Annotated in this window: 36 protein-coding genes and 1 riboswitch; of the genes, 30 read left to right on the top strand and 6 right to left on the bottom strand. The window is 61.6% G+C overall.

Translation table 11 applies throughout. From position 1 onward, the window contains the following. Window positions 1-177 precede the first annotated feature (177 nt). Window positions 178-318: riboswitch (cyclic di-AMP (ydaO/yuaA leader) on the top strand. 211 nt (window positions 319-529) lie between these two features. The 3 genes from H7B90_RS27360 to H7B90_RS27350 all read left to right on the top strand — a co-directional run bounded on the left by H7B90_RS27360 (window position 530) and on the right by H7B90_RS27350 (window position 3712). Next, the gene (locus H7B90_RS27360) at window positions 530-1717 is read left to right on the top strand and encodes a KamA family radical SAM protein (protein ID WP_185139077.1); all 1188 of its coding nucleotides are present in this window, start codon (window positions 530-532) and stop codon (window positions 1715-1717) included. A gap of 134 nt (window positions 1718-1851) precedes the next feature. After that, window positions 1852-3138: a class II aldolase/adducin family protein gene (locus H7B90_RS27355; RefSeq protein ID WP_185139076.1), complete on the top strand. Its 1287-nt coding sequence runs from the start codon at window positions 1852-1854 to the stop codon at window positions 3136-3138. A 73-nt stretch (window positions 3139-3211) separates the two neighbouring features. Then, the gene (locus H7B90_RS27350; RefSeq protein ID WP_260411257.1) at window positions 3212-3712 is read left to right on the top strand and encodes a ferritin-like domain-containing protein; all 501 of its coding nucleotides are present in this window, start codon (window positions 3212-3214) and stop codon (window positions 3710-3712) included. Window positions 3713-3847: 135 nt separating this feature from the next. Here H7B90_RS27350 and H7B90_RS27345 read toward each other — a convergent pair whose 3' ends face one another. Then, on the bottom strand, window positions 3848-4375 hold the full coding sequence (locus H7B90_RS27345) for a nucleotidyltransferase family protein (protein ID WP_185139080.1): 528 nt from the start codon (window positions 4373-4375) through the stop codon (window positions 3848-3850). Between the two features lie 158 nt (window positions 4376-4533). After that, entirely contained in the window at window positions 4534-5952 is a 1419-nt protein-coding gene (pyk, locus tag H7B90_RS27340) for a pyruvate kinase (RefSeq protein ID WP_185139075.1), read from the bottom strand. A 112-nt stretch (window positions 5953-6064) separates the two neighbouring features. On the opposite strand from pyk, the gene H7B90_RS27335 reads away from it, so the two are divergent. The 20 genes from H7B90_RS27335 (at window position 6065) to H7B90_RS27240 (ending at window position 29394) form a co-directional block, all read left to right on the top strand. Continuing rightward, window positions 6065-6847 carry a helix-turn-helix transcriptional regulator gene (locus H7B90_RS27335; protein WP_311772823.1) on the top strand — a complete coding sequence of 261 codons (783 nt, stop codon included), beginning with the start codon at window positions 6065-6067 and terminating at the stop codon, window positions 6845-6847. Window positions 6848-6979: 132 nt separating this feature from the next. Further along, window positions 6980-8053 carry an LCP family protein gene (locus H7B90_RS27330; RefSeq protein WP_185139074.1) on the top strand — a complete coding sequence of 358 codons (1074 nt, stop codon included), beginning with the start codon at window positions 6980-6982 and terminating at the stop codon, window positions 8051-8053. Window positions 8054-8156: 103 nt separating this feature from the next. Continuing rightward, window positions 8157-8597, top strand: coding sequence for a CBS domain-containing protein (locus H7B90_RS27325; protein ID WP_185139073.1), 441 nt, complete (start codon window positions 8157-8159; stop codon window positions 8595-8597). A 61-nt stretch (window positions 8598-8658) separates the two neighbouring features. Beyond that, on the top strand, window positions 8659-10668 hold the full coding sequence (locus H7B90_RS27320) for an amidohydrolase family protein (protein ID WP_311772822.1): 2010 nt from the start codon (window positions 8659-8661) through the stop codon (window positions 10666-10668). 263 nt (window positions 10669-10931) lie between these two features. Continuing rightward, window positions 10932-11234: a MazG-like family protein gene (locus H7B90_RS27315; protein ID WP_185139072.1), complete on the top strand. Its 303-nt coding sequence runs from the start codon at window positions 10932-10934 to the stop codon at window positions 11232-11234. 5 nt (window positions 11235-11239) lie between these two features. Further along, a complete protein-coding gene (locus H7B90_RS27310) occupies window positions 11240-12151 on the top strand; it encodes a DUF2232 domain-containing protein (RefSeq protein ID WP_185139071.1) in 912 nt (303 codons plus the stop codon). A gap of 75 nt (window positions 12152-12226) precedes the next feature. Continuing rightward, window positions 12227-14197: a DHH family phosphoesterase gene (locus tag H7B90_RS27305; RefSeq protein WP_185139070.1), complete on the top strand. Its 1971-nt coding sequence runs from the start codon at window positions 12227-12229 to the stop codon at window positions 14195-14197. Next, window positions 14194-14637 (top strand): 50S ribosomal protein L9, encoded by a 444-nt coding sequence (gene rplI, locus H7B90_RS27300; RefSeq protein ID WP_185139069.1) that lies wholly within the window; start codon window positions 14194-14196, stop codon window positions 14635-14637. Before H7B90_RS27305 ends, rplI begins: the two co-directional genes overlap by 4 nt. A 4-nt stretch (window positions 14638-14641) precedes the next feature. Continuing rightward, on the top strand, window positions 14642-16003 hold the full coding sequence (dnaB, locus tag H7B90_RS27295; RefSeq protein ID WP_185139068.1) for a replicative DNA helicase: 1362 nt from the start codon (window positions 14642-14644) through the stop codon (window positions 16001-16003). 885 nt (window positions 16004-16888) lie between these two features. Continuing rightward, the gene (locus H7B90_RS27290; RefSeq protein ID WP_185139067.1) at window positions 16889-18175 is read left to right on the top strand and encodes an adenylosuccinate synthase; all 1287 of its coding nucleotides are present in this window, start codon (window positions 16889-16891) and stop codon (window positions 18173-18175) included. Window positions 18176-18503: 328 nt separating this feature from the next. Then, the gene (locus tag H7B90_RS27285) at window positions 18504-18914 is read left to right on the top strand and encodes a GntR family transcriptional regulator (RefSeq protein WP_185139066.1); all 411 of its coding nucleotides are present in this window, start codon (window positions 18504-18506) and stop codon (window positions 18912-18914) included. Further along, window positions 18889-19773: an ABC transporter ATP-binding protein gene (locus tag H7B90_RS27280; protein WP_185139065.1), complete on the top strand. Its 885-nt coding sequence runs from the start codon at window positions 18889-18891 to the stop codon at window positions 19771-19773. The genes H7B90_RS27285 and H7B90_RS27280 overlap by 26 nt, the downstream gene beginning before the upstream one ends. Next, window positions 19763-20791 (top strand): ABC transporter permease, encoded by a 1029-nt coding sequence (locus H7B90_RS27275; RefSeq protein WP_185139064.1) that lies wholly within the window; start codon window positions 19763-19765, stop codon window positions 20789-20791. The genes H7B90_RS27280 and H7B90_RS27275 overlap by 11 nt, the downstream gene beginning before the upstream one ends. A gap of 100 nt (window positions 20792-20891) precedes the next feature. Continuing rightward, window positions 20892-21737: a hypothetical protein gene (locus H7B90_RS27270; protein ID WP_185139063.1), complete on the top strand. Its 846-nt coding sequence runs from the start codon at window positions 20892-20894 to the stop codon at window positions 21735-21737. A gap of 186 nt (window positions 21738-21923) precedes the next feature. Continuing rightward, window positions 21924-23471 (top strand): M23 family metallopeptidase, encoded by a 1548-nt coding sequence (locus H7B90_RS27265; RefSeq protein WP_185139062.1) that lies wholly within the window; start codon window positions 21924-21926, stop codon window positions 23469-23471. A 215-nt stretch (window positions 23472-23686) separates the two neighbouring features. After that, window positions 23687-24433, top strand: a complete 747-nt coding sequence (gene yycF, locus H7B90_RS27260) for a response regulator YycF (RefSeq protein WP_185139061.1) — start codon at window positions 23687-23689, stop codon at window positions 24431-24433. Next, on the top strand, window positions 24430-26262 hold the full coding sequence (gene walK / locus H7B90_RS27255) for a cell wall metabolism sensor histidine kinase WalK (RefSeq protein WP_185139060.1): 1833 nt from the start codon (window positions 24430-24432) through the stop codon (window positions 26260-26262). Before yycF ends, walK begins: the two co-directional genes overlap by 4 nt. Beyond that, window positions 26259-27542 carry a YycH family regulatory protein gene (locus H7B90_RS27250; RefSeq protein ID WP_185139059.1) on the top strand — a complete coding sequence of 428 codons (1284 nt, stop codon included), beginning with the start codon at window positions 26259-26261 and terminating at the stop codon, window positions 27540-27542. The genes walK and H7B90_RS27250 overlap by 4 nt, the downstream gene beginning before the upstream one ends. Before the next feature lie 162 nt (window positions 27543-27704). After that, window positions 27705-28496 carry a two-component system regulatory protein YycI gene (yycI, locus tag H7B90_RS27245; protein ID WP_185139058.1) on the top strand — a complete coding sequence of 264 codons (792 nt, stop codon included), beginning with the start codon at window positions 27705-27707 and terminating at the stop codon, window positions 28494-28496. Window positions 28497-28587: 91 nt separating this feature from the next. Further along, on the top strand, window positions 28588-29394 hold the full coding sequence (locus H7B90_RS27240; RefSeq protein ID WP_185139057.1) for an MBL fold metallo-hydrolase: 807 nt from the start codon (window positions 28588-28590) through the stop codon (window positions 29392-29394). Here H7B90_RS27240 and H7B90_RS27235 read toward each other — a convergent pair. Continuing rightward, window positions 29389-29589 (bottom strand): hypothetical protein, encoded by a 201-nt coding sequence (locus H7B90_RS27235; protein WP_185139056.1) that lies wholly within the window; start codon window positions 29587-29589, stop codon window positions 29389-29391. The genes H7B90_RS27240 and H7B90_RS27235 overlap by 6 nt on opposite strands. Before the next feature lie 176 nt (window positions 29590-29765). On the opposite strand from H7B90_RS27235, the gene H7B90_RS27230 reads away from it, so the two are divergent. From H7B90_RS27230 to H7B90_RS27215, 4 genes are all read left to right on the top strand, one after another. Next, window positions 29766-31118, top strand: a complete 1353-nt coding sequence (locus tag H7B90_RS27230) for a S1C family serine protease (RefSeq protein WP_185139055.1) — start codon at window positions 29766-29768, stop codon at window positions 31116-31118. Window positions 31119-31132: 14 nt separating this feature from the next. Beyond that, window positions 31133-31300 (top strand): CxxH/CxxC protein, encoded by a 168-nt coding sequence (locus H7B90_RS27225; RefSeq protein ID WP_185139054.1) that lies wholly within the window; start codon window positions 31133-31135, stop codon window positions 31298-31300. A gap of 293 nt (window positions 31301-31593) precedes the next feature. Next, window positions 31594-31749: a hypothetical protein gene (locus tag H7B90_RS27220; protein WP_185139053.1), complete on the top strand. Its 156-nt coding sequence runs from the start codon at window positions 31594-31596 to the stop codon at window positions 31747-31749. 40 nt (window positions 31750-31789) lie between these two features. After that, window positions 31790-32926: a PQQ-dependent sugar dehydrogenase gene (locus H7B90_RS27215; protein WP_185139052.1), complete on the top strand. Its 1137-nt coding sequence runs from the start codon at window positions 31790-31792 to the stop codon at window positions 32924-32926. A gap of 184 nt (window positions 32927-33110) precedes the next feature. Here the strand turns inward: H7B90_RS27215 and H7B90_RS27210 are convergent, their stop codons facing one another. Continuing rightward, window positions 33111-34571 (bottom strand): magnesium transporter CorA family protein, encoded by a 1461-nt coding sequence (locus H7B90_RS27210; protein ID WP_185139051.1) that lies wholly within the window; start codon window positions 34569-34571, stop codon window positions 33111-33113. 18 nt (window positions 34572-34589) lie between these two features. After that, window positions 34590-35297, bottom strand: coding sequence for a TrkA C-terminal domain-containing protein (locus H7B90_RS27205; RefSeq protein WP_185139050.1), 708 nt, complete (start codon window positions 35295-35297; stop codon window positions 34590-34592). Between the two features lie 502 nt (window positions 35298-35799). Here H7B90_RS27205 and H7B90_RS27200 point away from each other — a divergent pair. Continuing rightward, on the top strand, window positions 35800-37548 hold the full coding sequence (locus H7B90_RS27200) for an ABC transporter ATP-binding protein (RefSeq protein WP_185139049.1): 1749 nt from the start codon (window positions 35800-35802) through the stop codon (window positions 37546-37548). Between the two features lie 59 nt (window positions 37549-37607). Further along, window positions 37608-39632: an ABC transporter ATP-binding protein gene (locus H7B90_RS27195; protein WP_185139048.1), complete on the top strand. Its 2025-nt coding sequence runs from the start codon at window positions 37608-37610 to the stop codon at window positions 39630-39632. Window positions 39633-39747: 115 nt separating this feature from the next. On the opposite strand, the gene H7B90_RS27190 is transcribed toward H7B90_RS27195, so the two are convergent. Further along, window positions 39748-40185, bottom strand: a complete 438-nt coding sequence (locus H7B90_RS27190) for an SRPBCC family protein (protein ID WP_185139047.1) — start codon at window positions 40183-40185, stop codon at window positions 39748-39750. A gap of 205 nt (window positions 40186-40390) precedes the next feature. On the opposite strand from H7B90_RS27190, the gene H7B90_RS27185 reads away from it, so the two are divergent. Continuing rightward, window positions 40391-41611 (top strand): DEAD/DEAH box helicase (locus H7B90_RS27185; protein WP_185139046.1); only part of this gene is annotated, 1221 nt, incomplete at its 3' end.

The raw sequence follows: 41611 nt of genomic DNA, 5'->3' as shown, positions 1-41611 counted from the left end.
GCCGTCAGGCGTTTTTCTTACTGCCATGGGCCCCATTCGCATACATTCTACTCTCGGTCTACGCCATCTCCTCTGGCGCCAATTCAGCCTCCTTAACGGCCGCGATGTCCGGTACTTTTTTGCGGCGGGTCATTTTGAGAGTTGCTAAGAATTGACATACGCTTTCGAATAAACTATGCTTTTATTAAGCTTAGTTCCCGGCATCAGCCGGGAAGCGGGGGAACCAACGTAATTGGGGCGTATCATTCCGGCCGGAATGTAGGGAACCATCTATCCCGAGCCCGTCAGCTAACCTCGTAGGCTTTGGATGGGTCAAACCGCGTTTTAACCGAAGCGCGCACACGCAGCAGACACGCAGATTTTGACCCTTCGAGGGTCTTTTTGCGTCTATAAGAGGCCCTCACGGCACGGACTCGCCCATCGAGTCTGATCGCCGAAGGGTCTTTTTTTGCTGATTGGAGAGGGGGGAGTACGGGTTCCGGGGGGCCGAGTCAGAAGTTCGATTATATCACTTGAGGAGGAATCGCAAGTGCCACAACCCAAGTATAGAACCGACATCGGGAAGATCGAGCAGCTGCCGGAAGCGGAGAGGGAGAAGCTGAAGCCGATTACGAACAAATTCGTTTTCCGAGTGAACGACTATTATTTGAACTTGATCGATTGGGACGACCCGAACGATCCGATTCGCAAGCTCGTCATTCCGAACGAAGGGGAACTGAAGGAATACGGACGCTGGGACGCTTCCGACGAAGATACGAATTATGTCGTGCCGGGCTGTCAACACAAGTACGAATCGACGGCCCTCTTGATCGTATCCGAGGTATGCGGGGCTTACTGTCGCTACTGCTTCCGCAAAAGATTGTTCCGCAACGACGTGAAAGAAGCGACGACCGACGTCGAGCCGGGATTGCGATATATCGCGAGCCAGCCGCGGATCAGCAACGTTCTTCTGACCGGAGGGGACAGTCTGATCCTCGCTACTCCCAAGCTGCAAGCCATCTTGACTCGGCTAAGGGAGATCGAGCATGTTCGCATTATCCGTCTCGGATCGAAGATCCCGGTCTTCAATCCGATGCGCATCTACGAGGACGAATCGCTGCTGGAGACTCTGAAGACGTTCTCTACGCCGGATAAACGGATTTATGTCATGGCGCATATCAATCATCCGAGGGAAATAACGCCCGAAGCCGTACGGGGCTTCGAGGCTCTCCATAACGCGGGAGTCATCGTCGTGAACCAGACACCCATCCTGCGAGGAATCAACGACGATTCCAAGGTGCTTGGCGAACTTCTCGACAAGCTGAGCTGGGCGGGAGTGACTCCTTATTACTTCTTCGTGAATCGCCCCGTGGCCGGCAATCGCGACTTCGTGCTGCCGCTGGAACGGGTCTACCGGCTGGTGGAAGAAGCCAAAGCGCTCACATCGGGATTGGGGAAGCGAGTTCGCTTGTCCATGAGCCATACGTCGGGCAAGATCGAGATTCTGGCCATCGAGGACGGCAAAGCCTACCTGAAGTACCACCAATCGAGAGACGGCCAATACGGCAAGTTCATGACGCTGGATTGTCCTCCCGATGCCGCGTGGTTCGACGATCTTCCGGGAAGCGAGCGGTACTGGACGCGGCCGAAGAAAAGAACGGAAGACGTCGTCTCCGTCAACGAATTGCCGGACCTGCCGTCCCGGGCTTCCCATCCTATACGCAAAGCGTCGACATGACGGGCAGGCTGTTCCCCGATCGGCAACTGCTGTGATATGGATCATGATCTGCCGGATCGGAAATGTGGTATTCTAGGGGCGCATTCGCAATGCCGAACCATGCCAAGATGACATAGGACAAGGGAGACGCGCCCATGAACTTCGACTATCTGCATCCGGCCGATCAGATCATCCGGATGATCGAACGCATTTATCGCTACGGAATGACGACGACGTCCGGCGGCAACCTGTCGATCCTGGACGAGAACGGAGATATCTGGATTACCCCTGGCGGAGTCGATAAAGGATCGCTCGGGAGAGCGGACATCGTGCGGGTGACGTCCGACGGACGAATCGACGGGCGTCACAAGCCTTCGAGCGAGTTTCCTTTTCACCAGGCGATCTATCGGTCGAGGCCCGATCTGAGGGCCATCGTGCACGCGCATCCGCCGTCGCTCGTCTCCTTCAGCATCGTGCGACGCGTCCCGAACGTGGGCATGCTGCCGGGCGAGCGCGAGATCTGCGGGGAAGTCGGCATGGCCGATTACGCCCTGCCCGGGAGCGACCGGCTCGGGGCGAACATCGCCCGGGTGTTCGCGGAAGGCAAGCACGCCGTCATGCTGGAGAACCACGGCGGCGTCGTCGGGGGAACGACGCTGATGGAGGCGTTCAAGACGTTCGAGACGCTCGAGTTCTGCGCCCGCACGGAGATTCTGGCCCGCCGGATCGGGACCCCGCGGGCGATCGCCTCGGAGCTGCTGGAGAAGGCGCGGATCGAGGAACCGCCGACGCTCTCTGAATTCGAGCCGGATCGGATCCCGACCGACGAGAGGGAAGCACGCCGCGATATGTGCGAGCTCATCCACCGAGCGTACGAACAGAGGCTGTTCACCAGCACGCAGGGCACGTTCTCGGTCAAGCTGGGCGACGACCGGTTCCTGATCACTCCACACGGGCTCGATCGGAAGATTCTCTCTCCCGAGGATCTGGTTCTTATCGACCGAGGGAGGGCCGAGAAGGGGAAGAGTCCGAGCCGGTCGGCCCTGCTGCACCGCCGGATCTACGAGCGCCAGCCGCACATCCGTTCCGTGCTCGTCTCCCACTCGCCGCACGTTATGGCGTTCGCGGTGACGGAGCGGAAGTTCGACTCGCGGACGATCCCGGAGAGCTACATTCTGCTGCGGAGCCTGCCGAAGCTTCCCTTCCTCTCCGTCTACGAAGACGCGGAGGGCACGGCGGATCGGTTCACGCCCGACGTTCCCGTCGCCGTCGTCGAGAACAACTGCGTCATCGCCACGGGGAACTCTCTGCTTCAGGCGTTCGATCGGCTCGAGGTGGCGGAATACAGCGCGAAGTCGATTATCGAGGCGGAGGGACTGGGCGCGATCGCCCCGATCGACGAGGCCAGCATTCGAGAGCTGGAAGAAGCTTTCCGATTGTAAAGATGGGATCACCCATTTAGGCGTTCGCACATACGATGACAAGTAGCAAAGCATCGCAGGGAGGCGAACGACCTTGTATTTGAGCTATGCGCACGGGTACGGGTGGTACCGAGCGTCCACTTTCCAACCCGTCTGGGCCACAAGCTACAACGACGCGTTGGAGATCATGAGGCAGTCGGTTCAGGGCGAGAAGGCCGACGAACTGTTCTACGACGAGCTGATCCGTCTGGCTCCGGGGAAGGAACAGGCCGACATCATCGCTTCGATCCGGGACGACGAGAGAGGTCATAACCGGATGTTCCGCGAGATGCTTCACGAGCTGACGGGGCAGCCCGCCGGCGAAGGAGGAGAGGAGACGCCGAAGAAGCCGGCGTCCTACGCGGAAGGGTTGAAGACCGCGCTGTTCGGAGAGCTCGGAGCGGTGGAGAGGTACCGCAGGCTATGGTTCGGGCTTCCGACCGGCATCTACAAGGACACCGTCTTCGGCGTCATGCTGGACGAACTCAAGCATGCGGACAAGTACAATTACTTGATCGGACAGATCGGGATGACGAAGACGGGCGGGAAACGGTAGGCGGCGGGTACGGTTATACAATCACAAGGGTCAACAGGATTGAATTTAGGTTGCGACGCAAGAACATTCAAAAAAGCCGGCGTATCGACGCCGGCTTTCAGGCTGTCTTGGCATATTTGACATATTGGATACGGATTAAGAGGTTGGCACAATGGGATGGACCGTGACCTTGCTCCAAACGCTTGTCCAATTCTTCTCAACGATACGTTTCTCGTAAATTTTTGCTCTTTCTTGCGTCTCGTTAAAAAAAGGGGTCGGCTTTATCCGCATATTTAAAACGTCATGAATCCCGCAAGGGGCTGTCAGGACGACATGATTCTGTTCATCTAATGCAAGCCCCAGTGCCGTCGCCGTTTCGGGAAATTTGGAGATGGCGTCCTCCGAGGAGGAATAGGGCGGAATGCGGTTGGCAAGGTGCATTCTCGCTTCGTTTTTGACAGACCAAGGGATTAGCGGGTTTAACCTTTTAAGCTTCTGCTCCAATTCCTTTTCTATCTTTTCATCGAGATGGCTCTTGTCGAAATAGACGACATCCACGTCGGACAACGGCGTTCGTTCCGTAAAATCATGAAGCGTATCCCAGATTTTCGATCGAACGAAACCTGCGCATACCCACCAGTCGGGCAAATTCAGAGACTTGACGTTGCGCAATATTTCCATCATCCAATCATCGTCGCTCACAAGTCGGACGATATCCTGCTCGCTGGCTAATATTCAAACCACCGCCCCTCGGGAATCGAATTCAAAAAAGAGACATTCAAGACCGCGATCAGTCGAATGTCTCTTTCGAGTCTAACGAAGAACAAAAAGCGAGCAGCCGCTTACACTTGCTGGATCTTGATCAGGTTGGTCACTCCGGAGACGCCGGCCGGCGTTCCCGCGGAGATGACGACGTAGTCGCCGGACTTCAGCAGGCCGGTCTTGCTGCCGTTGTCGAGCGCCGACTCGATCATATGGTCGGTCGATTCGGTCGCTTCTCCCTTGACCGGGATGACGCCCCACAACAGGGACAGGCGGGCCAGCACGCGCTCGTCCGGCGTGATGGCGACGACCGGCGCCTTCGGGCGGTACTTGGACACCATGCGCGCGGTGTAGCCGCTGACAGTCGGCGTCAGAATCGCCTTGGCGTCGAGCTTGCGGGAGGAGCTGACGACCGCCTGGCTGATGATCTCGGTAACCGAAGTCGGCAGGTCGTTCTTCAGCCGGTTGCTGGCGCTGGTCGAGCAGTCGTAGATCGACTCGGCCTTCACGGCGATCGAAGCCATCGTGGCGACGGATTCGACCGGATACTTGCCCGCCGCCGATTCGCCGGACAGCATGATGGAGTCGGCGCCTTGCAGCACGGCGTTGGCGGTATCGCTCACTTCGGCGCGCGTCGGGCGCGGATTGACCTGCATCGAGTCGAGCATGTGCGTGGCGACGATGACCGGCTTGCCGGCCAGGTTGCACTTCTCGATCATCTCGCGCTGGATCATCGGCACATCCTCGACCGGAATCTCGACGCCGAGGTCGCCGCGGGCGACCATGATGCCGTCCGACGCTTCGATGATCGCGTCGAGGTTGTCGACGCCTTCTTCGTTCTCGATCTTGGAGATGATCTGGATATGGCCCGCGTTCTGCTCTTCCAGCAGCGCCCGGATCTGCAGAATGTCTTCGGCGCGGCGCACGAAGGAAGCCGCGATGATGTCGATGCCTTGCTCGACTCCGAACGCGATGTGGCGGACGTCCCGTTCCGTCACGCCCGGCAGCGTCGTGCGAATGCCGGGCAGGTTGACGCCCTTGTTCGGCTTGATCGTGCCGCCGCTCACGATGCGGCAGACGACCGTCTTCTCGGTGACCGATTCGACGGTCAGTTGGATCAAGCCGTCGTCGATCAGAATCGAGTTGCCCGGCTTCACCACGAGCGGAAGCTCGGAGTAGTTGACGGAGATCGTCTCCGCGTCGCCCGGCTGAATCTCGGTCGTCAGCGTCAGCAGGTTGCCGGCTTTCAGCTCGTACGAAGCTTCCTTCAGCTTGCCGATCCGCACTTCCGGCCCCTTGATGTCCATCAGAATCGGCACGATCGTTCCGGTCTCTCGGGCCGCCTGGCGAATCCGTTCCATCCGGCCGCTGTGATCGCTCAATTCGCCGTGGGCCATGTTCAGGCGCGCCACGTTCATCCCGGCCTCGATCATGCGCTTCAACACGTCGACGGAGTCGCAAGCCGGCCCCATGGTACAGATGATCTTCGTCTTCCTCAAGTCGTATCCCTCCAGATGATGGTTGCCTCTATTGTAGCTCTAAATCTATCATTTCCATATGAAATATAGTATTCTATATGGATCATAGTACTGTAGGCGGTGCGGGACGATTGTGGCGATAAGATTGCGCGAAGTAAGGCACGACCGGGTGATGGAATGGTTCGAGGAGGAGTCGGGCGACAGCCTCCTGTTCACGCTCGTGCTGCTGAATTACGGCAAGTGCGTCTATTGGCTGGGCGCGGACAAGGTCATCGCGGAGAAGGGCGACGCGCTGCTGATCCCGGCGGGAATGGCTTATTACGCCAAGAGCATCCCTTCCGTTTTCCACGAGAAGTACGTGGCGAAGTTCGCGGCGGCGGGAGCGGGACTAGAGGAGCTCCCGTGGCTCACGGATCGGCAGTGGCGCAAGCTCAAGCCGGCGATGTTCGAATGGGCCGCGTCGCGATTCCGGACGATCGCCGAGGAGTGGGCCGACCGGACCGCCTACGCGGGCTTGCGGGGATCTGCGATCGCGCTGGAGCTGCTCGTGCTGTGGAACCGCGAGTGGAGCTCGGGGCCGGTAACCGCCGCCGTCGACTACCACGCGCAGCGGATGAAGGATTACATTCTCGAGCATTACCGCGAGAAAATCACGAAGGAAACGCTCGGCGACCATATCGGCCGCAGCCCGAACTACGCCGCGGCGCTGTTCCGCCGCGCGACCGGACAGACGATCAGCGAATACGTCCACGCCACGAGGATTAAGAAGGCCGTCTATCTGCTATCGGATTCGCTGCTGACGGTAGGGGAGATCGCGGACCTGCTCGGGTATCCGGACGTTTCCTATTTTCACCGTCTGTTCAAGAGGGCTACGGGCAAGAACCCTTCCGATTATATGAAGGACAGAAGAGGATAGAGAGGGAGAGGGTAGCGAAGCTGCCAGAATGAAGCACGCTCCGGCCTGTAACCGGGGCCTCCGTTCCCTCGTCTTATAGAAGGAGAGCGAATGCAGCCAGATCCAGTCAGAAAGGAATAGAGGATACTCATCATGAATAAACATCGTAGATATGCAAGAATCGCTATAAGTCTCATCGCCGTTCTGCTGATTCTGTCGGGGATCGGCTACGCCAACCGGGGGACGCTGGCCGCCTGGGGCTTCGACACGTTCCTGTCCAAGCGGGTCGAGGCGAAGCTGGCGGATACGTACCAGCCGCTGACGGACCGTCCCGCGGAGTCCGAGCCGCCGGCGGTCACGGAGCCGTTCACGCTGCTGCTGATGGGCGTCGACGCGCGCCCGGGCCAGACCCGGGGCCGTTCGGACACGCTGATCTACACCGTCGTCCGCCCGAAGGACGGCAACGTGCTCATGGTGTCCGTTCCCCGCGACTCGTACGCCGATATCGTAGGTAAGGACAAGAAGGACAAGATCACCCACGCGTACGCGTACGGCGGTCCGGAGATGGCGGTGAACAGCGTGCAGAAGCTGCTCGACGCGCACGTCGACCATTACGCCTCGATCAACTTCGAAGGCTTCGTGGAGGCGGTCGACACCCTCGGCGGCATCTCGCTGCCGATTACGAAGGACATCGTCAACAAGGGCAAGGATCACGAGAAGTTCACGATCAAGGCGAACAAGGACAGCTACACCGGACAGGAAGCTCTGAATTACGTGCGTTACCGCGAGGACGCGGGCGGGGACGTCTCCCGGACGGAGCGCAACCGCGTGTTCCTCGAAGCCATCATGCGCAAGGCGTCTTCGCTTAAGCAGTGGGATAAGATCCCCGAGCTGCTCGGCATTGTCGGAGACAACTTCCGCACCGATCTGCCGCCTTCGGCCATGACCGACCTGGCCAAGCAATTCCTGCAGACCGACCATCGCATCCGCAGCTATACGCTGAAGGGCTCCGGCGCGCGGATGGGCTCGCAGAACCTGTGGTACTTCGTCCTTAACGACAACGATCTCGCGCAGGTGCGTACGACGATCGCCAAGTGGCTCGACGCCGATACGCCGGCGGCGGAGCTGACGCTGCCGGGCGAGACGGGCGCGGGAACTGCCGCTGGAACAGCCGGAGGAACGGCCGCCAGGCAGACCGCCGGCGCTTCGCAAGCGGCGGCCTCCTGAGCATCGGCGCTTCGCGGCGTGGTGATTCGGGAAGAGGCCATGGTATAATGAAGGCGGACTAACGCATGCAGCCACACCGTTGAATGACGGAGGAGAGGAAAAGATGAACATCGCTTTTTTCCTTCTGCCGAAGCAGGAGGTTGTCTGTCTGCCCGAGAGCGCGACCCTGCGCCAGACGCTGGAGAGAATGGAGCGGCATCGGTACACCGCGGTTCCCGTCCTTAGCGACGACGGGAAGTATATCGGGACCGTGACCGAAGGGGACCTGCTCTGGTTCATGAAGAGCCGTCCGGACGTCGGCTTCGAGAACGCCCATCGGGTTCTGCTGTCGGAGGTTCCGCTTCGCGTGAACATCCGGCCCGTTCAGATCGAAGCCAACATGGAGGATCTGATCTCGCTGGCCAAGACGCAGAATTTCGTTCCCGTCATCGACGACATGGGCAGCTTCATCGGCATCGTCCGCCGCAGCGATATTATCGATTATTGCGAACGGCTGCTGCTGCCGCCCGCGATGGATGAGAAGCCCGTCCGCAGGGAAGCCTGATACCTAGCAAATGATGGAAGTCTGCCGTCCGCGGCGGACCGAAGCGGAGGCTAGGCGAGGCGTGAAGAAGACTCGGAACGACCGCATGGACATTCGGAACGACAACCGCAACGACAGTCGGAACGACGATCGCAAGCGAATCAAGAAGATGATCGGATATACCCTTGCACTAATCCTAATCGTCGCCGGCGCATCGGGGATCGGCCATTCGCCGCTTCTCCGCCGCCCGGCTTCAGCCCCCTCCGCTCCGGCGAAGGGGGCTGCGGCCGTTGCGCCCGCGGACGCCGCGGCGGATGCCGCAGGGATCGACCGTCCGACCCCGGAGGAGTCGAGGAGGGTATACGACATCGTCATTCGGGGAGGCCGGGTGATCAATCCGGAGACGAAGCTGGACCGGGAAGGCCTGAACGTCGCCGTCGAGGACGGCCGGATCGCGCTCGTGACCGATCGGCCGATCGCGGGAGAGCGGGTCATCGACGCGAAGGGACTCGTCGTGTCTCCGGGCTTCATCGACAACCTGTCGTACGACCCGAATCCGGTGGGCGTCTGGAACAAGCTCGCCGACGGGGTGACGAGCAACATCGCCATGCACGGCGGAACCGCATCGCCCGGCAAGTGGTACTCGTATTACGCCCGCAACCGGACCCCGCTGCATTTCGGCGCCTCCTTCTTCTACACCCAGGCCCGCAATAAATTCGCCCTCAGCCGCTACGATTCCGCGTCGCCGGAGCAGATCGCGGAGCTGACGGCCCAAGCCGAGCAAGCGCTCAATCAAGGGGCGCTCGGCATCTCGTTCAGCCTGGAGTACGTGCCGGGCATCCAGGCGCCCGAGATCGTGCCTCTCATGAGAGTAGCCCAGAGGTACAACGTTCCGGTCTATTTTCACGCCCGCTATTCGGACATGGAGGAGCCCGGCACAAACCTCGACGCGATCCGCGAGCTGATCGGCTATGCCGAGCGGACCGGGGCTTCGGTGCACGTCGACCATATCAACAGCACGGGCGGCACCTTCTCGATGCTGCGATCGCTGAAGATGCTGGAGGAAGCCCGGGACCAAGGGCTGGACATGACCGCCTGCACCTATCCCTACGATTATTGGGGGACGTACCTCGATTCGGCGAGATTCGACGAGGGTTGGCAGAAGCGCTTCCGGATCACGTACAAGGACCTGCAGATCGCGGGCACCTCGGAGCGTCTGACGGAGAAGACGTACAAGAAGTACAAGAAGGAGGGCAAGCTGGCGGTCGCCTACGCCATCCCGGAGGAAGACATCCGGGAGTCGCTGCGGTCGCCGTTCGTGATGATCGGCAGCGACGCCATTCTCGAGCCCGGCTACAACAACCACCCCCGGGCTTCGGGAACGTTCGCCCGCACGATCGGCCTGTACGTCAGGGAGCATAAAGTCCTCTCTCTCATGGAGGCTATCGACAAGATGACGCTCATGCCGGCCAGGCGGCTGGAGAAGCAGGCTCCCGCGCTGCGGAAGAAGGGGCGGATCTCCCGCGGGATGGACGCCGACATCGTCGTCTTCGACCCGGGCGAGATCAGCGACCGTTCGACGGTCGAGAAGCCGAGCCTGACATCGGCCGGCATCAAGTACGTCCTGGTGAACGGGCAGGTGGCGCTGGACGAGAAGGGGCTGCACAAGGACGTTCGCGCCGGGCAACCGATCCGCAGCGAGTTCGTCCGCTATCGCGTGCGCTCGGGGAATCTCGCGATCGGCGGCGGCCGGCAAGTGCCGGTCGTAAGCTACCGCGGGGAGGACTACGTCGACGCGGAGGTGCTGAAGCTCCAGGGCTACTCGCTGCGGTGGAGCCGGGAGGACCGCGCGTTCAAGCTGGCCGTCGGCGGGGGAGGCACGCTCGGGGCGGAGGCGGCCGCGGAGGCCCGGATCGAAGAGCCCGAGCCCGGCGAGCTTCTGCTGGAGCGGGGCTATCGGCTCGAGTGGGATGGCGGCGGGGCCGAGCTGCTGTCCATCGGCAGCCGCGGCTATATGCCGATCGGGACGCTGCGCTCGTTCGGCTGGACGCTGTCCCGCGGTGAGGAAGGGTGGAGAGCGGAGAGGAACTGAGAGACGACGGAGGCTTTGCCCGGGCGGCAAAGCCTTTTCTGATCCCAGGAAGAGGGTCGATTCGCCGGAACAGCAAGGATTTGCGCATTGCGGACTCCAGGAGTTTATGTGATATAATGAAGATTGCAGCTTTCTGGGCAGACGCGCGAGGATGAGCTTGATCATTCAGGGTTCGCCAGCATCCAGAACGTTCATCCGGCTGAATGATCTCCATCGGGCTTCCGGTCGCCGGAGGCCGTATCTTCCTTGGAGGTGGTCAAGCGATGGAACGAGATATGGATGTCGCCACTCGGGCGAGAATGATCGAGTGGCTGAAGACCGAAGTGGTCGATCAAGTATCCCGTTTGTTCAAGGCGATGTGGGACGGCAGCGCGGTCCGGATCACGGACGCCTTGGCCGGTCTGGTCGCCGGGGTCTACATTCTGGGACGGCGTCTCGGCGTCTCGTACCGGGACCTGGACGACGCCTTGGCCGATAAGCTCGCCAAGCTGAAGCAAGAAGGACATCAGCTGGAGGATCAATACCGAGATCTGTCAGCGTTAGAAGAACATATCCGCAAGAGGTGACCCCTTTGAAGATCGGCTGGAAGTCCGTGGCATGGAGCGCCGCGGCGCTGCTTCTGCTGCTCAGCATCCCAACGAAGCTCATCGTCGTAACCTTGTTCCTGCTCATGGTGCCCTTGGTCGTCCTGTACACGATGCTGAAGCCGATTCCGTTCCTGGTGCACGCGGCGTGCATCGGGTTAGCCTCTTTCGCGTTGCTGGGATCGTATTCGCTCATCCCGCTGACGTTCGGGTTCTTCTTCCTGATCCCGTCCGCGATCATGGGTCATATGTACAAGAGGCGCCTATCCGCCCGAACCGTCGTCACCGTAGCCACGATCGTTCTGCTGGCGCAGTTCCTCGTGCAGTTGACGATTTTCTCGATCCAGTACGATATCGACCTGTCCGCGGAATTGTCCGGCATGATCGAAGAAGCGCTTAAGCAGCTGCAGACGTCCGGTACCCTGCTTCCGGCCAATTGGGCGAGCGACGCGGCCGTGTCGATTGGCGACGCGTTCGTGAAGATGCTTCCTTCGCTGCTGCTCCTGTCTTCGTTCCTGCTGGCCGTCGTGACTCATGCCTTGTCCCGGCGAGCGCTCGGAACGATGGGAATCGTGGTGCCCGCGATGCCTCCGATGAAGAATTGGATGCTGCCGCGCAGTCTCGTACTCTATTACTTGATCGCCCTGATCCTCAGCTACGCCATCTCGCCGGACAACAACGGGTTCTGGGGCACGGTCGCGGCCAACGCCGTCCCGGTTCTCCAGTTCGCCTTCATCGTGCAGGCGATCGCTTTCTTTTACTATCTCGCGGACATGAAGAAGTGGCCGAGAGCCGCTCCCTTCCTGATCGCGATCGTCATTCTGCTGTTCCATCCGTTCTACCTGGTCGGATTGATCGATACGGCTTTTCCCCTGCGCAGATACTTCACCAAGCAATAGAGCGTTACAGTAACAACGGGACCGCCGGCGGCGCGCCGGGCGCGAGGCGGTCCATACAAGGGAGCGGAGCTTTAGATGCCCAAGTTTCTCGTTCAGCGATGGCACGGCATGCACAACGTATGGGCACTGGTGCTGATCTTGCTGCTTACGATCGCCCTCGCTTGGTACCAGTGGGTGCTGGGACTCGTCGGGCTGGCGCTCGGCGGAGCGGTGGGCGTCTACGCGATGCTCGCGGAACGCGCCTTCCGCAAGGAATTGAACGATTACGTGCTGACCCTCTCCCACCGCATCAAGGGCGTGGGCAACGACGTGATCGGCACGCTGCCGTTCGGCATCATCCTCTATAACGAAGAGAAGGAAGTCCAATGGCATAACGCGTACATCTCTTCGATCACGGGGCGTTCGTCGGTCGTCGGCGTCCCGCTGACGGAGCTGTTCCCGGCGCAGCAGGTCCAGACGAAGGACAAGGAAGCGAACAAAGCCGAGACGACCTTGAACGGGCGCGTCTACGAGCTGCTCTACCGGCAGCAGGAGAGGATGCTGTACGTCACCGACATCACGGACAGCTGGACGCTGTCCAAGCGGTACGAGGACGAGAAGCTGGCGCTCGGGATCGTCATGATGGACAACCTCGAAGAGGTGGCCCAAGGCATGGACGAGCAGCAGCGCGCGCTCATGCTGTCGAAGGTGACGGCGGAGATCAACGAATGGGCGCAGAAATACGGCCTGTTCCTCCGGAGGCTCTCCTCGGACAAGTACATGATCGTCGCCAACCAGTTCGCTCTCCGCCAGCTGGAGCAGACCCGGTTCGATCTGCTTGACGACGTGCGCGAGATCACGATGAACCTGAAGCTGCCGATGACGCTCTCCATCGGCTTCGCTTCGGGCACGGACGACATCGTCGAGCTGGGCCACCTGGCGCAGGGCAGCCTCGACATCGCGCTCGGCCGCGGCGGCGACCAGGCCGTCGTGAAGTTCGGCCAGCGCCAGAGCTTCTACGGCGGCAAGAGCAACGCCGTCGAGAAGCGGACGAGAGTCCGGGCCCGGGTCATCTCGCACGCCCTTCGCGACCTGATGAAGGAGAGCGAGAACATCGTCATCATGGGGCACAAGATGCCGGACATGGACTCCGTTGGAGCCGCGATCGGGGTGGTGAAGGCGGCATGCCAGTTCGGCAAGGAAGCGTTCGTCGTGCTGGAGGGGGTCAACCCGGCCATCCAGCGGATGATGGAGATGATCCGGGAGGACGAGAAGCTGGCCAAGCGGTTCATCACCCCGGAGCAGGGGCTCGCTATCACGAACAAGAGGTCGCTCGCCGTCGTCGTCGACACGCACCGGGCTTCGATGGTGGCGGAGCCGAGGCTGCTCCAGCAGACGGACCGGGTCGTCGTCATCGACCACCATCGCCGCAGCGAGGAATTCATCGACGACGCGGTGCTCGTCTACATGGAGCCTTACGCGTCCTCGACGTGCGAGCTGGTGACGGAGCTGCTCCAGTATATCCACGAGCGGGTCGTCCTGGAGGTGCGGGAGGCGACGGCGCTGCTGGCGGGCATTACGGTCGACACGAAGAGCTTCTCGATGCGCACGGGCTCGCGGACGTTCGAGGCGGCTTCGTTCCTGCGCCGCAACGGCGCCGATCCGACGCTCATCCAGCGGATGCTGAAGGAGGACCTCGAGGAATACATCAAGAAGGCGGAGATTATCCAGCATGCGGAGACCTATCGCGAGCACATCGCGATCGCGGTCGCCGATACGGGCAAGGCGGTGCCCCAGCTGCTCATCGCGCAGGCGGCCGACACTTTGCTCAACATGACGGGGATCCGCGCTTCGTTCGTCATCGGGCTGCGCCCGGACGGACTGGTCGGCATCAGCGCCCGCTCGCTCGGCCAGATCAACGTGCAAGTCGTCATGGAACGCATGGGAGGAGGCGGCCATCTGACGAACGCCGCCGCCCAGATGCAGGGCTGCACCGTTCAGGAAGTGGCCGCCAAGCTGAAGCAAGTGCTTAAAGAATTCGAAGGGGAAGAGGGGATTCCGGAATGAAAGTCATTTTCCTGCAAGACGTGAAGGGCCAAGGCAAGAAAGGCGAAGTGAAGGAAGTGTCGGAAGGCTACGCGCGCAACTTCCTGCTGCCGAAGGGTTACGTCCAGATCGCGACCGAAGGCGCCAAGAAGACGCTCGACCAGATCAACGCGTCCGTTCAGAAGAAGAAGGAGCGGGAGAAGGAAGAAGCGCAGGCTCTCGCGGCGAAGCTCTCCGAGATGACGGTCGTCATCAAGGCGAAGGCCGGGGAAGGCGGACGGCTGTTCGGCGCGATCACGAGCAAGCAGATCGCCGAAGCGCTGGAGAAGCAGAAGATCACGATCGACAAGCGCAAGATCGAGCTCGACGATCCGATCCGGACGCTCGGCGTGACGAAGGTGCCGCTCAAATTGTACCCCGACGTGAAAGGCACGCTGAACGTGCAAGTCGTGGAGGAATGACCTCATGAACGCAAGCGTGGAACCGATTCTCGAAGGCCGCATTCCGCCCCAGAACCTGGAGGCGGAGCAGGCCGTGCTCGGCGCGATTCTGCTCGAGACCGAAGCGCTGATCACGGCGATGGAGCGGATTCGGGCGGAGGATTTCTACAGCGTAGCCCACCAGAGAATTTTCGAAGCGATGACGGATCTGAACGACGACAACCAGCCGCTCGATCTCGTCACGCTGACCGCCCGCCTGCAAGACAAGAGCCAGCTGGAGGAGATCGGCGGGGTCACCTATCTGGCGAAGCTGGCCAATGCGGTGCCTACGGCCGCGAACGTCGAGTATTACGCGCAGATCGTCGAAGAGAAGTCGATGATCCGGCGGCTTATCCGGACGGCGACGCAGATCGTCTCGAACGGCTTCGCCGCCGAGGAAGACGTCGGCTCCCTCATCAACGACGCCGAGCAGCGCATCATGGAGATCTCGAACCGGCGCTCCACGTCCGGCTTCATCAGCATTCGCGACGTTCTGATGGAAGTGTTCGACCGCGTCGAGTTCCTCTACAACCACAAGGGCGGAACGACGGGCATCCCGTCCGGGTTCCGCGACCTGGACAAGATGACGGCCGGCTTCCAGCGAAGCGACCTCATCATCGTGGCGGCGCGTCCTTCCGTCGGGAAGACCGCGTTCGCCCTGAATATCGCGCAGAACGTCGCGGTGCGCGCCGGCGAGACGGTCGCCATCTTCAGTCTCGAGATGTCGGCCGCCCAGCTCGTGCAGCGGATGGTGTGCGCGGAGTCCAACGTGGACGCGGGGCGAATGCGGACCGGTTATCTCGAAGGCGACGACTGGGAGAAGCTGACGATGGCGATCGGCGCCTTGTCCGAGGCCGAGGTGTACATCGACGATACGCCGGGCATCACGGTCGCGGACATCCGGGCCAAGTGCCGGAGGCTGAAGAAGGAGAAGGGGCTCGGAATGATCCTCATCGACTACCTGCAGCTCATCCAAGGCCGGGGCAAGGCCGGCGAGAACCGGCAACAGGAGGTCTCCGAGATCTCGCGTACGCTGAAGCAGATCGCGCGGGAGCTCGAGGTTCCGGTCATCGCCCTGTCGCAGCTGTCGCGGGGCGTCGAGCAACGGCAGGACAAGCGGCCGATGATGTCCGACTTGCGGGAATCGGGCTCGATCGAGCAGGACGCCGACATCGTCGCGTTCCTGTATCGGGACGATTACTACAACCAGGAGACGGAGAAGAAGAACATCATCGAGATCATCATCGCCAAGCAGCGGAACGGTCCGGTCGGCACGGTGGAGCTCGTCTTCCTGAAGCAGTTCAACAAGTTCGTCAGCCTCGACCGCACGCATGAGGAGAGCGCTTGATGCTATTATTCGTATCCTAAGACAGTTCAAGGAATTCAGGACTTCAAGGAATCCAGCGGCAAATCCGGATCCCCCTCCAGACAGCCAGGCCGAGATTTATTCGGCTTCGTTGCGTGGAGGGGGATTTTATTTCGAGCCGGAGAGGGTTGGCGCTAAGCCATGAATGCGGAGGGTGAGGCTTCATCCGTCGTAACGGACACAGCGGCCGTTAAGAACGTGAAATTCGCCTTTTTCGATTTTTAACGGACACAGGTGCGCCTATTTCGTCGAAACCTTCTACTTCAACCATGTCCCGAAGCGTTTAAGGTTCGCGGTGTCCGTTACGTTTTCAAAAGGGCCGTTTTTCGCGAAATAAGGTCTGTGATGTCCGTTACGAAATATGGGGTGTACGAAATGGGCGCGGATTGGGCTGCGATGTCGTATGCGGGTGTCTTGGCATCTTTCGGCTGGAGAAGATGCCGAAGCTTGCGGATGGAAGCCGGCTCCGGAGGCACAATAAACCGCGTGGGCTGGCGCGAGACCGGCCTTCCCCGCGAGGCGCGCGCATCGGGGCCTGCTTGGCGTTCCGGTGCGGCCTGAATCCTCAGGCGGAGTTTCCGAGAAGGAGCGCGGCGGAATTCGGGCTTCGTGTGAAAAATTCGTTAAAATTTCCGAACGATCATATAGACGTCTAAACAATTGTTCGCCTTTTGATTGACTTCGCCTCCCGCGCTTGCTACACTAATCATGCCGTCTTGCGGCCTTTTACGGGCCGTACATCGGGGACGAATCCGGTCTCCGGTGCTTTTGCGCGCGCCGTCGTCGCCTTCGCGGCCCGGGGATGCGCCCAAGGGGGAGGCATCATCATGCCGGCATGAGCGAATCAGCCGGATGGAGGGATTGCTTTTGTCTACAGTTGTAGTGGTTGGAACGCAATGGGGAGACGAGGGTAAAGGGAAGATCACCGACTATCTCGCGGAGAAGGCGGACGTCGTAGCCCGTTACCAAGGCGGCAATAATGCCGGCCACACGATTCTCATCCAGGACAAGAAATACAAGCTGACCATGATTCCGTCCGGCATTTTCAATCAGAACAAAGTCTGCGTCATCGGCAACGGGATGGTCATCAACCCGGCCGCTCTCGTCGAAGAGATTCAATACATTATCGATAACGGCTTCAGCGTCGACAACCTGCGGATCAGCGACCGAGCCCACGTCATCATGCCTTATCACCTGGTGCTGGACGGCCTGGAGGAAGACCGCAAGGCCGACAACAAGATCGGAACGACCCGCAAGGGCATCGGCCCTTGCTATATGGATAAGGCCGCCCGGAACGGCATCCGCATCGCCGACCTGATGGTGGCGGAAGAATTCGCGGAGAAGGCTCGCACGCTGATCGCCGAGAAGAACCAGATCATCACGCAGATGTACAACGGCGAGCCGCTGGAAGCGGACAAGATCATCGAGGAATATCTGGCTCTGGCCGAGAAGCTTCGCCCGTACGTCACCGACACGTCCGTCGTGCTGAACGACGCGATCGACGAAGGCAAGAAGGTGCTGTTCGAAGGCGCCCAAGGCGTCATGCTCGACATCGACCAAGGCACGTACCCGTTCGTCACGAGCTCCAACCCGTCCGCGGGCGGCGTCTGCATCGGTTCCGGCGTCGGACCTTCGAAGATCAAGCAGGTCATCGGCGTCGCGAAGGCGTACACGACCCGCGTCGGCGACGGTCCGTTCCCGACGGAGCTGCACGACGAGCTCGGCCAGTGGATCCGCGACAAGGGGCACGAGTACGGCACCGTGACGGGCCGTCCGCGCCGCGTCGGCTGGTTCGACACCGTCGTCGTCCGGCATGCCCGCCGCGTCAGCGGCATCACCGGCCTGTCGCTCAACTCGCTCGACGTACTGAGCGGGCTGGAGACGGTGAAGATCTGCACCGCTTACCGCTTCCGCGGGGAGATCATCCAGCACTACCCGGCGAACCTGAAGACGCTCGCGGAATGCGAAGCCGTCTACGAAGAGCTGCCGGGCTGGAGCGAGGACATCTCCGGCGCGAAGACGCTGGCGGATCTGCCGGAGAACACCCGCCGCTACGTCGAGCGCGTGTCCGAGCTGACCGGCATCCCGATCGCCATCTTCTCCGTCGGCCGCAACCGCGAGCAGACGAACCAAGTGGCTTCGATTTACGAGTAAGACAGATCGCTTCAAGCAGCCGTTCCCGGCTTGGTCGCCGGGAGCGGTTTTTTGTTTGCTCCCGCGCGCTTGACCGGCCAAGAGGGTAACTGGGTTACTCACATTCGCCAAAAGTGCCGCATGACCGGCCAAGAGAGCAACGAGGTTACGTACATTCGCAAGCTGCTCCTCACTCTCGCTAAGGCGCAACACGACGCGCCGCCGCAGTTACAGCCGGCTTCATGAGATTCAACTTGATGCAATCTTTACTTGATTTTCCTAAATGGAAGTGTGTACAATGTGTACTAGTCAAAGTGGTACAGCTAGAAGGAGCGGGGCGGGATCAGCGATGTTCCAAATTAACGAGAGAAGCTTAAGTCCCATCTACGAGCAGATCGTGCAGCAGGTGAAGGAGCTGATCGCGAAGGGCGCCCTGAGGGAAGGGGATAAGATCCCCTCGGTGCGGGAGATGTCCGCCCTGCTGCTCGTCAACCACAACACGGTCGCCAAGGCGTACCAGGAGCTGGAGCGCCAGGGAGTGATCGCTTCCCAGCGGGGGAAGGGCGCGTTCGTGGCGCGGACGGCCGACGACCCGGGCATGGAGAAGGAACGGCTGCAGAAGCTGCGGGAGGAGCTGAGGCGCCTCGTCGTGGAGGCGCATCACCTGGGCATCGGCGGCAGGCGGCTGACGGAGTGGTTGAACGAAGAAATTCAGCGCTATGGGAGGGAAGAGGATGCTGACCGTCCGGAATCTCTATAAATCGATCGACGGCCGCCCCGTGCTGGCGAACGTCGGCTTCGCCCTGGCTCCCGGCCAGGTCGCCGGCGTAATCGGCCGCAACGGAGCGGGCAAGACGACACTGTTAAGAACGATGGCGGGCATTCTGGATCCCGACGCGGGCTCGGTCGAGTGCGAAGGGAAGTCGATCCACCGTTATCCGTCCGTCAAGAAGGACGTCGTCTTCGTCCCGGATCATACGGAATCGTGGCACGGCTATACGGCTTACGGCTCCGCCGACTTCTATTCGCGAATCTACCCGGGGTTCGACATGGGATACTTCCGGGCGACCCTCAGCCGGTTCGGATTGCCGCTCGACCGGAACGTCCGGTTATTTTCCAAGGGGATGAAAATGATGTTCGCGACGACCCTGGGCCTGGCCACCAAGGCGCGGTACGTGCTGCTCGACGAACCGACGAACGGAGTCGACCCGATCGCGAAGAAGCAGGTGCTGTCGCTCCTGATGGAGGCGGCCGCGGAGGGCACCTCTCTCCTCATCTCCTCGCACCTGCTCGAAGAGCTGGAACGGATGACCGACTCGATCCTGCTCCTCAAGGACGGAACCGTCGAGTCGTATACGTCGGAGGACATAGCCGGCGGCCGGTTCGTCAAGCTGCAGGTCGCCTTCGCGGGCGATGCGCCGGAACGTTGGCTCGCTTCCGACGACGTCCTCGTCCTCGACCACATCGGCCGGGTCTACACGCTGATGCTCTCGACGGAGGGGGAGGGCCGGGCGTACGAGGAATTGCGGAGCTTCGATCCGATTCTGATCGAGCCTCTGCCGGTGAAGCTGGAAGACTTGTATCTGTGGAAGCTGGGAGGCGGGAACGATGTGGGTTAAGGCGCTCTGGAGCCGGGAATACGAGCAGTCGAGGCTGTTTTTCTGGGCGGTTCCGGTCGTTCACTTCCTGGCTCTCGGATTCCAGCGGATGAACCGGTGGCTCTTCACGGAGCTGGCTGTCGTCAACGTCCGTCTTCAGCAGATCGGGCACGCTCGTATTCCCTTCCAGGAAGCCTACGGGAACGGAGAGTACGAGACGACGGGACGATTGTGGCTTCTCCTCGCCATGTTCGTGCTGGCGCTCGTGCAGCTCGGGACCGAGCGGAAGAACGGCTCGCAGGAGCTGCTGTTCGCCCTTCCGTACTCGCGGCGGCAGATCTACATGCACAAGTGGCTGCTGGGCGCGGCGCTTCTGACGGCAACGGTCGTGCTCAATACCGCGATCGACATGATTCTCGTGCTGAATTCGCCTATCTCCGGCTATTTCAGCCTTACCTATCATTTGGCCGAGCTCGGCTATACGTGGCTGACCCTTCTCGCGATCTATTCGCTCGTTCTGTTCGTCGGCACGATCACCGGCACGGTGGCGTTCCAGATGGTTCTGTCTCTGGTTCTGTTCATTCTGCCTGCCGGCCTTATCATGATCCTGCGGAGCTCGCTGGAGGTTCAGGGGTTCGACGTGGTTCGTCCTTACGACGGAGATATCGGGCTGTCGGCCTGGCACGATCGCTTGATCGACTGGCTGAGCCTGACGACGTATTTGACGGCGGACTACGACCGGCTCACCTGGCTGAAGGCCCTCGTCATGCTGCTCCTTCTCGCCGCCGCGCTGACCTGCGGGATGCTGGCGTACGAGAGGAACCGGGCGGAGAACAACGGGAAGCTGATGGTGTTCTCCGGCTGGGAGCTGGCGCTTCGGATCGGCTTCGTCGTCTGCATCTCGATGATCGCGGGATTGTTCGTCTCGGAGCTCGTCGGCTTCTCGAAAAGAATCGGCTACGACATCGGACTCGTCGCGGGCTTCGTCCTCAGTACGCTGGCCATAAGACGGCTGACGAGAATGAGATTTCACTTATAGAGCCACCCGCGCAAGTCTATTGCCGTCGTGAGAGAATGAGAGCCGCTAGGATTGCCCATACTGGTAACTAGGAATACTAGTCAGGCAGGAGGGCCATCCGATGTGGAAATGGGTAGGCTGGGCGGCGAAGCTGGTCGCGAGCGCTTTGCTGCTCAGCTTCTTGTGTATTTGGACGACCGGCTATATCGTGAACAGCTACGTGCAGTCGCTGCTGAAGGAGATGGACATTCCGCTGGAGGTGCAGCCGTTCGCCCTGTCCGGCGTCTGGGGCACGCTGTGGGGCGCGGAGAAGCCCGACGCGAAGGAGGCGAGCGGCTCGCCCTCGGCTAGCGAGACGCCGAGCGAGGGGCCGGACGGCTCCGCCGTGTTCGCGTCCGGGTCCGGGACGGGAGGCGGCCTGGAGGAGCCGGGAAGCGCGGAGCCTTCCGCGCGGCCGGGAGCGGGCGCGTCGTCCGGAGCCGAAGAGGGCTCGGGCGCCGAAGCGGGGGCCGGGAGCGGCAACGGCGGCGCTAGCGGAAATAACGGAGCTAGCGGGAATAGCAGCGATAGCGGGAACGGGACCGAAAATGGGAGCGGGACCGGAAACGGGGGCGTGAACGGGAACGGCGCCCGAAATCCCGGAGGATCCGGGGGAGAGGCGGCCGGCGAAGGCGCGCAAGGCGGGACGGACGGCGCGGGCGACGGAGACGCGGTGCCGGTCTGGAGCGGCTCGGCGGAGGAGGCCGCCCGTTCGATCACGGATGAAGACCGCCGCGAGCTGTATTCGCTGGTCGTCTCGAAGCTGAACGCGCAGCAGCTCCAGCAGCTGTCATCCTACCTGGAGGGCGGATTGACGGCGGAGGAGCTGCCCGAAGTCCAGAAGCTGCTGCAAGGCGCGTTGAGCGACGAGGAATATGAGCGGATGATGGCGATGCTGCAGCCGTCCGGGGAGTCGTCCGAACCTTGACCCTGCGAACAATTTAGGCCCATAGTCACTTGCTCTAGCCGCTGTTCGACAGCGGCTATTTCCTTTTTATGAGATATTCTTCATCTTCGCGAAGTTGATAGTCTAGTTAAAGCTATGCTAAAGTTATAAACAGGTTTTAAGCTAGAACCGGCAACGATTGCCAGAGATCACGCAAAGGAGAAGATCATGACCGACTTCAAGAAGGCGGATCGGGATCCGAGCGGCCTGTCGCCATGGCGGCGATCGCTTCGACAATTCCGGTCTTCGTGCTTGAAAGGAATGACAGTCGTCCGACAAAAGTCCCAGCCCGCGATCCGGAATCTGTTCCGTCATTATAAAACTCCCCTCATCGCAACCGGGGCGGCCGTCTTGGCGGTCGTCGGCGTGTTCATCGGGGCCCATCAATACGTGCAAGCCCATACGAACTCTTATTATAAAGTCATCCTGAACGGCCAACCGATCGGCGAGATCAGCGACAGGCAGCTGGTCGAACAGGCGATCGAAGCCAAGTCGGCGGCGCTCGCCGCGGCGAAGACGGATATCGCTTATAAGCTCGACGAAGCCAAGGTTACATACGAGGATGTAAGTGCTTTCAAGAAGGCGCCCGACGACGAGGCCACCTTGAACGCCTTGTACGCGAATTTGAAGTCCCATCCGGTAGGCGTCAAGCTGGTCATCAACGGCAAGGACGTCGCCATCGTGAAGAACAAGGAGACCGCGAACGCGATCCTGAAGCGGGTTCAGGAACGATTCGTGCCCGCCCAAGCCGCTTCCAAGTCGACGGTAACGGCGCTCTCTTACGACGCTTCGAAGCAGACGCAGACGGCGAAGTCGACTCGCGTCGTGAAGTCGGTCGAGTTCGAAGAAGAAGTGACGACCGTTCCGGTCGACATCGACTTAACCCAGCTGGACGATCCCGAAGTGGTCTACAAGAAGCTGGCGACCGGCAATCCGGCCAAGAGGACCTACACGGTCCAGGAAGGCGACTGCGTCGGCTGCATCGCCCAGAAGATGAAGGTGCCTACCGCCGTCATCTACGCGAATAACACCTGGATCGAGAACGACCAGATCAAACCGGGCGACGTACTGGATATTACCCAGAAGAATCCGATCCTAAACGTGAAGTCCGAAGAAGAAGTGACTGAGATCGAGACGATCGACCCTCCCGTCGAGATCCGCAAGAGCGACGACATCAAGCTCGGCCAGTCGAAGACGATCCGCGAGGGCAAGAACGGCAAGCGCCAGGTGACGTACCGGCTCATCAAGCGCAACGGAGCGAGTATCGAGGAGGAGCAGGTATCCTCGAAGGTGCTCGAGCCCGCGGTGTCGACCATCATCCTGAAGGGGACGAAGGTCATCCCGAGCGAAGGCAGCGGCGACTTCATCTGGCCGGTCAAGAGCCATCGCATCACCAGCTACATGGGCAAGCGTTGGGGCTCGTACCACCGGGGAATCGACATGGTCGGCAACAAGTCGATCATGGCCGCCGACAACGGCACCGTCGAATTCGCCGGCAAGAAGGGCACCTATGGCAACGCCGTCATCATCAATCATAACAACGGCTTCAAGACGCTGTACGGACATATGAGCAGCATCAAGGTCAAGAAGGGCCAGGTCGTCTCCCAAGGCGACATCATCGGCATCATGGGAAGCACCGGGCATTCGACCGGCACGCACCTTCACTTCGAGGTCGAGCTGAACGGCTCGCTCCGCAATCCGACCAGCTATCTATAAGACGGACGGAGAGCCATTCCACGCTCGCCGGCCGCGCCAAGACCATCGGGATCGTCCCGGTGGTCTTCCTGTTTTTTTCCGAGGAAGAGGCTGCGGTCTATATTTACCATCCGGGGATCGCCGATTCGCCCGGAATGCTTGGTTCGCGGAAGACGGCCGTTATGTTAGAATAGAAGAGATAATGAGATCGCTTCCCGACACAGGAGGCCAGTGAGATGCCCGGTAAAATATTAGTGGTCGACGACGAGCGGCCCATCGCGGATATTCTGAAGTTCAATCTGGAGAAGGAAGGCTACGAGGTCATCTGCGCCTTCGACGGCGAGGCGGCGGTCCGCCTGGCGTTCGAGCTGGACCCGGACCTGATCCTGCTCGACCTGATGCTGCCCGTGAAGGACGGCATGGACGTCTGCCGCGAGGTGCGGACCCGGCTGTCGACGCCGATCATCATGCTGACGGCGAAGGACACCGAGCTGGACAAGGTGCTCGGCCTGGAGCTGGGCGCCGACGACTACGTGACGAAGCCGTTCGGCACGCGCGAGCTGCTCGCCCGGGTGAAGGCGCACCTTCGCCGCCAGCGCAAGCTGGAAGCCCCGCGTTCGGAAGAGGAGTCGGCTTCGGCCGAGTCCGAGCGCCAGGGCCTTAAGATGTTCAACCTGTTCATCGACACGGATATGTACGTCGTCTACAAGAACGGGCAGCCGCTCGACTTGACCCACCGCGAGTTCGAGCTCGTCCATTACCTCGCCCGCAACAGCGGCAAGGTGATGACGCGCGAGCATCTGCTTCAAGCGGTATGGGGCTTCGAATACTTCGGCGACGTCCGCACGGTCGACGTGACGATCCGACGTCTCCGCGAGAAGATCGAGGACGATCCGAGCAAGCCGGAGATTATCCTGACCCGCCGCGGGCTCGGCTATCTGATGCGCAATCCGAAGATGTCGCCGGGCGGTTACGGAGGATGAAGACGCTCCTTCCGTTCCGCACGATCCAGGCGAAGCTCATCATCATGGTGCTGCTGCTGATCCTGATCGCTCTCCAGCTGATCGGGGTCTACTTCATCAGCACGATGAAGAGCTCGCTGATCAATTCCTTCACGCAGAACCTGAACCGCCAGGCACAGCTTCTGATGGCGCTGGCCGACTCGGCCATCTCCCAGCAGGACAAGTCCGGCAACGTGGAGGAGAGCACGAGCGCGGAGCTGAACCAGCTGGTCGGCAACCTGTTCAGCAACAGCGGGACGGAGACTCAGGTGCTCGATTCGAGCGGCCGCGTGCTGGCGACTTCGCTGGAGGAGCACCAATCCTACGTCGGCCGCAAGAACACGTCGCTCCTCGTCAGCCGCGCGCTGCAGGGGATCAACGACAATACGGAGGAGATCATCGACTCCGACAACGTGCGCAAGAAGGTGATCGCGCAGCCCGTCGTGAGCGGGGGCAAGGTGATCGGAGCGGTGTACATCGTCGCTTCGATGAAGGAACTGTACGAGACGATGGAGCGGGTCAACCGGATCTTCGTCACGGGGATGCTGCTGGCGCTCGGCCTCACCGCGCTGCTCGGCATTCTGATCGCTGGCACGATCACGCAGCCGATCAAGGCGCTTACCCGCCAGGCGGCGGCGGTGGCGGAAGGGCGGTTCGAGGAGCGGGTGCCGGTGCTCGGCGACGACGAGATCGGGCAGCTGAGCACCGCGTTCAACGAGATGACCGACCGGCTTAGCGAGGCGCTGTCGGTCAACGAAGAGGAGAAGGAGAAGCTCAGCTCGATTCTCTCCAACATGAGCGACGGCGTGCTCGCGACCGACGAGATCGGACGCGTCATCGTCGTCAACCGGCGGGCGCAGGCGATGCTGGGCGAAGGGGCGATCGGCAAGACGGTGTCCGAGTGCCTGGACATCGACAAGGCGCCGATCGCCGAGACGTTAGGGGGCAAGGAGTCGATTCTGCTCATCCAGCGACCGCTGTCGCTGTCGCAGAGCGAGGACCACCTGTTGTTCCGCGTCACGCTCACGCCGATCCGCCGCCGGGACAAGGGCGTCGTCGGCGCCATCGCGGTGCTGCAGGACGTCACCGAATCGGAGAAGCTCGAGCAGTCGCGGCGCGAGTTCGTAGCCAACGTGTCCCACGAGCTGCGGACGCCGCTCACGACGATCAAGAGCTACGCCGAGGCGCTCGACGACGGCGCTCTGGAGGAGCCTCCGCTCGCCGAGCGGTTCGTCGGCGTCATCCGGAGCGAGACGGAGCGGATGATCCGTCTCGTCACCGATCTGCTGCACCTGTCGCGCTTCGACTCGAAGCAGGCGCAGCTTCGCCGGCAGATGACCGACATCGCGGAGATGATGGAGGACGTGGTCGACCGCTTCTCCTTGCAGCTGCGGCAGAAGGCCATCACCGCCAAGGTGCAGGTCGATCCCGGGCTGGAGAAGGCGTGGCTCGATCGCGACGGCATCGATCAGGTGCTGGACAACCTCGTCTCCAACGCCATCAAGTATACGCTGGACGGAGGCTCGATCCACCTGGCCGCCCGCCTGAACGAGGCGGGGCAGCTGTCCGTCACCGTCAAGGATACGGGGATCGGCATCCCGAAGAAGGATCTCGAGAGGATCTTCGACCGGTTCTACCGAGTGGATAAAGCCCGTTCGCGGAGCATGGGCGGAACCGGCCTCGGGCTGTCCATTGCCCGGGAAATCGTTCGCGCGCACGGCGGCCACATCGCCCTCGATTCCGAGCCGGGCGTCGGCACGACGGCGACGGTCACCCTGCCTTACGTGCAGGAAGGAGGGGAAGCGCCATGATCGAGAAGGGCAAATCGGCGCTGCTGGCGCTTCTCGTCGTCGCCAGCCTCGTTCAGAGCTACCTGCTGGCCTACAGCATGCCCAGCATGGAGGCCAAGGTCCGGACGGAGCAGGATTACGTCACGACTGATCCGCTCGGCCCGGAAGAGCAGGTGGAGAACCTGCTGCTGCCGGAGCAGCTCGTGCTTCACCTCGGAGCGGATAAGCATACGGTGTTCTACCCGAACGACACGTTCTACGACATGGTGCTGGACAAGTTGCGGGGACGGGAGTTCAAGGGGTTCCAGCAGGACACGATCGAATCGGTGAACTGGGATCAAGTGCGCAAGGACGACGTCGGCATCGAGGTCCGGTTCGGGCGCGCCGTGCCGTTCGAGCTGCTGCAGAGAGTATTCAAGCTCGACTCGAACTTCCTGTTTTCCGCCGATTCGGTGAGCCGCATCTGGATCTTCGCCCGGAAGGACCGCGAGGAAGTGCGGACATTCTTCTTCAGCTCGGACGGCCGCAACGTGTACGAGTCGCTGCGGGCCGACCTGACGGTGCAGGACGTGCAGCAGTACGCCGGCTTCGGCCAATATTGGACGCCGTTCCTCTATTCGGACGGAGGCGTGTACGTTCCCGAAGCGGCCAAGACGTACGATGCCGTCCGTGTTCCCTTCACCCGGTATACGCCGGACCAGATCCAGAGGAACCTGTTCTTCGACCCGGCCACGACGAGAATGATCCAGGATCGACAGGACGGGACGCAGATTTATACCGACAGCAAGAAAGGCCTGATCGTCGAACAGGAATCGGGCTGGCTCTCCTATTCGGACCCCGTCGCCCCGACGAGCAGCCAGAACAGCCTGAGCGATAACATCACGTCGGCCGTCCTGTTCATCAACCAGCACGGCGGATGGAACGGCACGCACCGCCTCGTGCGGGGAGAAGGCTCGGCGAGCGACAGCGTGATCCGGTTCCAGCAATATTACAGGGGGCTGCCGATCATCCCGACGGGCGGCTTCCGGTTCGGTTACATCCAGCTGACGATCCAGCAGGGCAACGTCTCTTCCTACGAGCGCTCCCTGCTTGTGCTCGGCGAGAAGGACAAGAAGCTGTCGCCGCAGCGGAAGCTGCCGGCAGGAGATGCGCTTAAGACGATGATCAAGGAAGCGGCGGCTGGGGGAATCGTCGAGTCGATCTTCCCGGCTTATCGACCGCAGCTGGAGAAGGACTCGGTCCTGCTGCAGCCGGTCTGGGCGATCCGCCTCGCGGGCGGCGAAGTCCGGACGGTCGGTTGACGCGGAGGGCCGCGGCGTTGGCGGGATCGTCGCGTTGGCGGGACAGTCGCGTTGGCGGACCGTCGCGTTTGCGGGATCGTCGCGATGGCGGAACTCGCCGTTATGGAGCGCCGGAGCCGCATAGGTCATCGCAAGATCGCTTGGAAGAAGGGAGGTGCGCACGTGGACTGGAGTCGGGCCAAAAGCGTTCTGATCGCGGCGTTCCTGCTGCTCAATATCGTTCTCGGCTACCAGCTGTGGCTGGAATGGCGGGAGCGGATCGATTCGGCCGTCGACTGGACGTCGCTGCCCGCCGACATTCGGCAGAGCATGACGAACAAGGGCATTCGCGTGAACGCGGAGATTCCGACGGATACGCCGGAGATGCGGGGGCTGACGTTCCGGCTGAGGGAGCCCCCCGCCGGCATGGCGAACGGTCCGCTCGAGCTGAACCCGCAGCCGAACACGCGAATCGTCTTCTCGGAGGAGGAGCTTCAGCGGGAGCTCGGGGGAGTCGTGCCGGAGATTAGCCGGTACCGCTTCGATTACCCGGGCAGCAACGAGAAGGCGTGGGTGCTCAACCGGATCGCGGAAGGCTGGCCGATCTTCGACGTGCGCATCGAGCTGTACTACAAGGATCAGAAAATCACCTCCTACCGGCAGGACCGCATCGACATCGTTCCTTCGGAGGACGCGAAGCCGCAGAAGGTGCTGCCTGCGACGAAGGTCGTCGCCTTCCTGATCGACCGGAACTATCTGCCCAACGGATCGGCGATCAAGGACATCCAGCTCGGCTATCACGGCCAGCTGTACAATTCGGAGATGCAGGTATCGGCTCCTTCCTGGAGGGTTCTGCTCGAGGACGGCGAAGTGTTCTACGTGGACGCCATCAGCGGGGAAGTGGTGACGGACCAGGGCGAAGCGGCCAGCAAGCTGAACGCCGACGGAGCGGGGGCTTCGGGCGCTCGTTCATAGACGTTTTTCGGAGGATCAATAAGCAATGGAGTCGTCCCGGCACCGGGCGGAGTCGGGCGCACATGGGAGAGAGAAACGAGAGGTATTCATCATGGGACTGCGGTTTACGGTACTCGCCAGCGGTTCGACCGGCAACGCGACGGTCGTGTCTTCGGACGCGGCGACCGTGCTGGTCGACGCCGGCCTGAGCGCGAAGAAGATAGACGAGCTGCTCAAGGAGCGGGACGTGTCCGGGCAAGAGCTGGATGCAATCTTCGTCACGCACGAGCATTCCGACCATATCAAGGGGCTCGGGGCGCTGGCGCGCAAGTACGAGCTGCCCGTCTACGCGAACGAGAAGACGTGGGCGGCGATGCACAAGGGAATCGGCGAACTGGCGGACGACCAGCGGAAAATCATGGCGACCGACAGCGCGATGGAGATCTTCGACCTGAGGATCGAATCGTACGCTATCTCGCACGACGCCGCGGAGCCGGTCGGCTACTGCTTCTACTCGGGCGGGGCGAAGCTGAGCCTGGCGACCGATCTCGGTTACGTCAGCGACAAGGTAATGCGCCAGCTGAAGCAATCGGACGTGCTGGTGCTCGAGTCCAACCACGACGTCAACATGCTCCGCATGGGGCGCTACCCGTGGAACATCAAGCGGCGGATTCTGGGCGACACCGGCCACCTGTCCAACGAGGCGGCGGGGGAAGCGCTCTGCCAGCTGCTCGGATCGGGCGGCACGCGCCGCGTCTATCTGGGCCATCTGAGCCAGGAGCACAATCAGATGGATTTGGCCAAGCTGACGGTGAATACGATATTGGAAGACAACGGTTTTTTCTATCAGAAGAACGAGTTCGCCATCTGCGAGACCTACTACGACAAGCCGACCCCGTGGGATCTCGTCAAGTCATAGGGTCAAGTCGCGGTCCAGCTCGGCTTCCATCCGGGAGGCCTTGAGGCGCAGCTCCTCCGCGGTGATGAGGCCTTTGTCCGCGAGCAGCTCGATCAAGGCGCTCAGCGCGAGAAGCTGGCGGTAGTGATCCTCCTTCAGGTCGGCGAGGCGTACGGCCATATCGAGAAGGGGACCGACGGGGGCGGAAGGCTTCATTGGCTCATCTTCCTTTCATTACATAATAGAAGGAATGGGGACTTCGCTTGCTTCCCCCGTTCAATTCTATTACTATTTTAGTCAAAACAAGCGAATCTATTCCGGATATTCCGGTATTCGATAGAGAGAGCGCGACAGCGGGGTCCAAGGCTTCTAGGGGAAAAGGACGGTGCGAGATGAGTTTCTTCGACGACGATTTCTATTCCACGCGGGTGAAGCGGAGAACCCGCCGGAATTCCGGCTTCCGGCCGAACGACGGACGCGGCTTCCGGCAAGGCTCGGTATTCCGCGTCGCGCTTCTCTCCTCCCTCGCCAGCTCGCTCCTGGTGGCCATTGTCTTCACCCTGCTGGTGAATCGGCCCGCCGCTCCTTCGGCCCGTCCGGTGACGGCGGGCGATCAGTCGATCGTGGAGACGTCGGAGCGGACGATCACGGCCGCCGCGAAGATTCGGCCGGCGGTCGTAAGCGTCATCAACCGGCAGAAGCTGGCCGGGGGACGTTCGGACGATGCGGAGAGCGGCTCGCTGGAGAACGCGAGCCTCGGCTCGGGCGTCATCTTCGAGAAGAAGGACGGCAAGGCGAGAATCGTCACGAACGCGCACGTCGTGGCGAACGCGGGCAGCGTCGAGATCGCGATGGTGAACGGCGGCACGAAGGAAGCGAAGATCGTGGGCAGCGACGCGATCACCGACCTGGCGGTGCTGGAGGTCGACGCCAAGGGCATCGACACGGTCGCCTCCATCGGCAAGTCGAGCCGCCTGCGGGAGGGCGAGACGGTGATCGCCGTCGGCAATCCGCTCGGGCTTAGCGACTCCTTGACGGACGGCATCGTGTCCAACCTGAAGCGGATCATCCCGATCTCGCTGAACCAGGACGGCAATTACGACTGGGAAGAAGAAGTGATCCAGATCTCCGCTCCGATCAACTCCGGCAACAGCGGGGGAGCGCTCGTCAACCTGGACGGCGAAGTGGTCGGCATCAACAGCATGAAGGTGCTGGACATGGGCGTCGAAGGCATCGGCTTCGCCATCCCGATCGACGACGCGATGCCGGTCGTCCGCGAGCTGATCGAGCGGGGCAAGGTGCTCCGTCCGTATCTGGGCATCTACACGATGGACTTGGGCTCCTACCTCGACGGGCTGGAGATGCAGGACGACGGCGGATTCGATGGCGGATTCGGCGGCGGCGGCGATGGCGAAGAAGACGGAACCGATTCCGGGACCGATTCCGGAAGCGCTCCGGACGAGGCTCCGGACGGGGAAGACGTGCCCCCGGTCGTCGTGCCTGAAGGCGTGGAGAAGGGCGTGCTCGTGCTGGAGGCGGTCGGTCCGGCCAAGGAAGCGGGCCTGAAGCTGAACGACATCATCGTCAAGCTGGACGGCAAGCCGATCGGCAGCATGATGGAGCTGCGCAAGTATTTGTATAATTCGAAGAAAATCGGGGAATCGCTGACGATAACGTATTATCGTGACGGGAAGCAGAGCGAGCTGAGCGTGAAGCTGGCCGAGAAGAGCGAGGACAACGAATAGGAAGGAACCGCCGAATGTATTGCGTGTGCAAGGAGCATGTCGAGTTGGCGATCGATAAGTTCGTCGACGAATACGAGGACGCGCCGGACTTGGTCAACCTGGCCGAGACGACGTTCCGCGACTGGAAGCCGCCGGAGCACTGCCAATGGTGCGAAGGCCCTGCCGAGATTTTGATCGTCTGATTCGATGACCCGCCCGGCCGGCTAGAAGACAACAAGAGAGACAGCAAGAGAGCAACCTCCGGTCCTATGGGATTCGGAGGTTTTTTATGTTGGCGGCGGAGGGGGCGAGGCTCGGGTTTGTCGGTCGATATAAGCTGCTTAGGGGGACAAGCCGTCTCTTGGCCGGCAGCGGCGGTTCGTTGCTGTGGACCCGGTTTGTCGGGTTAGGCTTGTCGGAAAAATAAGAGCGATAGATTTGCGCCGATGGCGTCGAACGAGGGTATAAGTAGAAGATGAAGAGGAGGCGGAAAATGATGAGACAAGCTTGGTTGTACGCCGTCGCAGCGGCGGCTCTGGTCGTCGTTCTGGCCGGCTGCGAGAAGGGGAGCGGGCAAGGGGGAGGGAAGGCCGGCCGAGACGGCGGTCGTCACGGAGACGGAGGCGCCGGGCACGGCTGCGACGCCGGCTGAAGGGAGCGCGAGCGCCGAGGCCGAGGCGTCGGAGACGCCAGTGCCGTCGCCATCGCCGTCGCCGAGCGAGAAGCCGGCCGGCGGAGCGGGCGAAGAGGGGAAGCTGCCGCTGCCCAAGATCGCGCTCGCGCCCGTCGCGGAGTCGGCGGAATTCGAGTCGCTGGCGGGCATCGAGCATGCGCCGGGAGCGGACGGCACGCTCTACGTCCTGGAGCAGCCGGGCCGGATCAAGGCCGTGAAGACGGCGGCCTCCTCCTCCGACAAGCCCGAGACGTTCCTCGACATCGGCGACCGCGTGTACAGCGAAGGCTCCGAGCAGGGGCTGCTCGGCTTGGCGTTCCACCCCAAGTATCAGAGCAACGGTTATTTTTACGTCAACTATACGACGAAGACGCACACGGTCATCGCCCGCTACAAGGCCGACCCGGCTTCGGGTCGCGCGAACGCGGCGAGCGAGAAGGTGCTGCTGACGTTCGAGCAGCCGTTCTCCAACCATAACGGGGGCCAGCTCGCGTTCGGACCGGACGGCTACCTGTACATTGGAACCGGGGACGGCGGAAGCGGCGGAGATCCGCACGGGAACGGCCAGAACAAGGACGTCCTCCTCGGCAAAATCCTGCGGGTCGACGTCGACAAGACGGAAGGCGAGCGCGCGTACGGCATTCCCGCCGACAATCCGTTCGCCGACGGGAGCGGGCGGCAGGAGATCTACGCCTACGGGCTGCGCAACCCTTGGCGGTTCAGCTTCGACGGGAAGACGGGCAAGCTGTGGGCGGCGGACGTCGGGCAGAACGAGATCGAAGAGATCGACCTGATCGAGAGGGGCGGCAACTACGGCTGGAACGTCAAGGAAGGGACGGCGTGCTACAAGCCGCAGAAGGGGTGCGACGCGAAGGGGATGACCGATCCGGTCTGGGAGTACCGTCACGACGAAGGCCAGTCGGTCACCGGCGGCTACGTCTACCGCGGTGGCTCGCTGCCCGGACTGGTCGGCTGGTACGTATACGCCGACTACGTGTCCGGCAAGATCTGGGCGCTGCGCCTTGGCGAGGACGGCAAGCCGGAGAACAAGCTGCTGCTGGAGTCGCAGACGAACGTCACCTCGTTCGGAGTGGACGGGAAGGGCGAGCTGTATTTGTGCTCGCCGGACGGCATTTTTAAAGTGACGGCCGCCTGACCGCGTGCCGAGAGCAAGACAGTGTCGCAACAAGCCGGATTTTTCCGCTTGTTGGGCATTCAGCCGGTCCGCAGGCCTCCAACAAGTCGAAGATTTCCGCTTGTTAAGCTTTCGGCCGGCGCCTGGGGCCGCAACAAGCCGGATTTATCCGCTTGTTTAATGAGCTTCCCGCCCCTGGCCGGACTTAACGCCGCCGCCAGAACCGGCGAAGCCAGTCGGCGCCCCACTTGCTCAGCACGTTGGCGGTCAGCGCGAACGCGACGACGAGGCCGGACAGCGTCACGGCGAGCGCGATCCACTCGAACGGCGAATACGCCTTCGCGGCGGACCAGCGGATCGGGCCCTTCAAGTCCTCGATCACCTGGTTCATGCCGTAGATGCCGCTGATGACCGTGTAGATCGTCAGCACCGTGAGCAGGTAGCCGGATCGCTTGGACGTGGCGTTCTCCTGATACTTGTACAAGTCCGTCAGCGTCATCTTCACGTCCTCGAACAGCTCGTCGTTGCCGTACATCCGGCGGAGCAGAAGGAAGATCTCCCGGCCCTGCGTCTGCGAGACGACCTCGAGGAAGTCGTACTTCGCGGAGAACGTCGTAATCGCGCGAATGAGCACCTCGGTCTGCTCCGGCGTCCGCTCCAGCTGGACCCGCGAGTAGGCGTTGGCCAGCTTCAGCAGCACGATCCGGTGGAACAGATTGAGCAGGAGACCGTAATAATACTCGCCCAGCATCTTGTCGGCGAGGGCGTTCGCTTCCGGCTCCGGCCGTCTTGTCAGGCAGCAGAAGCAGCTCTCGTCGGCGAGGTAATACGTGTCCGGAGCCCACCGGTCGAAGCCGACGTCCCGGCAGAACCGCCGGATGTACGGCTCGTGGGTCGCGCTGACGCGAGGCCCGCCCGAAGCGTCCAGCCCGTCCAGGCGAACGGCGCGGTACCGGTCGAGCAGCGTGATCTCCACGTCCCCGTCGAACGCGTAGTGAGCCATGACGAACATCCGCTCGTCGATCAGGTAGGGAAGCTTCTCGAAGTACGAGCCGTCCATCGGCGTCCGGTCGAGATATTCCACGGTATGGGGCAGGATCGCCTGGAAAATGAAATCCTGAATCTCTTCGTACCGCTCCCCCTCGAACTCCACCCAGGCCCGTCGGTCCCCCGCGTCCTCGTCCTGCATGACGCGCAGCCGGTCGGCGAATTCGATCGCCTGGGAGAAGCGGATCCCGGCCCAATCGCCGCCGCCCGGTTCGCGAACGTCCGACAGTTCGACGCGAAGCGTGATGAAGCCGGTGTCGAACGGGCAGAGCACGACGTCGACCGAATGCAGCTCGAACGGCGCGTCGAAGCGGGCCGTATGCAGCGTCGCCCGCAGCCCGAGAGCCTTGCTCATCCGCTGGAAGCTCTCCGGGTTGTCGTCGCCGGGGAACAGGACGTGGTTCGTGAACGGCAAGTAATAGCGTTCCATGGCCCGGTGCGACACCCGATGGCGGGGACCGTAGAACGCGTCCTCCAGCTCCAAGGCGTCCAGCCGGAACGGGACGAAGCCCTCTCTCGCGAGAGTGCGGCGCAGCCTTCCGTGACAGTCGGCGTCGAGCGAGAACGGGAAGAGCAGCTGGAACAGCGCTTCCCGAACCTTTTTGTCCCCCGACTCCATGTCCGTCCGCCTCCTTCCTCACACCGGAGAAGCCGCCTGCTTCTCGTCTTCCTCGCTCTTGCGCTTCTCGCGCAGTTCCCTGGCGAATCTCCGCTCGATCTCGCCTTGGTCCCCGTACACGTACAGCACGTCGCCGGCTTCGAGCGGGGTCCGCATCCGCCGGTCGCGGATGGCGACGTCGCCGCGCCGGATGAGCAGCACGTTTAAGTCCGCGAATTCGTCGCACAGCCGGTCCGGCGTCTGCCCGATCAAGCCCGAGCCTTCGCCGAGAGGCACGTCCACGAACGCGTCGTTCTCCCGCAGCAGCAGCACCTCCCGGATCGACAATTCATGCACCTGGAACGACTGCCGGAACGTCCCGGACAGCCGCTTCGACAGGAACCGGCCCGCGGAGGGCGAGCGCACGATAACGAAAACGACAAGAAGAGCGGTCGCCGCGACCGTCAGCTGAACGAGATGAACGTCCGGCGCGAGAATGGCGCTGATGCAGGAGATGACGACCGCCAGCGAGAACGCGCCGAACAGGATGAGGAAGATGCCGATGCGGCGCCGGACCGGATGCCCGAGAATCAGCTCCGATTCCCGAGTCGTGAAGCCGGTGCCGGTCAGCAGGGAGACGACCTGGAAGCGCGCGATGTCGTAGTCGAGGCCGGTCGCCCGCATGAGAACGACGGAGATCTCGACGACGAGCAGAACGATCAGGGAATAGAGGAGTATGAATCCCATGAGCCATCCCCCCTTTTTGGGACCGGACGCGGTGTTGGCTATAAGCTGTTATACCCGCAACGGGGGGCGGTCTGAAACGCCCCGAGCCCCGGGCAAGGCCGGAGCCGCCCGGCGACGCGCGGAAGCCCGTCCCCAACCTCAACGGTAAAAGTCTTGTAAAAAGTGGATAAAACCGATTGACACCGTTTCCCGGCGATGGTAAAGTGTCAAATAGATTTCACAAATCGAAAGGAGGATTGCGTCCCATGCTTAACGCCATGATTGTTCCAACATTTCCTGCCGCTCATGCTAACAAGCTACCCGGACGTAATCCGACTGCGCCGAATTAATCACTTGGACTTCGACTTCCAAGGCGCATGGTTACGTTCCCGTAATCGTGCGCCTTTCTTACACCGCTCGAGCAGAACATACGTTCTCGGCTTCGCGGTGGAGAGCGTATCGCTTGCGGGCGGTACGCTCTTTTGTTTGTCGCGTTATTCGTTTAACGGAAAGGTGTGAAACCATGTTCACGGTACTTAGAAAGCTAGGCTGGTTCTTCAAGCTGCACTGGCGCCGGTACACGATCGCGATCGTGCTGCTGACGGTGGTCGGCGTGATGGACGTCATTCCGCCGAAGCTGGTCGGCTACACGATCGACGGCATTCACGAGGGAACTCTCAGCGACGGGAGGTTCTTCGAGGTGCTCGCCTGGTGGGCAGGCCTGACGGTGGGAGGCTACCTCATTACTTACGTATGGATGTATCAACTGTTTGGGGGAGCGTTCGTTCTGGAGCGGCTTCTTCGGAAGCGGCTGATGAGACATTTTCTGAAAATGACTCCGACCTTCTACGAACGCAATCGAACGGGCGATCTGATGGCTCGCTCCACGAACGACCTGTGGGCGATCTCGAACACCGCGGGCTTCGGCATTCTGACGCTGATCGATTCCTCGCTGTTCATGCTCACCATCCTGTTCATGATGGCGGTGCTCATCAGCTGGAAGCTGACGCTGGCGGCGCTGCTGCCGCTCCCGATCATGGCGATTCTCATGACTACGTTCGGCAGGAAGATCCACGACCGCTTCATGAAGGCGCAGGACGCGTTCGGCGAGCTGAACGACCAGGTGCTCGAATCGGTGTCCGGCGTGCGCGTCGTCCGCGCCTACGTTCAGGAGGAGGCGGACCGCGACCGGTTCCACGCCAAGACGAACGAGGTGCTGAACAAGAACATCGCCGTCGCCAAGATCGACGCCCTGTTCGAGCCGACCAACAAGGTGCTCGTCAACCTCAGTTACATTATCGGCTTGTGCTTCGGCGGCTACCTCGTCTTCCGCGGCGAGATCACGCTCGGCGAGCTGGTGTCGTTCAACGTGTTCCTCGGCATGCTCATCTGGCCGATGTTCGCGATCGGCGAGCTGATCAACATCATGCAGCGGGGCAACGCCTCGCTCGACCGCGTCAACGAGACGCTCGGCTACAAGCCGGACGTCGACGATAGCGACCGTCTGGTGACGGTCGACGCGCCGGAGACGATCGAATTCAAGAACGTCACCTTCCGCTACCCGAGCTCGTCGATCGACAACCTGGTTAACGTGTCGTTCACGCTCAGGCGCGGGCAGACGCTCGGCATCGTCGGCCGGACCGGCAGCGGCAAGACGACGGTCCTGAAGCAGCTGCTGCGCGAATACCCGCTCGGCAGCGGGGAGATCGCCGTGTCGGGCGTCTCTCTGCGCGACATGGAGATCGACCGGCTGCTCGGCTGGATCGGCTACGTGCCGCAGCAGCCGATTCTGTTCTCGCGCACGATTCGCGAGAACATCCTGTTCGGCCGCGACGGCGCGAACGAGGCCGACCTGCAGCGGGCGCTGGAGCGCGCTTCGTTCGCGAAGGACATCCGCTTCCTGCCCGACGGGCTGGAGACGCTGGTCGGGGAGAAGGGCGTGGCGCTGTCCGGAGGGCAGAAGCAGCGGGTCAGCATCGCGCGGGCGCTTATCGCCGACCCCGAGATTCTCATTCTCGACGACGCGCTGTCGGCCGTCGACGCGAAGACGGAAGCCGAGATCATCGACGGGATCCGCACCGAGCGCGCGGGCAAGACGACGCTCATCACGACGCATCGCCTCTCGGCGGTGCAGCACGCCGACTGGATCATCGTCATGGACGAAGGCCAGATCGTCGAGGAAGGTACGCACGAGCAGCTGCTCGCCATAGGCGGCTGGTACAAGGAACAGTACGACCGGCAGCAGCTCGAGGCGATGGTCGAGGCTTCCTAGGGAGGCCACGCGGATTCACCCGCACGCAATTCGATAAGGAATGAAGGTGACAGGCTCGTATGGGACTGACGGGTAAACGATTGTTTCAATACGCGATGCTATATAAAAGGCCGATTCTGTTCGCGCTCGCGCTGCTCGCCTTGGCGGTCAGCGTCGAGCTGCTCGGGCCGTTCATCGCCAAGCGGATGATCGACCAGAACATTCTCGGCATCGAGAAGGTCTGGTACGAAGCCGACGCGAAGAGCGGCAAGACGGCCGAATACGACGGCAAGTTCTACAAGAGAGAGGACCGCTTCGCCAAGGGCGAGGCCAAGGGGGCTCCCGCACGGGTGCTTCAAGCCGGGGCGAGCTACTACTGGCTCGAGGGCGCGGACGTTCTCGAAGGCTCCCGCCAGGTGGACGGCGGGACGATGACGGTGACGGCCGAGGACGGCCGGACGCAGGAGTACGCGGTCACGAAGCTCTCGAAGAGCGAAGTGTTCCGCTTCTACAAGCCGGAGATTCCCGGCTTGATCACCCTCGCCACCTCCTACTTCGGGCTGCTGCTGCTGGCGGCGGTGTTCACCTACGGCCAGCGGCTGCTGCTGCAGACGTCGGCCAACAAGATCGTGCAGCGGATGCGCGAGGACGTCTTCGCGCACACGCAGCGGCTGCCGGTGCAGTACTTCGACAACCTGCCGGCAGGCAAGGTCGTCTCGCGCATCACGAACGATACGGAAGCGGTGCGGGAACTGTTCGTGGCGGTTCTGGCGAACTTTTTCTCCGGAGTCGTCTACATGGCTGCCATACTGGGCGCGCTGTTCCTGCTCAGCCCGAAGCTCGCCCTGGTCGCGCTTCCGCTCGTGCCGATCCTGCTGCTCTGGATCGTCGTCTACCGGAAGTTCGCCGGGCGCTATAACGAAGTCATCCGCAACAAGCTTAGCGATATCAACGCGATGATCAACGAGTCGATCAACGGAATGCCGATCATTCAGGCGTTCCGCCGGCAGAAGATGACGATGGAAGAGTTCGACGAGCATAACAAGGAATTTTACAAGTATCAGAACAAGATGCTTAGCCTTAACTCGATCACGTCTCACAACCTCGTGAACGTGTTTCGCAATATTATTTTCATAGCGGTGATATGGATGTTCTGGGGCAAATGGTTAGGCTCGGCCGTCACGGTCGGGGTGCTGTACGCGTTCGTCGATTATATGAACCGGATGTTCCAGCCGATCGTCGGGATCGTCAACCAGCTGGCGAACCTGGAGACCGCGCGGGTATCCGCGGAGAGGGTGTTCAAGCTGCTGGACGAACCGGGAATCGACGTGGCGACGGGCAAGCTCGACCGCTACAAGGGCGAAGTCGCGTTCAAGAACGTCACCTTCGCGTATAAGGCGGAAGAATACGTGCTAAAGAACATCTCGTTCGAAGCCCGCCAAGGGGAGACGGTCGCGCTCGTCGGCCATACCGGGTCGGGCAAGAGCTCGATTCTGAACCTGCTGTTCCGGTTCTACGACGTCGAGCAGGGGACGATCTCGGTCGACGGCACCGACGTGCGGGACATTCCGAAGCAGCTGCTTCGCCAGCACATGGGCATCGTGCTTCAGGATCCGTTCCTGTTCACGGGCACGATCGCTTCGAACGTCAGCCTCGACAACCCGGCGATTAGCCGGGGGAAGGTCGAGAAGGCGCTGCGCGACGTGGGCGCGTACGACATGTTCATGAGCCTGCCCGGCGGGATCGACGAGCCGGTCATCGAGAAGGGCAGCACGCTGTCCGCCGGCCAGCGGCAGCTGATCTCGTTCGCCCGGGCGCTCGCCTACGACCCGGCGATCCTCATCCTCGACGAGGCGACGGCGAGCATCGACACCGAGACGGAGGCCGTCATCCAGGCGGCTCTCGACGTCTTGAAGAAGGGGCGCACGACGTTCGTCATCGCGCACCGGCTGTCGACGATCCGGCAGGCCGACCAGATTCTCGTGCTCGACCACGGCGAGATCGTCGAGAGGGGCAACCACGATTCGCTTATGGCGCTGCGCGGCAAGTATTACGCGATGTACCAGCTGCAGCAGGGCGGGGCTTCTCCCGTTCTGAGCGCTTGAGCGGCATCGGCGAGAGGGTAGAAGGAAGCGGAAGGCCGCACCCGGGCGAATTTGGATTCGCTGGGGGTGCGGCCCTTTTCTGTCATTGTGCGGCCCTTTTCCGGAGTGGACGACGTCACCTCTCCAAAGCGCCCCTCAAATCCTTGACTCCGAATTCCAGGTACGCCTTCAGGCAGGTCAGCATGAACACCCAGCCTTCCTTGTTGTCGACGAGCTTCGGAATCAGGTCCGGGTCGTCTTCCCGGAAGCCTTCCTCGGTCACCTCGACGACCGTGACGGAGCGGTCCGCCGTCTCCCGGAAGACGATCGAGACCGTATGCTCGTCCTCACCTTCGCCCCAGAGGAAGACGATTTTGCGGTTCGGCTCGACCTCGGTCAGGCGGATGTCCAGAACCGCGCCGTACAGGTCGTATTCCAGCGCGACGGTTTGGCCCGTCTCCCATCTGGCGGAGCTGGAGGAGAACCAGAAGTTGCCGATTTTCTCGGGGTCGACGAACGCTTCGAACACGTCGCGCGCCGGCTTCGCGATGCGGAATTTCGTTACGTTGTTCATGGGCGGAATCACTCCTTTGAACCAAGGTTATTCTATCGTCCATTGTACATCCTTGCCCGTATCATCGCACATCATCATTGGGTTATCCTAATACCGAAGCAGGGGATGCGCGACCTGACGCCCGATTCTCGAACGGTCTTCGTTGTGGTACGATAGGTGGGACCCCGATTGCCAGAAAATGCAGAAACCTAAATGAGGTGCTTAAGTGTCAGGCTTCGCACAATTAGGAATATCGGCCGAACGTACGGCCAGGTTGGCCGCTCAAGGCATCCAGAAGCCGACTCCGATCCAGGAGGCGGCCATACCGCTCGTCCTTCAAGGGAAGGACGTAATCGGACAAGCGCAGACGGGCACGGGCAAGACGCTCGCGTTCGTGCTTCCGATGCTCGAGAAGGTTAACGTCAAGTCGGATAAGCTTCAGGGTTTGATCGTTACTCCGACCCGCGAGCTCGCCCTTCAGATTACGGAGGAAGTGAAGGGGCTCGTCGGGGAGGACGAAGGGATTCGCGTGCTGGCGGTCTACGGCGGCCAGGACGTCGACGCGCAGCTCGCCAAGCTGAAGGGCAGCGTGCATCTGATCATCGCGACGCCGGGACGGCTGCTCGACCATCTGCGCCGGGAGACGGTGCAGCTGTTCAGCGTGCAGACGCTTGTGCTCGACGAGGCGGACCAGATGCTGCACATGGGCTTCCTCGGCGAGGTCGAGGAGATTCTGCGCAACACGCCGTCGCACCGGCAGACGCTGCTGTTCTCCGCGACGATGCCAGGGGCGATCCGCGAGCTGGCGGGCCGCATCCTGCGCAAGCCGGAGGAAGTGACGGTGCGCGGCAAGCAGGTGACGGTGAAGGACATCCGGCAGCTCGTGATCGAGACGACGGACCGCGCCAAGCAGAACGCCCTGAAGGAGATGATCGACGAGACTCGGCCTTATCTCGGGATGATTTTCTGCCGGACGAAGCGGCGGGCGTCGACGCTTAACGAAGCGCTGCAGGCGGCCGGCTACGCCAGCGACGAGCTGCACGGCGACTTGTCCCAGGCGAAGCGGGAGCAGGTCATGAAGCGGTTCCGCGAAGCGAAGCTGCAGCTTCTCGTGGCGACCGACATCGCCGCGCGGGGGCTCGACGTCGAGGGCGTGACGCACGTCTACAACTACGACATTCCGCACGACGTGGAGAGCTACATCCACCGAATCGGCCGGACGGGTCGCGCCGGCGAGTCGGGGATGGCGATCACGTTCGTCGCGCCGAAGGACCGTCCGGAGCTCGCCAAGATCGAGAGCGGCATCGGCATGGGCATCGAGCGCCGGACGATCGGGTCTTCGCCTTTGGCCGCGGGCGAGGGCCCGGCGGCGAGACGCGGCGCAGGCGCTGGGGCCGGAGCCGGCAGAGGCGCGGGCGCGGGCACAGGCGCTGGCGCCAGAAGAGCC

This window comes from Cohnella xylanilytica, assembly GCF_014212175.1.
Taxonomy (GTDB): Bacteria; Bacillota; Bacilli; order Paenibacillales; family Paenibacillaceae; genus Cohnella; species Cohnella xylanilytica.
Note: the sequence above shows the minus strand (reverse complement) of the source record. Positions and strands in the feature narration are given on the sequence as shown.

What these genes read in the sequence shown, in the direction of transcription:
- H7B90_RS27305 (WP_185139070.1), top strand. Translation starts at nt 12,227, where the DNA reads ATGCCCAAGTTTCTCGTTCAGCGATGGCACGGCATGCACAACGTATGG.
- H7B90_RS27225 (WP_185139054.1), top strand. Translation starts at nt 31,133, where the DNA reads ATGTATTGCGTGTGCAAGGAGCATGTCGAGTTGGCGATCGATAAGTTC.
- walK (WP_185139060.1), top strand. Translation starts at nt 24,430, where the DNA reads ATGAAGACGCTCCTTCCGTTCCGCACGATCCAGGCGAAGCTCATCATC.
- dnaB (WP_185139068.1), top strand. Translation starts at nt 14,642, where the DNA reads ATGAACGCAAGCGTGGAACCGATTCTCGAAGGCCGCATTCCGCCCCAG.
- H7B90_RS27235 (WP_185139056.1), bottom strand. Translation starts at nt 29,589, where the DNA reads ATGAAGCCTTCCGCCCCCGTCGGTCCCCTTCTCGATATGGCCGTACGC.
- H7B90_RS27190 (WP_185139047.1), bottom strand. Translation starts at nt 40,185, where the DNA reads ATGAACAACGTAACGAAATTCCGCATCGCGAAGCCGGCGCGCGACGTG.
- H7B90_RS27330 (WP_185139074.1), top strand. Translation starts at nt 6,980, where the DNA reads ATGAATAAACATCGTAGATATGCAAGAATCGCTATAAGTCTCATCGCC.
- H7B90_RS27355 (WP_185139076.1), top strand. Translation starts at nt 1,852, where the DNA reads ATGAACTTCGACTATCTGCATCCGGCCGATCAGATCATCCGGATGATC.
- H7B90_RS27195 (WP_185139048.1), top strand. Translation starts at nt 37,608, where the DNA reads ATGGGACTGACGGGTAAACGATTGTTTCAATACGCGATGCTATATAAA.
- H7B90_RS27315 (WP_185139072.1), top strand. Translation starts at nt 10,932, where the DNA reads ATGGAACGAGATATGGATGTCGCCACTCGGGCGAGAATGATCGAGTGG.
- H7B90_RS27345 (WP_185139080.1), bottom strand. Translation starts at nt 4,375, where the DNA reads ATGATGGAAATATTGCGCAACGTCAAGTCTCTGAATTTGCCCGACTGG.
- H7B90_RS27200 (WP_185139049.1), top strand. Translation starts at nt 35,800, where the DNA reads ATGTTCACGGTACTTAGAAAGCTAGGCTGGTTCTTCAAGCTGCACTGG.
- H7B90_RS27240 (WP_185139057.1), top strand. Translation starts at nt 28,588, where the DNA reads ATGGGACTGCGGTTTACGGTACTCGCCAGCGGTTCGACCGGCAACGCG.
- yycF (WP_185139061.1), top strand. Translation starts at nt 23,687, where the DNA reads ATGCCCGGTAAAATATTAGTGGTCGACGACGAGCGGCCCATCGCGGAT.
- H7B90_RS27285 (WP_185139066.1), top strand. Translation starts at nt 18,504, where the DNA reads ATGTTCCAAATTAACGAGAGAAGCTTAAGTCCCATCTACGAGCAGATC.
- H7B90_RS27270 (WP_185139063.1), top strand. Translation starts at nt 20,892, where the DNA reads ATGTGGAAATGGGTAGGCTGGGCGGCGAAGCTGGTCGCGAGCGCTTTG.
- H7B90_RS27230 (WP_185139055.1), top strand. Translation starts at nt 29,766, where the DNA reads ATGAGTTTCTTCGACGACGATTTCTATTCCACGCGGGTGAAGCGGAGA.
- H7B90_RS27220 (WP_185139053.1), top strand. Translation starts at nt 31,594, where the DNA reads ATGAGACAAGCTTGGTTGTACGCCGTCGCAGCGGCGGCTCTGGTCGTC.
- H7B90_RS27250 (WP_185139059.1), top strand. Translation starts at nt 26,259, where the DNA reads ATGATCGAGAAGGGCAAATCGGCGCTGCTGGCGCTTCTCGTCGTCGCC.
- H7B90_RS27265 (WP_185139062.1), top strand. Translation starts at nt 21,924, where the DNA reads ATGACCGACTTCAAGAAGGCGGATCGGGATCCGAGCGGCCTGTCGCCA.
- H7B90_RS27325 (WP_185139073.1), top strand. Translation starts at nt 8,157, where the DNA reads ATGAACATCGCTTTTTTCCTTCTGCCGAAGCAGGAGGTTGTCTGTCTG.
- H7B90_RS27210 (WP_185139051.1), bottom strand. Translation starts at nt 34,571, where the DNA reads ATGGAGTCGGGGGACAAAAAGGTTCGGGAAGCGCTGTTCCAGCTGCTC.
- H7B90_RS27205 (WP_185139050.1), bottom strand. Translation starts at nt 35,297, where the DNA reads ATGGGATTCATACTCCTCTATTCCCTGATCGTTCTGCTCGTCGTCGAG.
- H7B90_RS27280 (WP_185139065.1), top strand. Translation starts at nt 18,889, where the DNA reads ATGCTGACCGTCCGGAATCTCTATAAATCGATCGACGGCCGCCCCGTG.
- rplI (WP_185139069.1), top strand. Translation starts at nt 14,194, where the DNA reads ATGAAAGTCATTTTCCTGCAAGACGTGAAGGGCCAAGGCAAGAAAGGC.
- H7B90_RS27275 (WP_185139064.1), top strand. Translation starts at nt 19,763, where the DNA reads ATGTGGGTTAAGGCGCTCTGGAGCCGGGAATACGAGCAGTCGAGGCTG.